Consider the following 57,671-nt stretch of genomic DNA (forward strand, 5'->3'; position numbering starts at 1 on the left):
AAGACCGGTCCAGGAACTGTTCCATTAAAGGTCCAAGCATTGTAAATGACGCCGTCCGAAATTTCGATATCCGTCCGCTGGGCAGTCATCTCAATGCGAACCACATTGCCTTCCCGCTCTATGATGGGAGCTACAGGCGCTTGATTAATTCGCTCTGCTTCCTGCAAGGACGTTATATCCTGCTCGGCTTTGTCCGGACCAAGCGGAAAGGCAAGCCAGGCGGCAGCGATCATAATAAGGGCAGAGAGAACGAAAATAAGCCCTCTCAGCAGTTGTGACTGCTTCATAACTATTTTCCTTTCTATCAAGGAATCAACCGATTGTTGTGGGTATCATTCAGGGTAAGCAATCTAAGCGTACGTGCAGAGGAAGAATGGGATTGTGATATAAATCACTTGAATGTTGTCAAATTTTCATAAGGAAGGTTTGGATTTCTGTTATATATCACAAAATAGAGATACAGCGAATTTAAATTACAGAAATGAAGTTAGCTAGAATTGACAAAATAATGAATAGGCCTTATTATATTATTGTTTGAAAGTAACACTTCAAAAAATAGATACTATAAAAAAGATAGTAAAAATTATTGGTTGGAGGGAACCTATATGTCTCAAGTATTATTTGTGAAAGCTAATGGCCGCCCGGCGGAGCAATCCGCAACGGTTAAACTCTATGAAAGCTTTGTGCAAGCTTACAAAGAAACACATCCTCAGGATTCCATAATCGAATTGAATCTGTTTGAATTGGATTTGCCGTACTACGATATGGACATGATTAATGGATTATTCAAAGCAGGCAAGGATATTCCTGCAACGCCAGAAGAACAAAAAGCGGCTACTCTGGCAAACGGCTATCTGGAGCAATTCCTGAAAGCTGATAAAGTCGTATTTGCCTTCCCGCTGTGGAACTTTACGATTCCAGCTCAATTTTTGACATATTTGTTCTACCTGAACCAAGCAGGCAAGACCTTTAAATATACAGAACAAGGCCCTGTTGGGTTAGTTGGTGAGAAGAAGGTTGCTTTGCTTCATGCTCGCGGTGGTGTTTATTCTGAAGGGCCGATGGCTGCTTTGGAAATGTCCCTGAACTACGTCAAGAATACCTTGGCATTCTGGGGAGTCACCAATCCGGAGGTTGTGGTTGTGGAAGGACATAACCAATCCCCGGATCGTGCGGAAGCCATCATTCAAGATGGTGTGCAGCGTGCGGCTGCCCTTGCAAAACAATTTTAATATCATGATTTAATTGGTTTGGCATAAAGCTGCTTTTCCCGAAGCCTTTTGGGGAGAGCAGCTTTTTTGGTATTCCGAAAGGCAGAGCGTTTGGCCAAAATGCACTAGCTCTGCTATAATACGGCTATTCTATGAGCGGGGACGGGGAAATCATAATGATTATCATGAATGAAAAAATAAAAGCTACCGAAGTCTGGGTGACTGGTGTGGATGGCGAAGATTTGGGTATTATGAATACGAAGGATGCGCTGAAGCTGGCGAAGTCCTTAAAGGTAGACCTGGTATGTACGTCGCTTTTCTCCAGTCCGCCGCCATGCCAATTGGTAAGAGGCTCAGAGCATCAGGCCAAACAACGTCAAATCAAGGGGCAAGAGCGCAAGCAGGCTACAGGAGGCAAGCTGAAGGAAATTCGACTCACGGCACAAATCGAGGGGCATGATTATGATACCAAGAAGCGCCAAGCTGAGCGGCTGTTGTCCTCCGGTCATGATGTGCAATTAACCGTGCTTGTGGATCGCAAGCAATCCGAGCCTGCACGGAGGCTTGCAGAGGAATTGGCCCGCGATTTGAAGCACTGCAGCCAGCAAGAACGAGGGATTCAGGTCAGCGGCAAGCAGGCCGTGGTCATCTTGAGGGCAGTTCGAGAATAGAGTATAACGTGAGAATTACCCGAATAGAAACTACTGAGCCCTGCTGTTATACTCAGCAGGGCAATCTGCTGTATGTTGAAATACGACAGAAATCTATTATTTTCTTCGCAAAATGGATCATGTTATTCATGTAGAAGTGGAAAATTTGTAATATATTATGGTTGGATTTTGTAACCTTTTATTTGTCATTGGAAGTAAAAGACATGGTATGATGTTACTGTGTTTGATGTATACCCAGCTCAAATAAAGGATGATTAGGTGGATGAGTAAACGGATTCTGATTGTTGATGATGATGATAAAATAGCAAAGCTGATCGAAATATACTTGGTGAATGAAGGATATACCGTGGTGAAAGCTGTCAATGGCCTGCGAGCGCTGGAGATTACCGATAACGATGAGATCGATTTAGTTATTCTTGACGTGATGCTCCCTGGCTTGGATGGCATCTCGGTATGTATGAAGATTCGCGAGACAAGAACGACCCCGATTCTGATGCTTAGCGCCAAGGATGGAGATATGGACAAGATCACCGGACTGATGACCGGCGCGGATGATTATATGGTGAAGCCCTTCAATCCATTGGAGCTTGTAGCCCGGGTCAAATCGCTGCTGCGGCGCTCCTCATATGCAACCCAGCCGCAGCCGTCTCAAGGAGCTCAAGAAAATATAATCAGGCTGGCTTCGCTGCAAATTGACAAGGAAACGCATACAGCGACGGTAGACGGAAATCCGTTGAAGCTAACGCCCATTGAGTTTGGCATTTTGCATCTTCTGGCCAGCCACCCCGGGCGGGTATTTGGCTCGGAGGAGATATTCGAGTTGATCTGGAAGGACAAGTACCTGGACAGCGGCAATTCCGTCACGGTCCATATCAGCCGCCTGCGGGACAAGCTGGAGAAGGAAATGGATGGGGAGAAGTTGATTCGCACCGTATGGGGGGTCGGCTACAAACTTGAAAGCTAGCTTACGCTTTTTGGCCTGGCTGTTCTGGACGGTTATCGCTTCTTTGATATCGCTGTTTTTGCTTATTTTGCTGGCACGGCTGTTTTATGTCGTGTTTCCCAGTTTAAGCTTCTACACCGTCGTATTATGGATCAATCGGAACATCGGGTTTCCGTTAGCCTACTACCTGATGGGTGTGCCCATTATTCTGCTGTTCTCCTTGTATTTCTATCGCCGGGGCATACGCCGCCACGAGAAGAAGTATCTCGAGTTATTGATTGAAGAAGTGCACAAGATTGAAGATGGCTCGGTTCGTAAAATACCGGTGGAGAATGTGGGGCAATTAGGCCAGCTTGCCACCGATATCAATCGAATGGTTGAGCGGCTTCGCACCTCAATGGAAGAGGAGCGGCGGGCGGAGCAGACCAAAAATGAACTGATTACGAACGTCTCCCACGACCTGCGTACTCCGCTAACCTCCATTACAGGTTATTTGGGTCTGATTGAACAGGATCGTTACCGGGATGAGGTTGAATTGCGTTATTACGTTAATATGGCCTACGAAGAATCACTTCGTTTAAAGCAATTGCTTCAGGATTTATTCGAGTATACACGAATGCAGAACAAAGAAATGAAGCTGGACAAAACGCGGATCAACCTGGCTGAAATGCTGTATCAAATCTCTGCTCACTTTGGTTGGCAAATGCAGGAGAATGGTATGGAGTTTCGCATTTACCTGCAAGGGCCGCTGATGGTCCAGGCAGATGGCGACAAACTCAGAAGGGTTTACGAGAATTTAATTACGAATGCTATTCGTTATGGTCAGGAAGGCAGATACATTGACATTCGGGGCTGGGAGGAAGGGAACGAAGTTGTCACCGAGATTGTCAATTACGGAGAACCCATTCCGGCGGCAGACCACCCCCACCTCTTTGATCGCTTCTACCGGGTGGAGAAATCGCGTACTGTTCATAGCGGGGGTTCCGGAATTGGACTTGCCATTGCCAAGCATATCGTTAACCTGCATCAAGGAGCCATCGGCGTCGAGAGCAATGAATTTCGCACAGCCTTTATCGTCCGGCTATACAGGGATGGAGCTTGAATCAGCTAGAATTTACAACAACATCATGATTGCAACTCAAAGAGACGCCGAAAGTCGTCTCTTTTCCTTAAGAAATTGAATAAATTTCTTAAGGAAAACTTAATAATTTCTTAGCCGGGATGCAAACTCTGTCCGTCATAATGAACTCATACAGAAAAAGATAACTTGGCTGCGAGGTTGGAGAAAGTGAGGTATAAATCATGAATACACGATCCATGGATCTGCTTTATCGCGAATATAAAAATGACGTATTTCGATATTTATACAGTATGTGCCGGAATTTGCATACCGCTGAGGACTTGATGCAGGAGACCTTCTGTCGGGCGCTCAAGCACCTGGAAGAGGGGGAGGGGAAGCGTGCCAAGGCATGGTTGTTGCGTGTTGCCCACAATGCTTACATAGACACATTGCGCAAGGAGAGCCGCTCTTCGTCTTACGAGAATGAGTTCTTCTACCGCTATGCCAGCGACGACACGCCGGAGAAATCCATCTTGTGCCAGGAGAATGAGCGAGAATTGTATGCAATGTTATCCCAGCTTCAGCCCAAGCAGCAGCATGCGGTGCTGCTCTATAATGTGCATGGCTTTTCTTATCAGGAGTCGGCTGACCTGATGGGCATATCTTTATCCCATTTTAAAATTCTGCTCTACCGGGCTCGCCAAAAGCTGCGTCGCAACAAAGAAACGGCTTAATTCTGTAGCATATATATCATGGCTGCCTGAGGGCGGCCTTTTTGGCGTGATCTGTTCTTTTTGGCTTATTTGATGTAGGATGTAGGGGAAGAATACCGGATGCCAAAAAAAGGCAATCACGTATAAGGAGGAACTGGGAATGGCAAATCATTTGCAGGATACTGTTACTTTGAATAATGGCATTCAAATGCCCTGGTTAGGACTTGGCGTTTATTTGGCCAAGGAAGGACAGGAAGTGGTGCAAGCTGTTAAAGCGGCGATTCGGAAAGGGTATCGCAGTATTGATACGGCCTCGGCTTATCGCAATGAAGAGGGCGTGGGACAAGCGGTGCGGGAAGCGCTTCAGGAGAATAATCTCCAGCGGGAGGATTTGTTCATTACCTCCAAGGTCTGGAATTCTCATCAGGGGTATGAAGCCACATTGACCTCTTTTCACGAGAGTCTGGAACGATTGCAGGTAGACTATTTGGACTTGTTCCTTATACACTGGCCAGTGAAAGAGAAGTATAAAGATACGTGGAGAGCGCTGGAAAAGGTGTACGCAGAGGGCAAGGTACGGGCGATCGGAGTCAGCAACTTTCAGGTGCATCATCTGGAGGACTTGTTGGAAGAAGCCAAGGTGGTCCCTGCTGTGAATCAAATCGAATTGCATCCTTATTTGACCCAGAAGGAATTGCGGACTTATTGCCAGGACAAAGGCATTCAGGTGGAAGCCTGGTCTCCGCTTGGACAGGGCAATCTGCTGGATCATGACACGATAAAGACTATAGCCAGCAGATATAATAAGACGGCGGCTCAAGTTATTTTACGCTGGGATTTGCAATCACAGATCGTCACGATTCCCAAATCAGTTCATGAGGCGAGAATCGCCCAGAATGCGAATATTTTCGATTTCACGCTAACGTCGGAGGATATGGAAGCTATTGACGGGCTGAACCGCAACCAGCGTTTCGGATCGGATCCCGACAATTTCAATTTCTAGGCAACGGTGCAAGCCATCGAAAAGAGAGAGGTACAGATGAATCAATCAACTGCCGTCAAACCGGCCGCTTCCGCTGTAACCGTATATCCGATTTTGTTTGCTATCAGCCTGGTTCATTTACTTAATGATACGATGCAGTCAGCCATTCCTGCTTTATTTCCGGTATTGCGTGAATCTTTAACGTTAACCTATGGACATACCGGTTGGGCATTTCGTGGTAAAATGAAGTGCCTTAGTCTACATATATGAACAGGGAGAGTTGAATGCATGAAGAGTTCGAAGGGCTATTTTTATTACTTTGTCTGGCTGCTGGGAGCGTTGTTGCTGTTGTACTACGGCGGTAAGTTCCTCGGCATGATGGAGCAAAAAACGCAAACCTTTTATCGAATGGATTATACTCTGATCGGGGAGATTGTTTATGCTTTTGTATTTGGTTTGTATTTAAGCTGTATGAACGGGGTGCCTAATCGCAGGAAATTTCACAGGCCATTGCTGACCTTTGTGTTTATTCCCAGCTTTCTGCTCATGATCTACCCGATCATTACGATTTATGTGAAGCAGATTTACATCGCTGGCTACTATCAGCTCATTCACGAACCGCAATTTTTCTTCCTCGGCATGCTGAGTGGATACTCCTTGGTTAAGAGCCTGTTTACTACCAGATAACCGAGTCGATCGGATTAAGGAGAGTATAGACATATGGCAAAAATATTAGTGTTTGGTGGCTCACGGTATTTTGGCAAAAGACTGGTCAACCTGCTCATTCAGCAGGGAAGACATGACATTACCGTGATAACTCGCGGGCAGGCGGAACTCCAATTGGAGGGACCTGTTCGGCACTTACGGGTTGATCGCACAGACGAAAGCGCGCTGCAGGCCGCTGTAGGAAGTGAGACATGGGACATTATCTATGATAATATTTGTTTCCTGCCAAGGGAGGCACTATCAGCCATTCGAATTTTTAAAGGGAAGGTCAAGAGATATATATTGACTTCTACCTTATCGGTTTATAACCTCGGCAAGGTCCCGCTGACAGAGACTGACTTTGATCCATATCGTTATGGATTTAATACCGATAGTCAGCTGACGCTGGATTATGGTGAAGGGAAAAGGCAGGTAGAGGCGGCTTTCTTCCAATATGCTGATTTTCCGGTGGCCGCCATGCGTATCCCCATTGTGCTTGGGCCAGATGATTACACACAAAGGCTGCAGTTCCACATTGATCGAGTCCGGCAAGGAACGCCCATCGGCTTACCGAATCCAGAGGCAGCGATATCCTTTATTCATTCAGCGGAAGCGGCAAATTTCTTGAATTGGCTGAGGGACTCGGCAATTACAGGTCCGATTAACGCCTGCTCCATTGGGGAGATTACGATCCGACAATTGCTGGGGCTGATTGAGGAAGCCACAGGGAAACAGGCTATCATTCAAGAAGAGACGGCTCAAGCGAATCAGTCACCATTCGGTATCTCATCATCCTGGATAATGGATCATACAAAGGCAATGGAAGCCGGATACCGATTTGAAGCTTTGGACGATTGGCTCCCTGATCTGGTTAGAGCGATTGCAGCAAAACAGTAGGCATTTACAACTCGGCAAACAAGTCATTCTAAAGCACATTAGACACATCCTATCACCTGTGGCTCCTGAAACTCCGGGCTAACCATTTCGTAATATAACTTAGCTATTAGTATCGAAGACTTAGAGCGGAACAGTATAAGGGGGAGACGGGATGTTTGAGGATTTGAATGTACGGATGGCAGACATTAAGGAGCAGGAACGCAATCAAAAGAAGTGGGAGCGTCAGCTAAAGGGACTCAGGGAGGAACTGACCGACCTGCAAGCTGATCGTGACCGCTGGCAGCGAAGATTATCCTCTGAAGAGGAGGATGTGCAAAGGTTGTCCTCTATGTCCTTGTCCAACTTGATAGCCACCTTGCTGGGGAACAAAGCAGAGAAGCTGGATCGGGAGCAGCGTGAGGCGCTTGAGGTAAAGGTGAGGTTTGACGCGGCCGAAGCAGCTGTTCATCATATGAAGGAGCAAGTATCGGGACTAGAGCGGAAGTTGCTGCAGACCAGCGGTTGGAAAAATGATTACGAGCGTGTATTTCAGGCCAAGGAGAAGCAGATTCTGGAGCAAGATGGAGAGCTTCGGGAATTGGCTGAGTATGAAGCTTTGCTCACTGTGCAGATGAAAGAGGTTCAAGAGGCTCTGCAGGCCGGACAGTCCGTACTGCATGATTTGAATGCGGCGGCTGACAGTTTGCATTCCGCTAAAAACTGGGGCACTTACGACATGCTGGGCGGGGGAATGATCTCAACGCATATTAAGCATAGCCATATCGATGAAGCGATGCATAGTATCAATTTAGCTCAACATAGCTTGAAGCGCTTTGAACGGGAGCTTCGTGATGTAGGAGAAACCCTGCCCGGGGGAATGGTCATTTCTGATTTGCTTAAATTCTCGGATTATTTCTTTGACGGACTTATTGTCGATTGGCTTGTACAAGGACAAATTCATGATTTGCTCGGTCAGGTTCAGGCCAATGATAAGGCTGTGAGCCAGGTAGTACGGGAGCTGGAGGCTGCTATGCGCAAGCTGGAAGCCGAATGGTCGCAAGTGAACCGTAAATATGTGCAAATGGTGGAAAATTATCGTTAATAAGCGGCAATGATCAGGATGCCGGAGGCGTCTGAATACAGGCGTCCTTCGCTGAAATGGAGGTACATAGTATGCGTATAGGCGTAGTTTCCGATACCCATATGCCACGCCGTGGTGCGGGGCTTCCGCCCAAGCTGCTTCAAAGCTTCAAGGCCTGTGATTTGATCCTACATCTTGGAGACTGGGTCTCACTGGACGTATGGGAGCAGCTTAAGGCATTGGCCCCGGTGGACGGGGTAGCGGGCAATAATGATCCATCCGACATTGTTAGGCGATTCGGGAACCACAAGATTCTGGAGCTGGGCGGATATCGCATTGGCTTAACGCACGGTCATTTACCGGGCGGAGGTTATGGAGCCAGAGAGAACGCTCAGCGGACCTTTGCGGGTCAGCCGGTGCATGCGGTGCTGTTTGGCCATTCTCACCAACCGCATATAAGCGAAAGTGGGGGAGTGCTCTGGTTCAACCCTGGTTCCCCCACAGATAAGCGGCGTGAGCCTAAATATAGCTTTGGTCTGCTGGAACTGACCGAGCAAGGCCTGCAGGCCAAGCATATTTACTTTAGCGGCAAGTGAGCCGTTCAAACTTGATTGTGGAATTATTTTTAGCAGGAGACTCGCATAAGCGGGTTTCTTTTGTTGTTGACGGATAATTGACCACCATTTAATATAGGAATAATACTTCCCGTCCGCACAAGTTGTATACGTGTCCGTGAACGCTTTATTACTTTTATCTATGAAAGCGTTAATCGGATCGTGCTTTACAGCCCAGACTATGCGGGGATCACTATTTTATGAAGAGAGAAGGGGAATAGGGATGAAGAAAAAATGGGGATGGCTTGTACTATTATCATTAATGATATTAAGTATTGCAGGCTGCGGCAGCAATAATGCCAATTCCGGAGGCGCCAACACTGGAACTACCGGGCAGGCGCAAAGTGAAGAATCTGGGGAAGAGGCGAATGCGGCCAAGGGTTCCTATAAGATCGCCATATCGCAAATCGTTGAGCACCCTTCATTGGATGCGACTCGTGAAGGCTTCCTAGCGGCCTTGAAGGACGCAGGCATTGTCGAAGGCGAGAACCTGAAGCTTGATTACAACAATGCACAGGGAGATACGACAAACAATACGACTATTGCTCAGAAGATTGCTGGCGAGCCTTATGATCTGGTGCTTGCTATTGCAACGCCCCCGGCGCAAGCTGTTGCCCAACAGGTCAAGAACTCGCCAATTTTGTTCGCGGCTGTTACCGACCCGCTCGATGCGAAGCTGGTTGATAATCTGGATCGGCCAGGCGGCAATATTTCCGGTGCCTCCGATACGAATCCTGAAGCCATTACCAAGCTCATGAATTTTATTGCAACCCACTTTACAGAGGTAAAATCGGTAGGCTTGGTGTTGAATCAAGGGGAGCCTAATGCTGTAATCATGGCCAGCCATGCGGAGAAAGCGTTAGAAGCCCATGGCATCAAGCTGGTCAAGGCCTCAGTAACCAATACGTCAGAAGTGAAGCAAGCGGCTGAGTCATTGGTAGGACGCGTAGATGCGCTATACATCACGCTGGATAATACCGTAGTTGAAGCAGTCAGCACCATCATTCAGGTTGCGAATAACAATGATTTGCCGTTTTTCTCCAGCGATCGCGATACCGTAGAGCACGGTGCATTTGCTACTGTGGGCTTCAAATATTACGATCATGGCTATCAAGTCGGAGAAATGGCTGTAGAGGTCTTGAAAAATGGCAAACAGGTTGGCGATTTGAAGGTGACAGTACCTGATAAGCTGGATCTGATTTTGAACCTCAAAGCGGCTGCGGAGCAAGGCATAGAGGTGACTGACGCCATGAGGGACGAAGTGATCGATAAGGAAAACAACGTGCTCGAATAGACAGAAAATCTCCACATCTGGAGGAGGAACTATCATGATAAACTCGCTGCTCGGAGCTTTGGAATCCGGCCTGCTTTATGCGCTGATGGCGCTTGGCGTCTACATTACGTTTCGGATTCTGGATTTCCCGGATCTGACGGTAGACGGCAGCTTTACAACCGGTGGAGCAATTGCCGCTGTGATGATTACGGGCGGCTTCTCCCCGTGGATGGCTACGGCTGCTGCTTTCTGCGGCGGGCTGGTAGCGGGAAGCATCACCGGAATTATTCATACCAAGGGACGCATAAACGGCTTGCTCTCCGGGATATTGATGATGATCGCTTTGTATTCCATCAATATGCGTATTATGGGCAAGCCGAACGTTGCCTTGCTGGGAGAGACGACTTTGTTTAGCTCGCTATCCCCATTATGGTTTATGCCCTTTGTCGTTATCGCCATCAAGCTGCTGCTCGATCTGTTCTTCCGCACGGAGTGGGGGCTCGCTTTACGGGCCACAGGCGATAACAAGCGTATGATTCGCAGCTTCGGGGCGAACACTGACGTTACCATTATTATCGGGCTCAGCCTCTCCAACGGGCTTGTCGCCTTGTCTGGAGCCTTAATTGCACAGCAGTCTGGCTTTGCGGATATCTCCTCGGGGATCGGCATGATCGTCATAGGACTGGCCTCAGTCATTATAGGGGAGGCCATCTTTGGGGCGCGCACAGTATTTTGGGCTACGCTAGCCGCCGTGCTGGGCTCCATTGTGTATCGGCTGGTGGTAGCGATGGCCTTGCGTGTGGAATGGTTGGAGCAAACCGATCTGAAGCTCATTACAGCGGTCATTGTGATCATCGCATTGGTGCTTCCTACTGTACAGCGTTCATGGAAGCAGAAGAAGCAGGCCCAGCGACGCGCCGATGAGCTTGCTCAGATTGCTGCCGAGCGGCAAACCGTGGGAGGTGGATTGTAATGCTACAGCTATCCCGCGTATCCAAGCTGTTTCATCCGGGGACACCGGATGAGAAGATTGCTTTGATTAATGTAAGCTTACATCTGGCGCCTGGCGATTTTGTTACGGTCATCGGGAGTAATGGGGCTGGCAAGTCGACGCTGATGAACATGATCTCCGGCGTGATTAAACCTGACGCCGGAGAGGTTCGGATCGGAGGCGAGGATATCGGCTATTTGCCGGAGCATCAGCGCAGCCGCTGGATCGGCCGTGTATTCCAGGATCCGATGGCCGGAACCGCTCCGCATATGACAATAGAAGAGAACTTGGCGATGGCTTATTCTCGGGGCAAGCGGCGTTCGCTGCGCTTCGGTGTTTCCTCCAGGCGTCGGGGTCAATTCAAGGAAGAGCTCGGCAGGCTTGGCATTGGATTGGAGAACAGACTGCGCGCCAAGGTCGGCAGCTTGTCCGGCGGAGAGCGTCAAGCGCTTAGCTTGCTGATGGCTACGTTTACGGAGCCGCAGATCCTGCTGCTTGACGAGCATACGGCAGCATTGGACCCGGCTAGAGCAGAGCTAGTGACCAAGCTGACGCAGAATATTGTCAATGAATTGCATCTGACGACGCTGATGGTCACTCATAACATGGAGCAGGCCATTCGCCTTGGCAATCGCCTGATCATGATGGATGGCGGACGCATCATTCTGGACGTAGATGCAACTCGCAAGCGCGACCTGACCATGGAGCAGCTGCTTGGCGAGTTTGAGCGCATCAGTGGTCGGAAGCTCGCTGATGACCGCGTTGTGCTGGGTGGATAGCTATGCAAATAGAAAAGCGTAGGCTGAAGGAAAAGCAATTTCCCCTCGGCCACGCTTTTTTTATACGTTGGTTGCGCTAGTTTTTGCATTCATAAAGCCTGAGGTCCATGCTATAATCAGTTGAACAGAAAGGGGAGAAGACGATTGATTCTTGAGGTCGCCCAGTTGCAGGTAAAGCCCGGTATGATCAATGAATTTGAAAGCAGCTTCCGTCAGGCTTCAAAGATTATTAGCGGCATGAGCGGTTATATTCGCCACGAATTGCATAAATGCGTGGAGGTTGAGAACAAATATATGCTGTTAGTCCACTGGGAGTCGATTGCCGCACATGAGATTGGCTTTCGGCAGTCTCCAGAGTATCAGGAATGGAAGGCACTGCTGCATCATTTCTATCATCCTTTCCCAACCGTCGAGCATTACGTGCAGATTCGCCATGAACTATCGTAGGGATTAAGATAAGTGTGAATATGTATACTCTGTTAACATGAAGGGTCAGGTCATAAATGATAAGAATTGATTTTGATTACACGATTGAAGATGCGAGCTTAAAGGATTTGACGGCTATTGTAGATATTTACAACGAAACGATTGCCAGCCGAAGTGTCACCGCAGACTTGGAGCCAATCACGGTGAATGACAGATTGGAGTGGTTTGCCGAGCACTCCCCGGATTCACGTCCATTGTGGGTCATGCGTTATGAAGGCAAGGTCATTGCCTGGCTTAGCCTTCAATCCTTTTATGGCCGGCCGGCTTATGCGGCTACTGTGGAGATAAGCATTTATATCAGCGAAGCCTGGCGTGGCCAGGGGCTTGGCAGTATTTTGCTGAACCGGGTCTTTGAATCTTGTCCAAGGCTAGGAGTGAAGACGCTGCTTGGATTTGTGTTCGCTCATAATGAACCCAGCCTCGGCTTGTTGCTCAAGCATGGCTTTGAGCGATGGGGGAATCTTCCGCAAGTAGCAAGTTTGGACGGGGTAGAAAGGGATCTTGTAATTTTAGGCAAGCGGGTTGGCAATAGATCTTAAGCGAATGGAGAACGGACAATTTGAGTGAATGGATTGGACAAATCACGGACTGGTTTTTGACTGCAACTTCCCTGGACGGTTATTCTGTTCTGTTATTAACGATCCCGCTCGCGGTCATTCAGGGCCTGTTCGGCTTCTTTCCATTCGCTACACTGGTGCTGCTGCATATTTCCTTGCTGGGCATTGTGGAGGGGCTGCTTGCCAGTTGGATAGCGGGAACCTTGGCTGGCTTGATCGTTTATTTATTGTGCAGATACTGGTTCACCGATTGGTTTAACCGTAAATGGATGAACAAGCTGAGGAAATACGAAAAATGGCAAAAGGGGCTGGACCGCTACGGTGTTTGGGCTGTTATCTTCCTGCGCACGATTCCAATTGTGCCCAATAATATTATTTCCTTCATGTCGGCGATCTCAAACCTCAAGCTGAGGTCCTATGCATGGTCCAATATGGTCGGCAATCTATCGAGCATTTGGTTGTTTGGCTTGATCAGTGCGCCCATCGTATTTCCGGGCGTCAATTTGAGTGAACTGGTCTTGTCCTACGTCCTATTTCTGCTAGTGCTTGGCATCGTCTTTATCATCAGACAGCGCATGATGACGAATAAAGAGCACAAGGCTTGATAAGATAAAAAGAAAATCGCATTTCCGGGAGGAATTTTACTTGAAAGCCAATGAAACTAACAGCATCACAGCTCCTGCTCCCAAGCAGCGCAAGCTGCTCTTCAGCGCTGGACTAAGCTGGATGTTCGATGCCATGGATGTCGGCATCATTTCATTTATCGCCGCTGCCTTGGCAGTGGAGTGGAGCTTGACTCCAGAACAAACCGGCTTCTTTACAGCCGTCAATTCGCTCGGAATGGCCTTCGGGGCTGCGATTGCGGGATATATGGCCGATAAGTATGGAAGAAAATCCGTCCTGCTCTGGACACTGCTGATCTTCTCCATCGCCAGCGGATTATCGGCTGCGGCCACGAGCTTTGCCGTTTTGTGCATACTCCGTTTTATTGCCGGCTTCGGCTTGGGGGGAGAACTGCCAGTAGCATCGACACTGGTGTCCGAATCCGTACCGGCCAAGGAGCGCGGCAGAGCCGTTGTCTTGCTGGAGAGCTTCTGGGCTGCGGGTTGGATCGCTTCCGCATTGATTTCTTATTTTGTCATCCCGAATTACGGCTGGCAGGCCGCTTTCCTGATTGGTGCCACCCCGGCACTCTATGCCTTGTACTTGCGCAAGTCGATACAAGATCCACCACGCTTCAAGAAACAAGCCGCCACGAGCGAAGGGAGAGGCTTATCCTTTCTGGATCGCTTCCGTTCCGTCTGGACAGGCCCGTATCGCCGCTCTACGATCATGTTGTGGATTCTCTGGTTCACCGTGGTCTTTTCCTATTACGGCATGTTTTTGTGGTTGCCTTCCGTGATGGTCCTTAAAGGGTTCAGCTTGGTAAAGAGCTTCGGGTATGTGCTGATTATGACACTTGCCCAATTGCCCGGCTATTTCACAGCCGCTTATTTTATTGAGAAATTTGGCCGAAAGTTTGTGCTAGTGCTCTACCTGTTGCTTACGGCGGCAAGCGCCGCGTGGTTTGGAAATGCTGCTACCGAAGGGATGCTGCTGGCTTCAGGCATCTGCCTGTCCTTCTTTAATTTGGGCGCTTGGGGTGGCATGTACGCCTACACACCAGAATTATACCCGACAAAGGTTCGGTCCACAGGGGTTGGACTTGCGGCTTCCTTTGGCCGTATCGGGGGCATCATCGCGCCTTATCTGGTCGGCTTGCTCGTTGCTCGACAAGTGGCGATTGGTAGTATTTTCTGGATGTTCTTTATTACCGTGCTGGTAGGTGCGATAGCAGTCTTCTTCCTCGGTGTGGAGACGAAAGGGAAGGAATTGGCCGACTGATATTTCATTCTATCAGGCAACCAAGCCTCCGGCTCAATCTGAATTCATCAGATTAGGCCTGGAGGCTTGTGGCTTTCAATGATTACTTCGTTCATCTGCCTGTTAAGTCCAGGTTTCGGTGTCTAATTGCTCACCTGGCTTCAAAGCATGGCCCTGAATACCGATATGATATAGCTTGTCTTTGAATTGGCTGCTGTCTTGGGTAATGGCATCAAAGGTGTCGTAATGCACAGGAACGACATGCTTGGCTCCGATCCATTCGGCTGCCGTTAATGCATCCTCTGGTCCCATGGTAAAGTGATCGCCGATAGGCAGAAATGCTAAATCTACCGGGCGACGCATCCCGACCAGCTTCATGTCACTGAATAAAGCCGTATCTCCGGCATGATACAGGACCAATTCATCAATTTCAAGCACAATACCGGCAGCAACCCCCAGATACAAATTAACTCCGTCTTGATGGATAGAGGTGCTATGCAGGGCAGGCACCCATTTGATTTTTCCGAATGGGAACTCGCGTGAACCGCCCAGGTTCATACCCACCGTCTCCAGACCAGAGGCGGCCAAATAATCCGCCAACTCGACGATGGCAAGAATAGGAGCATTGTTCCGTCTTGCGATGCTTTCGGCATCTCCGACATGATCGGAGTGCCCATGGGTAAGCAGGACAAAATCTGCTTTAATGTCCTTCGCCGCGGCTCCGGCTACGGGGTTGCCCGTAAGGAACGGATCGATAATCAGTTGGAAATTGCCGGTATCCACATGGACGCAGGAGTGTCCCAAATACGTTATCTTCATCCCATTCACCTCTTGTTAGATTGAATTGATCCATTATCATTATAGCTTGTCCACGAATTCAAGTCACATTTAAGCTTGCTTTGCAGCGCATAATTGTTCCGGAATGCCATATGATGTGGAAGTACGGTACTCTCCGGCATGGTTGAAGCTATGGGGTAGGGGTAATGATAAAGAGATATATGAAGGGGATGTTGCTTCAAGGAAAAGGAAGGGTTATTATGGAATTTGAGTCTTTAGTTTGTGGGCTCATGGTTTAGGAGGAATGAACGATGAGGATTGAGATTTGGTCGGACTTTGCTTGCCCGTTTTGCTACATCGGCAAGCGCCGTTTGGAGAAAGCCCTGGATGCATTTGAGCATCGTGATGAGGTAGAGGTTAATTATCGCAGCTTCGAACTGGATCCGGGAGCTCCGCGAGACTCGGAATCAAGTATTTATGAGCTGCTGGCCGTCAAGTACGGACTAAGCCTGCAGCAGGCCCAGGAATCCAATCAAAATGTGGCCCAGCAGGCCAAGGCGGAAGGGTTAAGTTATCATTTCGATACGATGATTCCCACCAATACATTTGACGCTCACCGTTTGATGCATTATGCGGCCGAGCATGGCAAAGCCAAGGAAATGAGCGAACGATTATTTCGCGCTTATTTTACAGATTCACTACATATCGGTGACCATGGGGTATTGCAGAATTTAGCCGAGGAAACGGGGTTGGCCGGCCATATGGTTAAAGCGATGCTGGAACAGGATGACTACGCCGAGGCTGTCCGTGAAGATGAGAGCGAAGCCAGGAAGCTGGGGATTCGTGGGGTGCCTTTTGTGGTAATCAAGGGCAAATTCGCGGTGTCCGGTGCGCAACCTGTCGAAATTTTCCAGGCTGCTTTACGGCGAGCTTGGGAGGATCAAGCCTGATCAATGTAGAATACAAAAGAATAAGAGGACAAAAAAACGCTGATCCTCAAGGGTCAGCGTCTCATTATGAATTCATGGTTCAAAACCTTGTATTATAACCTGTCCTGTGGTACAATGACGGATAGCCACTCACATAATGTAGCAATAATCTTCTCAATAATAGCATAATATCAATGATTTGTCAAATGTATAGACAGGTCTTAGAGATAAAAAAGCATTTTTTATAGTTTTCATTTTTTAGGGTGGGGGGTCTGAAAGATGGCAGAGGACTTGAAGCATAATGAAGCGGAGTATACCGATGATTTGACGTTGCCGCCAGGGATAAAGATTGATGATCCGGTACGGATGTATCTAAAGGAGATTGGGCGGGTGCCTCTATTGTCCGCTGAGGAGGAAATCGATCTGGCCAGACGGATCGAGAACGGAGACGAAGAAGCCAAACGCCGTCTTGCTGAGGCAAATTTGCGGCTGGTTGTGAGCATCGCCCGGCGATACGTTGGACGTGGTATGGTATTTCTGGATTTGATTCAGGAAGGCAATATGGGACTGATTAAGGCTGTAGAGAAATTTGATTACTCGAAGGGCTTCAAATTCAGTACGTATGCAACGTGGTGGATTCGTCAGGCGATTACACGTGCCATTGCCGATCAGGCAAGAACAATTCGTATCCCTGTTCATATGGTTGAGACAATTAACAAATTGATTCGCATTTCCAGACAGTTGCTTCAGGAAATTGGACGCGAGCCTACGCCCGAGGAAATTGCCAAAGAGATGGATTTGACCCCGGAAAAAGTACGAGAGATCATGAAGATTGCCCAAGAACCGGTTTCGCTGGAAACCCCGATCGGGGAAGAGAACGACTCTAACCTGGGCGATTTCATTGAAGATCACGATGCCCCGGCACCTGCGGAAGCGGCAGCTTACGAGTTGCTGAAGGAGCAGCTTGAAGAGGTCCTCGATACGCTGACTGAGCGTGAGGAGAATGTGCTGCGTCTTCGCTTCGGTATGGATGACGGGCGTACGCGCACCCTGGAAGAGGTCGGTAAGGAATTTGGCGTAACCCGGGAACGGATTCGCCAGATTGAAGCCAAAGCACTGCGCAAGCTGAGACACCCTAGCCGCAGCAAGCGGCTCAAGGATTTTATGGAATAGGATGATGGATAAGACTCCCTGGGAATGGTTCCTGGGGAGTTTGTTTGTTCTTATGAAAGTCAGTCAGATGCTTAAGTACAAAGTTATTGAATATACGGCCGGTCTGATCGGAAAATGAAGGAGGCTCCCCCCATGAGAGCAGAAGAGGATATGATGGCTTTGATTTTGGATGTTGCCAGAAAGGACGAGCAAATTCGTGCTGTGTATATGAATGGATCACGTACCAATCCGAATGTACCCAAGGACATATTTCAGGATTACGATATAGTGTATGTCGTGAAGGAAGTCACTTCCTTCATGCAACAGACAGGATGGATTGATGTGTTCGGTGATCGTATCATGATGCAAGAGCCTGACAAGAATGATCTGGAAAGCGGCAGGGCTCTAGACATCCAACAATCTTATATGTATTTAATGTTGTTCACAGATGGTAATCGAATCGATCTTAAGATTGAAACGAAAGAAGCCATGCTGGAGAGATATGGTAGTGATTTACTTACCATTCCTCTGTTGGACAAGGACGGCTGCCTGCCAAGCATTGCGGCTCCAACAGATCGGGATTATCAAGTCAAGAAGCCTTCGGAGCCGCTCTATGCCAGCTGTTGCAATGATTTCTGGTGGTGTCTGCAAAATGTAGCCAAAGGGATCTGGCGTGATGAATTGCCTTACGCAAAACAGATGTTTGAAGGCGTGATCAGACCGCGACTGAATGAGATGGTGTCATGGTGGGTGGGATCAGAACAAAATTATAGTGTCTCGATTGGGAAAATGGGAAAATATATGAAAACGTACTTGCCAGAATCCTATTGGAGAATGTATGAACAGACCTATTCGGACAGCAATTATGAGAAGATGTGGGTGTCCGTCTTTGCGGCCTGTGCATTGTTCAGGCTGCTTGCCAACGAAGTAGCCAGGGATTTAAGGTACAGCTACCATGAAGCAGATGACATCCAAATGACAAAATACCTAGAGCATATCCGAAATTTGCCCCGGGATGCAAAGGAGATCCATTGAGCGAGCCCCTCATTGTAGATATGTTCAACAATGAGGGGCCGTTCACCCAGCGAGAAATCGGGCGATATAGATGCGAGAATCAGCTTTTATGGACGGCTGCGGATGGTTTTGTGGGGGAGGGCTTTAGTAGGTCGCAACCGATTAAGCAGCTTGGGAGTGAGCGGGCGAATGCAGGCATATTTGCCAGTTGCCCCACGCCGGACTCTGTGCGTTCCCGGCTTGGCTACCCGAGTGCCAAAAACCCGCATGAACCAATCGACTGGATAGGCGATGGACAATATTCCGTTATCCGAGCCGGCAAAGTTAACTGCTGCGGCATAGTTGCCCTTTTGCGTCAGCCATACCGAACCCGAGTCCCCATCCAGGGAGACAGGTCGTCTGCCTCGTATAATGCTCTGATCCTTAAAGGTAATGGTCCCCAGGTTGCCATAATCACCATAGTCCACTTGCACATCGGTATGAATAGATTCTACCGTACCTGTGACTGCCCCTGTGGTGCGACCAACCTTTTTGAAGCGATCCCCAACTTTGTAGCGTGATACGTAACCGGGTACGGTGCCATAGACAGCGTATGCGGGTTTGAGCAATGAACGGCGCAGTGGCTTGGATGTAGCGGCATCCAGATAATTGACTTTACGTTTGCTAAGCCGGACGAAGCGGTCAAGCTTACCGATCTGATCGCGAACAGCCTTACCACCGTCAGCGCCTCCAGGTTGAAGCGTAGGCGAGTAGCGTTGGGTGTTGTTGTCCACCAGCACGTGATTGTTGCTAAGGATCAAGCGGCTTTGCCCGCTGGCATCGCTGCTTACGATCAGACCCGCCGTGCCGGAGGCTTCGGAGGTACCTACACTGTATCCGGCTACAACGGGACGAATTCGGCGAGCGAAGGAGCCGCCGCTTGCCCCCTTTTTGCAAAATCGAGGAGAGCGAACGATGCGGAAGGGGACACCTGAACGTGATTTCAAGTATCTCGGCACTGAGGGCCGCCGCTTCTTCTTATTCTTTTGGATACGACCTGTGGCAGCCATCGCGTCGGCATATACGATAATGGCAGCGCCTTTCTTGGGGTGCTTGGGATCGCGTAGGCCTACGCCTACTCCATGTATCCCTTTTTGTTTTAGAATGCTTCCGGCAATGCGTTTTTTTAGCAAATAAGCTTTACGAAAACTGGCCAAATGCTATCACCTTTTCTCGAATATCGCGGATTTACTTCTAACGTATGCAGTTGCCGTGACATTGGTTTGCAAAGCGGGCTTTTGCCGGGGGCGCTAAAAGAGCTGCATGCCTGACCAGGCGGCAACAAGCCCGAGCCCCAGGGAGGACAAAACGTAGAGGGTTGCCTGTGCAACATGGCCGCCTTCAATGAGAGAAACCGTTTCATACCCGAAGGTGGAAAAGGTGGTATATGCGCCGCAAAACCCGGTGCACAGTATAAGCCAGCTCCAGTCCGGTATTGTGCCATGGAAGTGAAGGGAGGTTAATATCCCCAGCAGTAAGGAGCCGCTGATATTGATAATCCAGGTTCCCCATGGAAACCACGACCCTCTCCTGGCAGTACGGATGGCCACCCATCTCCCCAGATAAAAACGCAATAAAGTACCCAGGATGCCTCCAAATCCAACAAGAACAATCATACGGATTCCCCCGTTCGTGGGCCCTGTACTGTTCGATGCCCTAACCATATCCCCAGCCGGATCATTGCCAAGCCTCCTGTTATGCTGCTTACGGTGTAAAGGCCGGCAGCAAGCAAATGACCTGTATGTAAGGCATCTACAGTCTGGGCTGCAAAGGTTGAGAACGTGGTGAATGCCCCCGTAAATCCTGTACCCATGCCAATATATACATCTTGCCGCATTTTCTTGGGGTTGGCGGTAGTGAAGAACCAGCCCAGGAACAGGCAACCAAACCAATTAATCAGCAGGGTAGACAAAGGGAAGCTGTTGATAGCCGGTATCCATTGACCCAAGGTGTAGCGGAGTATGGTGCCCAGAAATCCGCCAATCATTAATGCCAGCACATTCATTGCTCTTATCCTCCTCTTAAAATAGACAGACTCCTACCAGTATGAACTGGTAGGAGTCATCAGCTTATCCAAGCGGTTGTGGCGAACTCCATCGCCTATGCACTGCAACAATTGTAAAAGATAGAAAGAGGTTCGTCAATTGCTTTTAAGTGAAGATGGTAATGGTTGGCGCCGAAATAGTCTGAGGAGTTGTAATTGCTGAAGATACATCTCCAAAGTTGCCAATTTCCAACTGGACAGGAATGCCGGCAAACAAATCAGTAGTATCCAGCACAAGGCTGGCGGTTGACAGGGTAGATAATGAAGCTTGTTGAATAACGCCGTTAATATAAACATTGAAGTAGTCGCTGCCGGTAAGTGCAGGCAAATCTGTCACCTGGCCATCTGCATCATCAACAAAGCTGCTGGCAGGAATTGTGGTGTCCGTTGCACCGATCATATCGGCTGTCAGGGTCGCGAAATAACGGGTAACTGTCGGCGTAACCGTTGTGGTCACTTCACCTCCGGAAGCTACAGGAGCAGAAGCTACGGCATTAAATACAGGTTTAACTACAGGCATGAAGTTCACCTCCTAATCTCTGATGGTACCGAAAGATTCGATACATAATCATATAATGAAACAACCTCATTAATAGAAACGGCGCACTTCCCCTGTACATCATGGATTTTTTGCGTTTTGGACTGGGGGATATTCGTCTATCTCGCTGCCAAGCAAGCCAACATATGATATGGAAGCGAGTGAAGCTTGAGTAAAATCTCAGCGGGAGGTAGAGGGATGGCAACTGCAAAGCGCACCATGAGATGCGTGATTGTCAAAGTTGAAAGGCGCCATAGCAAGCAGGTAAAGGGCAGAAAGGCTTCACCTATTAAAAGAAAGATTCGGCGTTGCGATTCAAAACGGTGGAAAAAGGCGCCGGAACGCAAGGGAGCAACATGTCAAAAACGCTCTAGCGGAACCGGGAGACCGCCAAAGCTTGGGGAGTTGCGTTGCGATCCCCTGACTCCGGGGCCGGGGGTCACCGGGGCGACGGGAGCAGCGGGGCCGCAGGGCGCGCCGGGGGTCACCGGGGCGACGGGAGCAGCAGGGCCGCAAGGGGCGCCGGGAGTGACCGGGGCGACAGGAGCAGCAGGGCCGCAGGGCGCGCCGGGAGTGACCGGGGCGACAGGAGCAGCAGGGCCGCAGGGTGCGCCGGGGGTCACCGGGGCGACGGGAGCCGCAGGGCCGCAGGGCGCGCCGGGGGTCACCGGGGCGACGGGAGCAGCGGGGCCGCAGGGCGCGCCGGGGGTCACCGGGGCGACGGGAGCAGCGGGGCCGCAGGGCGCGCCGGGAGTCACCGGGGCGACGGGGGCGGTAGGGCCTCCGGGTGGAGCTATTGTAGTCACACCTACTGCGTTCCGATATTTCTATACTCCACCCGCAGCGATCGGCGGCGGACCCGTGGAGATTGCAGCTAATGAATTCACCAATGATAATGGAAATAATCCGGCAAGCTTTGACGGAATTGGCCCTGATGCCTATACCAATCTATATATCAATGGCATGATGCAAGAGGGCAGATTGTTCACTTTGCAGCCGGATTCACTAACTCTGGATTTATCCCAGGACGCTTTGTTGGCAGGAACACCAATCATCATCGAGAATATCAGAATCACCGCACAGGCAATACCTTAGCGAAGTACAGTTATGGCAGACATATATTGGCTGATCTAGCGGCACGGCGGTATAAGCGACAGTGATATTTTAGCGCTAGGGTTTCCAGGCAATTTGAGATAGAATAGAGGATATAACTATAACTGAACAAAGCAGGTTCTTATGAAAAAATTCAAAAAATTTTACATCGAAACAACCAGCATTTGTAATCTTGCATGCAGCTTTTGTCCGCCTACCCAACGTAAATCTCAATTTATACAAGTTGACGATTTTCGGAAAATTCTTGATGATATCAAACCGCATACGGATTATATCTATTTCCATGTCAAAGGAGAGCCATTGCTTCATCCGAAGATTGATCAACTGCTTGATATCAGCTATGAAAAAGGATTTCACGTGAACATTACAACGAACGGCACCTTGCTGCCGAAGGTGCGGCATAAGCTGCTCGGGAAGCCGGCGCTCCGGCAGATCAATTTCTCCTTGCACAGCTTTGACGGACATGAAGGTTCGACGGACCGCGAGGGATATGTCAGCCATATTTTGTCCTTTGTGCGGGAAGCGCTGGCTACGTCAGAGCTGCTGGTATCCTTCCGGCTGTGGAATCTTACCCAAAACAATGAAACTAATCTGCAGCACAACCGAAATCGGGCGACCCTCGAGCTGATTGAGCGAGAGTTCGGGCTTGATTACCATATTGAAGAGAAGATCGTTCCCGGCGGAGGGATTAAGCTGGCTGAACAGGTCTATTTAAATCAGGATTACGAGTTCGCTTGGCCAGATTTGAGAGCTGAAGAGGATGATGGCAAGGGCTTTTGCCACGGCTTGCGTAATCAGGCGGGGATTCTCGTGGATGGCACGGTAATTCCATGCTGCCTGGATGGGGAAGGCGTGATTAATCTCGGTAATATCAACCAGACTCCGTTCTCCGAGATTATTGAAGGAGAGCGGGCCAACCGACTGTATGAGGGCTTCTCCCGGCGTGAGGCGGTAGAGGAACTGTGCCGAAAATGCGGTTATCGCAAACGTTTTGGCGGTGGAGCCTGAGCCCCACGCCGCTCCCAGGAATACATGAAGCAGTTACTCCCCAAAAAACGGTATCTCTCATCCCAAGGGAAAGAAGCTCCGGGATGAAGGATACCGATTAGCAGGGTGTAGCTGCTTTTTTGATGTAATTAGGCAAGTATAGATTACTACCCCTGTCAGCCCCAGTCCCCCTTTAGCTTGAGCGGATCGATCTTGGGCACCAGTCCTTCGGCGGCTGCACGTTCCAGCAGGGCGGTGACTGCGGCATATCCATCTTCGCCTAAATTCGCTGTGTATTTGTTGACGTAGAGGTCGATATGAGCTTGGGTCACATCCGGCGACATCTCCTGAGCATGGTTCATTATATATTCAGCAGAAGCCTCCGGGTGTGCCCAGGCATATTCCAGGGATTCTCTTGTCCAACGGGCAAGTTGCTGCAACTCCATTGAGCGTCGGGCGATGATGGCGCCAAGCGGTATGGGCAGCCCAGTATCTTTTTCCCACCAACTGCCAAGATCCTGCAGCAGGTCCAGGCCGTAGGAGGGATAGGTAAAGCGGGCTTCATGAATGACTAACCCGGCATCAATGTCTCCGCGCTGTACAGCAGGCATTATTTTATCAAACGGCATCACGATAATTTCGCCTACGCCACCCGGAATATGCTTCGCGGCCCATAGCCGAAACAGCAAATAAGCGGTTGAACGTTCACTTGGAACGGCAACTCGGCGACCCGACAACGCTGCCGCATCGACAGCATCGGTTGCAGAACCTTTGGTTAGCACCAAGGGGCCACAGCCGCGGCCAAGGGCACCTCCACATGGGAGCAGTGCATATTCATCCAGCACCCAGGGCAGGGCGGCGTAGGATATTTTCAGTACCTCGGGGCCTTCTCCGGAAGCAGCTAGCCCGTTGGTAATATCGATGTCGGCATAAGTGACTTCTAATTCGGGAGCACCGGGAATCAATCCATGAGCCCAGGCATGGAATACAAAGGTATCGTTGGGGCAAGGGGAAAAAGCAATTTTCATGATGACAGCACCTCCGTTAATATAGTGCAGGCTTGTTCCAAAGCCTGCAAGGCTTCCCCGATCTTCCAGGATTCCCGCTCACGGGGGCCAACCGTATTGGAGATGGCGCGAAGCTCAAGCGAAGGCAAGTTAAATTGCCTAGCAGCTTCTGCAACGCCGTAGCCCTCCATCGCTTCCGCGCCAACTCCGGGATAACGTAAAGCGAGATCGCGCGCAGTTGCCGCCGTTCCGGTAACGGTCGAGAGCGTTAGCACCGGGGCATGGCTTGCGGCTAAGCCTGCGGCTTGCAAAGCCTGAGTCCAGCGCCGGGAGAGCTTCTGCTCTGTTGAAATATGCGAAGCCCCAAAGCCCAGTTTATCTACGCTGACATAACCCTCAGGCGTCTCCGCTCCCAGATCAGCAGCGATGATGTCACTGGCCACGACCAATGAACCGATGGGCGCGATATCCGCAAAGCCGCCCCCAATCCCGGCGCTAATGACGAGATCAAAGCTCTTCGCCACGGGTCGGTCCTCTGTGGGGATGGACAGCAAGCCGCCGGTCACGCCAGCCAGAGTCAGCACCGTCGCGGTGGAAGCTGCTGCCGCTGCTGGTCCAACTCCGGCGATTCGTACTTCGGCATTCTTATAGCTGTCGAGTCCACGCATCACAGCAGCGCGTTCTGCCTCAACGGCAGTCATAATTAGAATGCGAAGATGATTCATGCATACCAACTCCTCTCGCCAAATTCACTCTCCAAATTATATAGCTGCACAGAAGCAAAGCCAAGCTTATCTTTCATCGTATAGAAAACAACAAGCCCCGTGCTCGCGGGTTTGGCGAGCAGGGGCTATTTGGCAATCAGGCTAAAAATTCATGACATGAATTGAATTAAGCCCGTTCGTAAGGTGCGGGGCGATCCAGCGTAGTGCGCAGCTCTTTAGCTGCTTCATAAGCCCAGTAAGGGTTGCGGAGTAACTCACGTCCCAGGAAAACAAGATCGGCCCGATTGTTGCTCACAATTTCTTCGGCATGGGCAGGACTGGTGATCAAGCCAACCGCACCGGTAGCAATATCGGCTTGACGCCGAATTTGGTCAGCCAGATTGACTTGATATCCCGGGTACGCCTGAATTGGTGCCGGGACCAGGCCGCCTGAACTGCAATCTACCAGATCGACACCTTGTTCCTTCATTCGCCGGGCATAGTCAATATATTGTTCGAGCGAATTTCCCTGTGGATCATATTCCTCCGCCGATATCCGCACAAGGAGCGGGCCTGACCATTCCGTCTTGACCGCCTCGATAATTTCACCAAGCAGACGATAACGGGCTCTAGCACTGCCACCGTATTCATCTTCACGCCGGTTCGTGACAGGCGACAGAAATTCATTCACGAGATAGCCGTGAGCTGCATGGATTTCAATTACGTCAAAACCAGCTTCTCGTGTACGACGGGCCGCATCCCGGAAAGCGGAAATAATGCCTTGAATCTCCTGGGTGTCTACCGCTTTAGGGGTTTTCTTTTCCGGAAATGGAATAGCTGAAGGGGCAAGAATGGTTTCCTCCAATTCGGCCTTGCGTCCGGCATGGGCCAACTGAATGCCAATTTTAGACCCATTCTGATGCACCAGATCGGCAACCTCCTTGAGACCGGCTACATGCTCATCGCTCCATATGCCAAGATCGTTGTAGCTGATGCGTCCTTCAGGGGATACAGCGGTTGCTTCAATAATAATGAGCCCTACGCCGCCAACCGCCCGAGTAGCATAATGTATTTTATGCCAGTCTCCAACGATCCCGTCTTGCTGAGGTGTTGAATATTGACACATCGGAGACATGACGATGCGATTTTTGAAAGTAACCTCTTTTAGCGTAAACGGGGTAAACAGTTTGGAACTCACGAGCTACCACTCCTTTTATTATTTATCCATACGGTTGTCTTATATCATGGTAGACCACATGTTCCAAGGTTACAAGTACGCACAAATATGTAGTATAGTATACTTTTTTATACTATGGGTAATCATGTTAGGTTTTTAACAGGGGTGCGTATTTCCCTTTTGACGCATATGGTGAATAGATACAGGCCATTGGGTAAGGGAGGGCATAGGGCTAATGAATATTCTGATGGTGGCACCCGAGCAGTTACCGGTTCCTGGCAACGGGTCGGTGGAAATATGCATGCTGGCTATAGCCCGCCAGTGGGCGTCTTCCGGTCATACCATAACGCTAATCAGCAGACGGGCAAGAAATCGGCCTCACATCAGCCGTATGGGCAACTTGACGATTATCCGGGTGGGCGCGGGCAGTCCCCGTGTTTATATGGCCTCGGTGCTGCGTTACGTCAGAGGACGGCATTATGACCTCATCCAGGTGGATAATCGGCCACATTACATGGCGAAATTGAAGAGATTACTTCCTAATATTCCCGTATCCTTATTTCTCCATTCACTAACATTTGTCAGGCCCACAGATCAAATTAACCAATGTTTGGCTAAAGCCGATGTGATTATCGCTAACAGTGAATCATTAAAGCTCCGTCTGTCACAGCGATTTCCCCAGCACAGCAGCAAAATAGTTACCGTGCATCTTGGGGTGGATACCGATCGATTTCAGCCGAATACGCAAAAAGCTCCGTCTGCCAGCTTCAATGTATTATTTGTAGGCCGGGTTATCCGGCGCAAGGGAGTTCCCGTGCTGATTCGGGCGATTAGTCTGGTACGTAAGGCGGGAAAGGATGTTGCCTTGACTGTCGTTGGCCGCGGCAGACCGGGGTATATGCGCGAGTTGCGCAAGCTGGCGCGTCTCAAGGGAGTTCCGGTTCGGTTCACAGGAGGCGTTCCTCATACGGTCATTCATCGCAAATTTCAGGGAGCGGATTGCCTGGCTTGTCCTTCGCAGGAACATGAAGCATTTGGCTTGGTCAACGTAGAAGCCATGGCGTGCGGCTTGCCAGTGATCGCTTCAAACATTGGCGGTATTAGTGAAATTATCCGGCATGGGGAGAACGGATATTTGGTTGATGAATACAACCAGCCTGAAGAGCATGCTCATTGGATCTGGCAGCTGGTGCAGCATCGCGAAGCCGCTGCCCAGATGGCAGCGAAGGCAAGAGAGCATGCGGTCAAGCGTTTTGGCTGGAAGCAAACAGCTGCGAAGCTGATGAGTGTCTACCAGTCACTAATCATGTAGCTTATGAGTTTAAAATAAATTAAAAGGACAGGATACCCGGTCCGCGCTTTCGGGATTCTGTCCTTTTAATTTGGCTTTAGCAGCGTACTTATAGGGCGGCTGTTCCGACTTCATTTGGTACTCCGGCAATAGATTCACTCCGCTTGCTAGCTCATCGCGATTTAAGCTTGCCATTGGCACGCGCATATTGCATAACGGTGCGAAACATGCTCTTATCCTTCAGCTTGCGGAAGATATAGGGATCGGGGGAGGTATTGACCTCAAGAATCCATGGACGAAGCTTTTGATCAAGAGCAACATCGACTCCAAGATCGCGAATACCGGGAAAGCGGCTGTTTAAATGCTCAGCGATCTCCTCTCCCAGGTTTTCCAGGGAGGCCAGATAAGTCGGGAGATAAGTCTGCTTCAAGTGAGGGGCCAACAGCTTCTCCACAGGCATCAGCTTCCCGTCATTATGGTAATTGGTAACTATTTTCTTGGGATGGGCTAATCTGCCGATGATTCCGGTTGTCTTCCAGCCTTTTTGCGGAGTACGCTGCACCATCACCCTCAGATCAAAGCGCCGGTTCTGGTATTGGAGCAAATCAATGCCTTGCTGAATTAGGTAACGCTTCTTGAGCTTGCGCTTGCAAAGGGCGGTATAAAGCTCGTCAAAGGAGGAGCAGGAACGGGCCGTCGTATCCAGATGATAATGGTAGCTCTTTTCTTCATGAGAGGGCGAGTCCATTTCTACGCGAATGACGCCTTTCCCCCAAGTTCCATTGACGGGCTTAACATAAACCATCTTATATTTCCGCAGCATGCGGAGCAGATGCTCACGGCTGAAGCCCATCGAATCCGGAAGAAGAGAACGTAACGTTCTATGCTGCAGCAATACCTCGTTTTTCTTCCACTTGCTGACGACATGGCGTGGGTACCGGGTGGTCTTCATAAACGCAAATCCCCTTTAGGACATTATTAATAGCACGTTGTAGAACCAGTGTATTCGCGCAAAATCAAAAGGGAAAAGATGATTACCTAATCCGCAATAAATAAACACATAAGGTCAGGTGGGCGTGCAGCGTCGTTTGACAGATATAGTTGACCTATTCTCTGGCCCCGGCGCTACCAACCAGTACAACTTGTAAAAAACAACAATCCGCAGCGGCGCTAAAGGCAGCTGCGGATTGTATAAGTCGTACGTGAGTTATTCCTCGGAGTCAGTATTGCCATCGGCAAAAGGCACCGGCTTGGCGATCCATTCATCGGCCTCCGGTTCGATATCTACTCCGTTTTGCATTTTCTTCTTCTCGGCAAGCGAGTCCCCTTGCTGGTCCAATTCATTACGCAGCTTGGATTCATCCCGCTGCTCTTGCCCTTCATGATGTACCATAATGATCCTCCTCTGGCGATTGATGGCGGGTATACCCCTCACATTAGATTGTCCCGAACCCATCAAATAAAAACATACTTTCGTCAATTTATCAGATCATTAAAATTTCCCGAATATCCTCTTCCGTAAGTGCTGATAAAGCTTCCTGTCCCGGCTTCAGCACTTCCTCAATTAAATTCTTCTTCTTTTGTTGCAGCTCATACATCTTGTCTTCCACGGTACCCTGAGCAACCAGACGAATGACCTGCACGATATTTTTTTGTCCAATCCGGTGTGCGCGATCTGCGGCCTGCTGTTCGACGGCAGGGTTCCACCACAGATCATAGAGTATCACCGTATCCGCCCCGGTGAGGTTAAGTCCGGTTCCTCCAGCCTTTAACGAAATCAGGAATAAATCGCGTTCTCCATCATTGAAGCGTTGGCATAGTCCGACGCGCTCAGCCGCAGGTGTCTTGCCGTCAAGATAGAAGAAGGGGAGACCCCGGTATCCCAGCTCGCGCCCGATCAAATCCAGCATCTGTGTAAACTGTGAAAAAATCAGCACGCGTTTCCCCGCACTTTGGCATTCCTCGATCATTTCAAACAGTTGATCAAATTTGGCCGAACCTCCTTCGTAACCGTCAACGAATAGGGAAGGGTGGCAACAAAGCTGTCGCAGCCGGGTCAATCCGGCCAGGATGCGAATGCGGTTTTGCCCAAACGAGTCAGCATCGAGATGCTTTAACGTATCCTGCTGGAGCTTGGCGAGATAAGCCAGGTACAGCTTCTTCTGTTCCGGCAGCAACTCGCTGGCTTGCAGAGATTCAATCTTCTCCGGCAGCTCCTTAAGCACGTCTGTCTTTAAGCGACGTAGGAGGAAGGGCCGAATCCGTCGTGATATCTTGTCCCGGGACAGCTCAGCAAACGCCTGACGGCCAGGGAATAGCTCGGGAAATACGGCGCTGAATATCGACCACAATTCCTCCAAAGAGTTCTCAACCGGTGTCCCGGTCAAGGCAAAACGTTGCCGGGCTTGCAGGCTCTTGACCGCTTGCGCTGTTTGCGAAGCATGGTTCTTGAAGCTCTGGGCTTCATCGAGAAACAGCGTATGAAAGGACAATTCGGCAAATTGATCGACATCCCGGCGCAGAAGCGGGTAGGAAGTAATAATGACGTCAGCGGAATCGGCCTCGCGCAGTGTCCGGACTCGTTCGGCTTTGCTGCCATCGGCAATCACCACTTTCACCTGCGGTGCAAACTTGGCCAATTCATTCTGCCAGTTATAGACTAATGATGCGGGCGCAACGATCAGGGCGGGTTGCCCGGATTCGGTAATTTCCGGCAGTACAGAGACGATAAAGGCGATGCTTTGCAGCGTTTTGCCCAGACCCATATCATCGGCCAGGATTCCTCCAAAGCGGTAATGGGCCAACGTCTTCAGCCACTGGAAGCCATAAACCTGATAATCACGAAGGACGGGAGCAAGCTGAGGTGGAACGGCAAACTCCAGATTCCCGGGACGCCGCAAATGATGCAGCAGCTCGCGGAAGGACTTACCCAGCCGTACAGCATCGCCTTGCAATTCCTCTTCCTTGATGTGCAGTCCTCTTGCTAGCGGCACGCGAAATTCCGAACCACCGAAATCCTGAGGGCGCAGGCCAACTTCATTCATGAAATGGATAATTTCCTGAAATTCATCGCTCTCCAGCGGCATAAAGGCTCCGCCGGGCAACCGATAATAACGGCGCTTCTCCTCCAAAGCTTGCAATAATCCGCGAATCTCCGCTTCTCCAATATCAGACATGCTGAAGCGGAACTCCAGCCAATTCGTACGTTCATCAAGCTCGACAGATATTTTTGGGGGCCTGAGGTCATGAATCATTCTTGTCTTCACCGCTGAGGTGGCATAAACATCAAGCAATTTCTCAAGCTCGGGAATGATATGGTAGAGGAACTCATATTCAGCATCCTCATCATCGAGGAAATAACCGCTTTCTGTCCGGGTAAACAAGCCGGATTCCATGAGTTCTATAATTTGCCGTTCCTTGTCTCCATCCCGCAGCAGAATCAAATCTGTTCCCCGCTTGGGTCCATGCTCTTCGAGTGGGTTAAACACGATGTCGCCATACTGGAATTCCAAGCCGGCCACGAGCCGGTCCTTGATTCTGTCCAAATAGAGCTTGGCTATAAGCTTGGTGCGGAGCATGCGGCGGGCGACCGTTTCCTCAATATCGACATTCCCGAGCTTCATCAAACCCGGCAACACCTTCTCTACAAAAGGTTCAATTTGCTCCGAAGAGATCATAATATGCCGCTTGCGTGCAGTCGCCAGCATATGCTTCATCTCGGCCAAGCGACGAACCTGTGCGGGAGTTTGGCGAATGAAGCGGCCATTATAGAGAATGACACCGTAGGCTTCCATGACTGTGATGTCATCAAGCCCCTGAGCCGTAAACTCAAAGCTGTTGTCACTGCTTTGATTCAGATCAAAATTCAGCGGCAATAGCTCATCCGACAGCTTGAGACCACCCCATAATTGTCCATCCTGCTCAAGCTGTACCGAGGGAGCCTGCATCAAGAGAGGAAATATGGCTTCCCAAAGAAAAGGCGGAATCGGCAGCAGTCGATCACCTGTTCCATGCGCCTTATGCCTGGAAAAACCACTGAGGGTTTCCTGATACATTTGCTCATTGTGGTAAATATCCACCATTTTCTGGATCAGGGCCTCATCCTGTGGCCGAAAGCTATGCCGAGCTGGATCATAATTAAAGTGCTTCGAGAAGCTATAAGGTTCCTTACGAGACAGCTTGTCCAGAAAGTCGCGGATGTTCTTGACGATATATAGGCGCTTAATGCCAATCTTCATTTCCAGGCCAAATAAATGCTTGCGATAGCCGTAGGGAAAGGGGCGCAGTGTGAATTCACTTTCCAGCGGTGCTCGGGCATCGAACCGGGTGCCTGCCCGCAGCGGCTGCTGAGCCTCTTCCTCAAAGAGCTGCATCATGTCACGGGTAATCCAGATATCACGGGAAGGGATATCCCGGCCTCGGCGCTGCTCCTCATGGGAGTGTGCCGGGTGGAGGAGGGAAGGGTACGCGCGTACCGGAGCTTTACCGTTTTGCTGCATATCGTGAACTCCCATCATGACGGCGGCAATATGCTTGCAATAGTTATTATAGGAATAGAAGGCAGGGCAATTGCATTCTGCCTGGACATCACCATGTTGATCAAATTGCAGGGAGACATGGTAATGCCCGGTCCCGGATACCGTGGCTTCATACACCCGGGATCCGTGATCGATGCGCAGAAATGTAACCTTGCCCGTCCGATAGTAAGCTTCGCCCCGTTCATAGGAAATCCGGCCGCAAAGCAGCTTGATGACACGCTGAGTTAATGGAAAGCTCATGAGTCATTTCCTCTCTATACTCTTAGTCTGTTCGTGATCTGTTCGTATGTTTCTCTTGTCCCTATGATACCAGAAAATGCGGGAATGTAACATGCGAAGCTAAGAGAGCGATCCAGCCAAGGCCAGCCACTTTCTTGCAAGGTATGGTGCTTTTGTGGAGGTTACTATATAATTTTTAGCGGTGTAGTATTTACTCCCAGAGCATATACAGTTTCAACAAAGAAGCAGAAACGAGGTACAGCATAACATGGCAGCTATAGAAGTGCGTGATTTGCGCAAAACATTCAAAGTGCAGAAAAATCGCCAGGGCCTCAAGGGGGCCTTTCTCGATTTATTCAAGAGGGAATACAACGAAGTGGCCGCCGTGAAAGATATCTCCTTCCAAATTCCGCAAGGGGAGATTTGCGGCTATATCGGAGAGAACGGAGCCGGCAAGTCCACGACGATCAAAATGCTGACAGGCATTCTTGTACCAACGTCTGGTCATCTATCGGTGGGCGGCTTTGTGCCTTATGCCGAGCGAGAGAAATTTGTGCAGCATATCGGCGTGGTCTTCGGTCAGCGCAGCCAGCTTTGGTGGGATATCGGCGTGATTGAGTCTTTTGAGCTGCTGCGCAAGGTTTACCGTGTACCACAGGCTGACTATAAGAAGAGGCTGGATGAGCTTGTGGAGCGTCTTCAGCTACAAGATCTCTTGAGCCGGCCAGTACGTAAGCTGAGCTTGGGACAGCGGATGCGTTGTGAACTGGTAGCGGCGTTATTGCATAATCCGTCCATTGTCTTTTTGGACGAGCCAACGATAGGACTGGATATTGTTGTGAAGTCGGAAATTCGCGATTTCCTGCAGGATATGAACCGTGAGCATGGAACGACGATCCTGCTAACCACGCATGATCTACAGGATATTGAAGCACTTTGCTCTAGGGTCATCATGCTAGACGATGGGCAAATCATTTATGATGGCGGATTGGATGAGCTCAAGGACCGCTGGGGCAGGGGCAAGGAAGTATTGTTCCAGTTCGGCACCGTGACCAAGCTGGATCAATTGCGTGCCTGGACCGGGCAACAACCGGTGATCTGGAGCGCGGAAAATGATCTGAATGCCAAGGTCTGGATTCCTCGCGATATCGGCGTATCTGAAGTGCTCGGTCAAGTTGTGGGCCAGGCTGATATTACGGATATCAAAATTATAGAGACCAATACCGATGAAATTGTGCGCAGCATTTATCAATCGGGCTCCGCCGAGAACAAAGCCGGTGAGCGCGCGGACAGCCGCGAAGGAGCGGTGATTCATGTCTAGCACGATGGGGGCTTACCTTGATTTTATTCGCATTCGTTTCTTAACGATGCTTGCCTACCGCATCAACTATTATTCCGGAATTATCATCTATACGCTGAATATTGGGGTGTACTATTTTACGTGGAAGGCGATTTACGGGGGCGGCGGGGAACTTGGGGGCTTTACGGCTTCGCAGATGACGACGTATCTGGCCGTTTCCTGGATGGCCAGGGCCTTTTATTTCAACAATCTGGATCGGGAGATTTCTACCGATATTCGCGATGGCAGCATTGCGATCCAATTCATTCGTCCGTATAACTATATTATGGTCAAAATGATGCAGGGGCTTGGGGAAGGCATGTTTCGATTCATCATGTTAATGATTCCCGGAATGGCGGTAGCGATGCTGCTGTATCCAGTACAATTGCCTACCGCACCCGAGGCGTGGGCAGGCTTTCTCGTCATGCTGTTCTTCAGCTTTCTGATCAATTCACAGCTTAATGTGATTACCGGACTCATGGCCTTTTTTGTGGAAAATAACGAGGGCTTCATGCGTATGAAGCGGGTTATTGTGGATTTGTTCTCCGGACTGATCATTCCGATTAGCTTGTTTCCCTCCTGGCTGTCGGGGATCATGACGTTCCTGCCCTTTCAGGCAATTACGTATCTGCCGGGCTCCGTTTTTACGGGGCGGATCCAGGGAGCATCCATCTGGGGTGTGTTGGGCGTTCAGGTCGTGTGGTTCCTCCTGCTGCTTATTCCGATGATATGGCTGTACCGCGCCTCGCGGAAGCGCCTGTTCGTGCAAGGAGGTTGAGCAGAGTATGTATTATTTGGGCCTGATCGGTGAATATTTGAAGAATTATATGAAGACCCGCTTGACCTATCGCGCGGATTTCTGGGTGGAGGTCATCTCTGACTTGCTGTTTCAGGCGACGAACCTGATCTTTATCTTCGTCATCTTCATGCATACCAACAGCTTGGGGGGGTGGAGCGAGAGCGAGGTTGTGTTCGTTTACGGCTTCTTTATGGTTCCGTTTGGCATCTTCAGTTGTTTTATTAATTTGTGGGGGTTCAGTGAAAGGTATATTGTCAAAGGCGAGATGGACCGAATTATGACCCGTCCGGCCTATAACTTGTTCCAAATCTTTCTTGAGAATGTGGACCCGCCAGCCCTGGTTGGTTCGATTATCGGAATGGTGATTATGATCATCAGTGGGGGACAGCTTGGTCTCAGCCTGGAATGGTGGACGATCCCGGCATTGCTGCTGTTCACCTTGAGCGCAACGGCCATCTATACCGGCATCTACACCACGCTGACATCCTTATCCTTTTACTCGGATGCGCCTACGGGCATTCTGCCGCTGATGTACAATGTGCAAGGCTATGGCCGTTATCCGGTGACCATCTATAACCGCGCTATTCAAGTGCTCTTGACCTGGATTTTGCCATTTGCCTTCGTAGGTGTGTATCCAGCTTCATTGTTCCTGGAGCGGGAGGAGATGAAGCAGATGGCCTGGCTGACTCCTTTGGTGGGCGTCGTCTTTCTGGCGATAGGCCTTACCGCCTGGAACTTTGGGGTGCGCAAATACCGGGGAGCCGGGTCTTAGTATAGAAAATATTCTAAAACAAAGAAGCTTACAACCGCAGCTTATCATGTAACGGTTCGTAAGCTTCTTTGATTAAATAGGCCAAATGTCCAACTGCTATACCTTGGGTGGTCTGGCAAATCGGCCATATATTTCGGCGGATTGCACCACGTTCATAAAAGCATGGGGATCAGCCTCGGCTACAGCTTTACGGACGGCCGCCAGCTCATAGCGAGTCGTTACCGTCATCAGTGTACAATTCTCCTCTTCATGGTAGCCACCTTCCGAGTGGATGCATGTAATGCCATGATGCAGTTTGCGTAGCTGGCAAAGCATCTGCTCCTTCTGCTTCGTTATGATGAAGCAGGTGACTTTGATATGACCGATATGGATCATATCCACGACCTTGCCTTTTACGAATGTAGATAACATCGAATAGAGGGCAAGATCCCAGCTTTGGAAGAAGCCCAGCGCCAGAATGACGATCCCGTTCAGCAGGAAGAGGATGTTACCCATTGGCCAATCATATTTCCTCGTTAGGATGGATCCGAGAATATCCAGCCCTCCGGTTGAACCTCCGACCCGCAAGGAGAAGCCGATACCTGCAGCAGAGATAATCCCGCCGAATACAGCAGCCAGAATCGGGTCCTTCGTCAAATGAACCTGAGGGATGAGGGACATAAACCAGGTTGTACTGAGGACGGAAATACAGCTTAAGGCGATGTAACGTCGTCCCACCGCTCTCCATCCCCAGGCGATCAATGGCAAGTTCACTAGGAAATAGACCAAGGAGATATTCCATCCGGTCATATAACCAATGATGGAGGCGATCCCGGCTACACCTCCCGATAACAGCTTGTGTGGAATGAGGAACAGGTTGAGCCCGGCAGCCACAAGCAGTCCGCCCAGAAGAATAATCGCGACCTCCTGTGCTGGCTTTAGAGATGCCTTAATCGGTTTGCTAAGGACAGGAGTACATTGTTTTAAATTCATGGTTTAAGCCTTCTTTTCTAGTAATGGTTAGTATAACAAAACAATAAAATATTGTTATCAGATTAAATCATCTTTTTTATCAGTATAGCAGAATATGATATTTGTAACACCGTCCCCATAAGCCTTTATTCCGCAAATTCCTGGTAGGATTGGTTGGTCAGCCCTACACGTTCAATAGTGATTTGAACGGTGGGTTTAAACTCGATATCAGCAAACACGTTTTCCCATTGATTCTCAACCTGCTTCCATTCCTTAGGATTTTTGCGACGGAACATTTCGGCAAAGCCAACGATGTCCGCTTTTAATTCATGTACACCACTCCAGCCTTGCGAGATGATGCCCAGCAGCTCCTTCTTGATGACCTGTTCCAGTTCCTTGATCAGCTCGGGATCACTGGCATCCAGCTTGAACTCGGTATCGGTAATCATCCCTGCGGCCTTTATAGTGGCATCAACCTTGATTTTTTGCTGCTCCATGCGGATATCTAACTTCGTAGCATTGGCGGAGATTTCAAAGGTGGCCTTATTTTCATCTTCACTGTCTGCTTCGGGGAACGAGAAGGGGATCACTGCCTGATTCACCCGATTGCGGATAAAGGAGACGCCTAGTGCCTCATCCTGATTCAACCACCCGGCCAATTTGCCTGCTTTGAGCACAGCAAGCCCGCCAAGCTTCAGCTTGGAGGCAGAGATCGTCGTCTCCAGCGCTTGGGTTGAACCCGTCTCTGGTGTGCCGGAAATCATCAGCTCAGGCATAATAGCACATTTGGACGGCCCTGCCAACTGATTAGCGAGATCAAACATATTAATTTTGGGTAAAATAGAGGTCGCTTTATTTTCTTTATCAATTAACTTGTGGATGCCTTCACCGGTATTCTTTTCCAGATACATGAGTTGGGATACCAGCAGCTTAGGATCCTGCTTCGAGACAAAAAGATCGACGGTTTCCCTGGCCTGGGGATTGCGCAGATACGCATCAATCAAAGAGTTTAATCCATATTTGGCCGCAGCTTCGCCGATAATCAGGACCCGGTTATTACCGAGATGAAGCTGCCTGGTATTTTCCATTTCATTATTGGACAACGCCTTGCGCAGCGTCTTCCCCTGAGTAGACAGCACGCTGATGGGTGGGCCGGAGCCCGGGCCGCCGCTGGCATTGGCCGAAGCATTGGCAGGAGTGAGGAGTTGAAAAGTAACCTCCCACTGCTTATCCTTCCTGTTCACGCCGGTGGCAGAGACAATGGCCAGATCGGTTAATTCATTCTGATGCCAGCAGCCGGAAAGGGTACTCATTACGAAAATCCAGCATAGTATCAAGATCAACTTTTTCTTCGCCATAGGCCTACTCCTTTTTCGATTTGCCTTTTTGGGGGTCAGGTTTTTGGTGCTTTCCTTCACGGATGCGGTTGGGCCCAGTGATACCGGCGGGGCGCGTGCGCATCTTCCACAGGGGGAGGCGGATAAAGACGTCCTTCATATTTTGCCACACCAGCGGCGTAAGCGGCATCATGTAAGGCACACCAAACGAGCGCAAGGAGGCCAGATGAATACAAAGAAGCATCAGCCCGACCATAATTCCATACAGCCCTAGCCCTCCTGCCAAAAGCATAAGCAAAAAGCGAATCAAGCCTACCGTCACCGACAGGTTAGTGGAGGGGAGGACGAAGTTGGAGATTGCCGTAAAGGATACGATGATGACCATGGCCGCCGAGATCAGCCCGGCTTCAACAGCAGCTTGTCCCAGCACCAATGCGCCAACAATGGAAATAGCTGCCCCGATCGCTTTAGGCATACGGACCCCGGCTTCGCGTAGAATCTCGAAGGTAATCTCCATCAGGAATGCTTCTATAAGAGCAGGTAAAGGTACACCTTCACGCTGAGCCACCAGGCTGATAAGCAATGTAGTGGGCAGCATCTCGGGGTGATAAGTGGTGATCGCAATGTATAAGGACGGCAGCAATAGTGACACGAAGAAGGCGCCAAAACGCAATATTCTCCAGAAGGAGGCGATATAGAAGCGCTGATAATAATCCTCGCTGGACTGGAAGAAGCTGAAGAACGTAATAGGAGCCAGGAGGACAAAGGGTGAACCATCAACGATGATGGCAATTCGTCCATCCAGAATCCCCGCCGTCGCCACATCCGGACGTTCCGTATTAAAAATGGTAGGGAAGGGGCTTAGTGTCGCATCCTCAATCATCTCTTCAATATATCCACTCTCCAGAATGGCATCAATATCAATTTGATCCAGTCGTTTGTGAATTTCCTTGACCACGGAGGAATCAGCAATACCTTCCAGGTATACGACCGATACATTGGTCTGGGTCTGTACTCCAATGACCTTGTCCTCGACACGCAGCTTGGGTGACTTCAGTCTGCGGCTGATGAGAGAAAGATTCGTGCGCAGGTTCTCCGTAAAGGCTTCCTTGGGGCCGCGAATGACATTTTGCGTCGTCGGCTCGGATAGACTTCGGTATTTCCCGCCGGCAGTACCCGCCGAGATCGCCCGATTAAACCCTTCGGCCAGAATGACGGTATTGCCCTGCATGATTTTCTGCCACAAAGCGTCCATATCCTCGATAATTTCCGAAGGGCCCGCGGCGGTCGCACAGTTCTGAATTTCAGTGAAGCGTTCCTCTGTGGCCTCTTCAGATCCCCACATCGCCAACATCAAGGGGCGAACGAGGGATTCGTTAATAGAAGCGATATCGACTAGCCCCTCTATATAGACCAGGGCAAACTCCTTGCGGCCGGTAATCGAATCATGTACCAGGCGAAGTACGATATCGGAACGGGTATGTTCTGAATTTTGAAGCCGCGAGAGATTATCCTCCAAGCGGGATGATAATGGAACTGGCTGCGGCTTGATTGGCTGTTGAGTAGGTTTCATATTGTTCTCTCCTGCTTTATTCATTTGACGGTGGACTACTGACCGGATCCTTCTGCTTGCGTTTACGCTTGACCCAATGCGTAATCATCATGACCAGCACAAGAATGACCGGCAATACAATTTGGAAGATGGGGAAATGAAGCTTGAGGTTATAATCAAAGCCCACCCGAATTTGCTCAATATAGCTCCGAAAGAGCCGGGCTCCGAAAAATATGGCGGCCCCGACAGGAATGACCATAGTCCGATACTTAACCTTGAATAGCTCAGAGGTTCCCAGAACCGCCGCGAAGTAATAGGTTGCTTGCTTGAAGAAGACACCACCGAACAGCAGCAAGCTGACAAAGGGGTCCATCCGTTCCAAGAAGCCGCCGACTTGAATCAGGCTGGTGCTGAACATGAACGGAATGACATAGGCACCGGATATATCCCCCAGCACGGTAATAATCAGTATATTCGTAACGACAATGAACAGGCCGGAGCAGATATAGGAAATCATGCTGAATTTTTTGAATTTATTAAAGGGTCCGAGGTGTTTCCAGAACATAAGAAAGACCACCATTTCCCCAAAGGGGAAAGAAATGACCTCCGGGATCGCGGCATCCCAGACTGGCTTCCAGCCTTCTTCAAGCACCGGCAGCAGCCGTCTGAAATCAACCAGACCAGATGCAAACAAGAAGGCGAACAGCACAATGTAAATCAATAAAAGCCAAGGGAGCACCAATTGACCTACCCGGAAGAAGACCTCCAGTCCATGGAATATGGCATAGGCTCCTACACACATCAGCACGAGCATAATGGTATCCAGTGACGACCTGGGTAGCATGTAGAGGATGACCAGATCACCAAACTCCCGGACATTTCTCACCGATTTATAGATGAAATATCCGATAAAAGATAATCCAAGGATAAAGCCAAGATATTTGCCAAAGTATCGATTGAGTATTTCTATAAGGCTGGCCTGCGGAGCTTTGGCCTGGATAGGCATAGTCACGAAGACAAGCATGGCCAAGCCCATCAGCATAGCGATCAATACCGAAATCCAGGCATCATGCTTGGCATCGCTGGCAAGCAGGAACAAGGAGGAGCTACCGATCTGGAACAATATGATTATTGAAGCTAATTGGCCAGCACTGACTTTTTCCTGCAAAGAGTGAACCTCCCGTCGGAACCTGAAGATAATGACTATACTATTTCCAAAATCGCTAATTTTACCCGTAAATGACGTGTTAAAGACGCAATTCTGCAAGGAAAAGGGCTCTCAACAATACAGAGCAAGAGGATGAGCAAAACAAAAAGGGATATCCCGCCCCCAGTTGCAGGTGCAGGTATATCCCTTGAACAATTCAATTCAATTGCTTTAGGCCCAATTCCCTTTACGGAACACAGGCTCTATCGTACCATCTGGAAGCTCTCCGTCAATATCCAGTTCAGCAGAGCCAATCATAAAGTCCACATGCGTCAGGCTCACATTGACGCCTCTGGCCAGCAGCTCTTCCTTGCTCAGTCGGGTGCCGCCCTCAATGTTGACCGGATAGGCGCTGCCTAAGGCAAAATGACAAGAGGCATTTTCATCGATTCCAGTGTTATAGAAGATGCGATTTAACTGTGAAATGGGGGAGCTGTGTGGCACCAGCGCGATTTCCCCCAAATGGGAAGCTCCCTCGTCTGTCGCAAGCAGGTGAGTTATATGCTCCCGGCCGGATTTGGCATCATAATCGACAACCTTGCCATCCCGGAAGGTCAGCTTCAATCCTTCGACAAGCTGACCATTCAGGTTGAGCGGCATCGTGCTTGTAACTGTACCATTGACTCCGTTACGGTGCGGCATCGAGTAGATTTCCTCGGTTGGCATATTAGCTACAAAGTAAGTGCCAAAGGCATTTGTGTCGCCACCACCCAACCACAGATAGCCTTCGGGCATTTCAACTTCAAGCCGGGTACCAGGAGCGCGGTAATGCAGTTTCTTGTAACGCTTGGCATTCATGTGCTCTTGTCTCAGCTTAAGCTCCTGAATATGCTCCCTCCAGGCGGCTACCGGATCTTCACGATAGACACGATTCATCTGGAAGACGGCTTCCCACATAGCTGGAATTCGTTCCTCTTCCGGCAGGTCGGCGAACACCCTATCTGCCCAGGCACGGGTAGGGGCCTTGACGAGTGACCAGGTAATCTGATTGTTGCGTGTTTGTGCGGAATGCTTTTGCCGCGCTCTGGCCGCTGCTTTAACCGCAATGGACACCTTGGATGAATCTATGCCGCTCAAGAGTTCAGGGTCAGGTACTTTAATCCGCATGATTGCCCCGCCCTCATTGCCGAATTGCTCTGCCAAATCGGCAAGCCACTTGGGGTAATAATCCAATGATTCTTCACTTGCTTCCTGGTAGCGAATTCGCGTCAGTTGCTCGTCTTCCCAATCCACGTGAACATATTTGGCACCGGCCCGGTAAGCTTTAATTACCAGCAACCGTGTCAGTTCCACCGTTTCCAACGGGGCTGTAATCATCAAATTCTGACCTGGCTGAATGTTAACGCCAACCTTGATGACCAACTCCGCATATTTTTCCAGCAGGACCTCGAAAGATTCCATTACTAACTCCTCCAATTAACAAATGTAACGTCTCTAAACGTACTTTATTCGAACACACAAATCTTATTGTAGCATGAACCAGATCAAGCCTCCTTATTTTATTTCTCCTTAATATTCCAATGTTATGGTTGCTTTGTAATCTTCATACAACTCAAGGGGAGGAACGAATCGATGCGCATAATAGTTGCTGGTGGTGACGGTTTTTGCGGGTGGCCAACGGCGCTCTACTTATCTAAACGAGGACATGAAGTAGCCATCATTGATAATTTAGCCAGGCGTAAATGGGATAATGAACTGCGTTCGAATTCCTTAACACTCATCGCTACATTGCATGAGCGGATAGAACGCTGGAGGGAACTCACCGGCCACAGCATCACTTATTACATCGGGGATTTAAACCATTATGATTTCCTGGGGGAAGTGATGCGTCAGTTCCGTCCCGATACCTTTGTGCATTTTGCCGAACAGCGTTCCGCTCCTTATTCTATGGTAGACCGGGAGCACGCTGTGTTTACCCAAGTGAACAATGTAGTCGGGACATTAAATGTCGGATATGCCATTCGAGAGTATGCTCCCGACTGCCATTTGATTAAGCTGGGAACGATGGGGGAGTACGGCACACCGAACATCGATATCGAAGAAGGTTACATTGAGATTGAACATAATGGACGCAAGGATATTTTACCTTACCCCAAACAACCGGGTTCTTTCTACCATTTATCAAAGGTGCATGACAGCCACAATCTGATGTTCATGTGCCGGATTTGGGGATTGCGGGTGACCGATTTGAACCAGGGTGTAGTTTATGGGCTGCATACCGAAGAGACCTTGCTTGATCCGGTGCTGGCCAATCGCTTTGACTATGACGGCGTGTTCGGTACGGCCTTGAATCGTTTTCTTGTGCAAGCGGCAATCGGGCATGACTTGACCGTTTATGGACGGGGAGGGCAAACCCGGGGTTTCCTGAATATTTCCGATACGGTGCGATGTATCGAAATTACAGTAGAACATCCCGCCGACCGTGGTGAGTTCCGAGTGTTTAATCAGTTCACTGAGGAATTCTCCGTTCTGGATCTGGCCGAGAAGGTGAAGAGAGTAGCGGAGCAAGAAGGTTATGCCGTCAATATTGCTCATTTGGATAATCCACGCGTTGAGAAGGAAGAGCACTACTTCCATGCAAAAAATACAAAGCTGCAAGCGTTGGGGTTGGAGCCACAGTTATTGACAGAACGCGTCTTGCTGGAGATCTTTCAGACAGCGGTAGCAAATAAGGATCGAGTGGTTCTGGACAATGTGCTGCCCGGCGTTAAATGGGGATGAAGGAGCAGGGTGGATGAAGATTGTCATCATAACGGAGACGTTCTATCCCTCGACAAACGGGGTGGTTACACGGCTGTCCCATAGCATCCGCTGGCTGGTACGGCAGGGGCATGAGGTTATCGTGATTTGTCCGGATCAGGGGGTTGGCGAGTTTGAGGGAGCGATCATATATGGCATCCCAGCCTTTCGTTTCTCCCTTTATCCTAATCTGCCTCTGTCTCTGCCTCACTGGAAGGTGCGCAAGCTGCTGCGCCAGCATCGTCCCGATGTGGTGCATGTAGTTAATCCTGCGCTTCTTGGAGTGGCGGGAATTTGGTATGGAAGGCGCTACCCGCTAGTAGCTTCCTACCATACCCATGTTCCTCAATATGCTGATTACTATAAGCTGCCTTGGTTAAAGCCACTGTTGTGGCTGTATCTGCGCTTGCTTCATAACCAGGCAGATCTCAATCTCTGCACCTCCCGGGCTGTGCGTGGCGAGCTTGAAAAGCGGGCATTCCAGAGAATTCAGCTATGGCAGCGAGGTGTGGACACAGAAGCCCTGGGTCCGCATCATCGCGACGAGGATATGCGTAATCGGCTTTCGGGTGGAGAGAGCGACAAACGCCTGCTGCTATATGTCGGACGTTTGGCTGCGGAGAAGGAGATCGAGCGCATTCGCGAGGTGCTACTTGCTTCCAGAGATTTCCGTCTGGCCATTGTTGGAGATGGGCCGCACCGGGCAGCTCTAGAGTCCTATTTCGCGGGCACGGGCACTGTTTTCACCGGGTTCTTACATGGAGAAGAATTATTTCAGGCCTATGCTTCCAGCGATGTATTTGTGTTCCCGTCTACTACGGACACACTGGGCCTAGTGCTGCTGGAGGCGATGGTCTCCGGCTTGCCGGTGGTAGCCGCAGCAAGTGGCCCTGCGCGGGAACAGATTGAGGATGGAGTGAACGGTATATTGTTTGAGCCTGAGGTGAAGGGAGCTTTGACAGAAGCAACTCTACATCTGCGAGATGACGAACGCTTGCGGACGATGGGCTTTGTTGCCCGATCCGGGGCGTTGATGCAGGGCTGGGATGAGTCAAGCCGGCAGTTGCTTGAAATTTACAGCGAGGCTGTGAGACAGACTCAAGATTCAGCCAAGAAGGCAATCCCTAGGACAGGAAGATGGAAGAGGCTAAGCGCATTATCTAGGCGCAAAGGCTTGAAGCAAGCAAAGAAAAATGGGCTTTAAAAGATTAGCCTGCCGTGTGATGCGGCAGGTTTTGCTTTGTTTGAAGCTTGATTGCCAATGAGATAAAGGAATTGCTGCTGAATGGATTTGAATGTTTTTGATTATTTGTGATTGATTTTTAACGAATTTATGTTACGATAAAAGGGAGTTGGGGGGAATTACGATGCTGATAGAAGAACGTTACGCTTTGATATTACAGCGCTTACAAGATCATGGCTTAGTTAAGCTGCAAGAGCTTATTGATCTGCTTAACGCTTCGGAATCCACCGTTAGACGGGATTTGGCCGACTTGGAGGCAAAGGGGCTGGTCAAACGGGTACACGGAGGAGCCTCGCTCCCGGGCGTGAAGAGCAGTGAGCCGGGGATGTCTGAGAAAACGTTCAAAAACGTTCAAGAAAAAGCAATTATCGCTCAATTAGCGGCCGCCGAGCTAAAGGGAGGCGAATGTGTTTATCTGGATGCCGGAACAACGACATTGGCCATGATTGCACATATGGATGCTCCAGATATTACGGTTGTAACCAATGGCCTTTCTCATGTGGAGGCCTTGGTCAGCAAGCAAATCCGCAGCTATTTGCTCGGAGGTATGATGAAAAGCCATACGAAAGCCGTGATAGGAAGCATCGCGTTACAGAATTTGGACAATTTCCGATTTGATAAATGTTTTCTGGGAACCAATGGTATTGATGTGGAGTTGGGTTATACTACACCTGATCCCGAGGAAGCGTTAATCAAGCGGCGGGCGCATCAATTATCTGCCCGATCTTACGTGCTGGCTGATTCCAGCAAGTTCGGCGAGGTATCGTTCGCCAAGCTCTTCGATATTGGCGAAGCTGCGATCATTACAGATCGAGTTCCAGAGCATTTGCGCAACGTCATCGGGCATAAAACAAACATAATCGAGGGATGAGCATGATATACACCATAACACTGAACCCCTCCATCGACTACATTGTTGAGATCGAGGAACTGACGCTAGGCGGATTGAATCGCATCCGCAATGAGGTCAAGCTGCCAGGGGGCAAAGGCATTAATGTATCCCGTATTCTAAGGGAACTGGGCACAGACAGTCTTGCGACAGGCTTTCTGGGAGGCTTCACCGGAAGCTTCATTGAGCAGTCGTTGGAGAAGCTGGGCATTGAGCGCCGCTTCATTAAGGTTGCAGGTGATACGCGGATTAACATCAAGCTGAAGCATGGAGAAGAGACAGAAATTAACGGGCCAGGTCCGAACATTACATCCGAAGAGGCCGATGGGCTGCTCGCTTTGCTGGCCGAGATCGGCCAAGGCGATCTGGTTGTGTTATCAGGCAGCGCTCCTCCCTCGCTGGGGAGCGGCTTCTATGGCCGCTTGATCGAAGTATGCCAGGCAGCAGGTGCGGAGTTCGTAATCGACACAACAGGAGATGCCCTCAAGGCGGCGCTTCCAAGCCGTCCGCTGCTCGTGAAGCCCAATCATCACGAGCTGGCGGAGCTATTTGGCACGGAATTAAAGTCTATGAAAGAGACGGCAAGGTACGGGCGGCAATTGCTGGAGCTGGGAGCCAAGCATGTACTGGTCTCCATGGCTGGTGAAGGAGCTCTCTTCCTGACACCGGAAGGAAGTTACCATGCTACCGCCCCGAAGGGCTCGGTCGTTAATTCCGTAGGAGCCGGTGATTCCATGATCGGCGGATTTGTCGGAGCTTTGGCAGCGGGGGCAGACCTGTTGACGGCGTTCCGTACGGGGGTAGCGGCAGGAAGTGCCACCGCTTTTGCCCAGGACCTGGCTACGGGCGCAGAAATTCGAGCATTATTGGAGCAGGTTCAGATCGCTCCCTTGCCTATAGATGATGAAGCGGCCCAGGGACCGCGAAGAAAGGAAGAGCCAAGCAAATGAAGATCACTGAGTTAATGCATCAGGATTTGATGATCATGGACTTGCGTGCGAATACCAAGGAGGAGGCCATTGATGAACTGATCGCTTCTCTTGCGGAAGCCGGTCGGCTTCAGGATGAGAAGCTGTTCCGGGATATGATCTGGAAGCGCGAAGGGGAATCGAGCACAGGGATTGGCGGCGGCATTGCTATGCCCCACGCCAAGACAAAAGCAGTCACTGCTCCGGCGGTCGTCTTTGCCAAAAGTACAAGGGGGGTTGACTTTGACGCACTGGATGAAGAGCCAGCTTATCTGTTCTTCATGATCGCTGCACCAGAAGGAGCAGGGAACACCCATCTGCGCACGCTGGCAGCGCTGTCGCGGCTACTGATTGATGCCGAGTTCATCGACCAGCTTCGTCAGACCCAAACCCCTGATGAGGTAACAGCACTATTCAACGCCAGACAAGCGCAGGAGGAAGCGGAGAAAGCAGCGAAGGAGCGGGCAAAATCCGGTGACAAGGACCAAGAAACGCTTGCTTCTTCCTCGGCTCCAACGGCATCGGCGCCTTTGGCAGAGGAACAACCGTTTGTTGTAGCTGTTACGGCTTGTCCAACCGGTATCGCCCACACCTTTATGGCAGAAGATGCCTTGAAGAAGAAGGCACTGGAGATGGGCGTGAACATCCGGGTGGAGACTAATGGCTCGGAAGGGGCGAAAAACGTCCTTACTGCGGAGGAAATCGCCCGGGCCAGCGGTGTCATTGTAGCTGCGGGCAAAACGGTGGAAATGGCCCGTTTTGAAGGCAAGCCGCTCTTGCTGCGGCCTGTCAGCGACGGCATTCGCAAACCGGAAGAGCTGATCTCGAGGGCGATGAAAGGGGATGCCCCCTTATATCGCGGTGGTGCGTCCGGTACCTCAGGGTCAGAAGAAAGTCGGTCAGGTGGAGGGGGCATGGGCTCTAAAATTTATAAAGATTTGATGAACGGTATCTCTCATATGCTGCCGTTTGTCGTAGGCGGCGGTATTCTTCTGGCGTTATCCTTCCTGCTTGAGCGCTTTATGTCGCCTGATCACCCGCTCGTCGTACTGCTGCAAGCTTTGGGTGGCGGAGATGGGGCTTTTCATTTCCTGATTCCGATTCTGGCCGGATTTATTGCCATGAGCATCGGTGAGCGTCCAGCGCTGATGCCAGGGATGGTCGGCGGATTTATGGCCGCAGGAGCAGGGGCTGGCTTTCTTGGCGGACTGGCTGCCGGGTTCATGGCGGGCTATGTTATTCTCGGGTTGCGCCGTCTGTTCTCAGGATTGCCGCAGACGCTGAACGGCTTAAAGCCGATCCTGTTCTATCCGATCTTCGGCCTGCTGATTACAGGAACACTGATGTATTATGTGTTGTCGCCGATTTTTAGCTGGATTAATAGCGGAATGATCAGTGGTCTGAATAGTTTGGGAACCGGTAATATGGTTCTGCTTGGTCTGATCCTGGGAGGAATGATGGCGATTGATATGGGGGGCCCATTCAACAAAGCCGCCTACACCTTCTCCATTGGCGTATTTACCTCCAGCGGCAATGTGAACGGTCTGATGATGGCCGCCGTTATGGCCGGGGGCATGGTGCCGCCATTGGCCATCGCTTTGGCAACTACTTTCTTCAAGCACAAATTCACCGCTCAGGAACGGCAATCCGGTCTGACTAACTATGTGCTGGGCCTTTCGTTTATTACCGAAGGCGCCATCCCGTTCGCGGCCGCTGACCCCCTGCGCGTGCTTACGTCTTGTATTATCGGCTCGGCAGTCGCCGGTGGCCTGACCCAGTGGTGGAGCGTGAATGTGCCAGCTCCTCATGGCGGGGTGTTCGCGGCCGCGTTGGCAAACAATGCACCGTTGTTTCTGCTGGCGGTGCTGATCGGCTCTGTTATCTCAGGTCTGATCCTAGGACTGTGGAAGAAACCACTTGTTCAAGCTTCATAAAATAGGGAAAGGAAGGCACCTTCATATACCACTTCGGCTTTGTGGTGATGAAGGTGTCTTTTGTCATGCTTGATGATGGTGTCGCAAAGCGGCTTTACAAGCGAGTTCAAAAAGTCGGGTTTACAGAAGGAACCGAAAACAGCCCGTTCAGGCAGGTGATTGTCAATTTATCGGCACACATGCCGGAGACTGATCTTAGCACCTGGTACTATATCGTGGTATAATAGTTTGATAATAAGAGTATTCATTTTAGTAGCTGTAGTTGAAAAGGGGATAGATCAAATTGAAATACGATCAATGGGTAGCTCCGGAACTTTATAATCTAACATCGGAAATGGAAAAACACGATGCCAATAAGATAGCCCTGAAATGGCTCAGTGAGCAAGGAGAATATGAAGAGATTACCTATGGAGGGTTGCTTGCCATGGCCAATCGGTTGGCGGGGGGACTGGCTAATCTTGGACTCCAAAAAGGTGATCGCGTACTCGTTATGATGCCCCGCCATATTATGGCCTACGCTATTTATCTGGCCTGTCTCAAGCAGGGCCTGACCATTATCCCGTCCTCTGAGATGCTCCGGGCCAAGGATCTGGCATACCGCTTGCGTCATTCAGGTGCCCGTGCAGTAATCGTATGGCATAACGTTACGGATGAGGTTGACAAGCTTGATGGGGACATTCCTTCCCTTGAGCATCATATTCTGGTCGGTACAGGCGGCGTTCTTGGCTCGCATTCCTCGCACTGGACCTTGGTTGAGCAACTGATGGAAGGGCAGCCTGACACCTTTACAACGGTGGAAACCCATCGGGACGATACCGCTATTCTGGCTTACACCTCAGGCACTACGGGCAACCCGAAAGGGGTGGTGCATAGCCATGGCTGGGGATATGCGCATCTGCGCATCACGAAATCCTGGCTGGATATTCGCGATACGGATATCGTATGGGCAACGGCTGCACCTGGATGGCAGAAGTGGATTTGGAGTCCGTTCCTGTCGGTGCTGGGGAATGGCGCTACCGGATTTGTGTACCACGGGGCCTTCCAGCCGAACCGTTACTTGCAGTTAATCCAGACCTATGGGGTACAAGTGATGTGTTGTACTCCAACGGAATACCGGATTATGTCCAAGACGGATACGCTCGACAACTATGATCTTTCCTCGCTGCGTAGCGCAGTTTCCGCGGGGGAGCCCCTTAATCAGGAGGTAATTAATACCTTCCGTCGCGTCTTCGATATTACGATTCGTGATGGTTATGGACAGACGGAGAGTACCTTGCTGATCGGAAATTTGAGGGATGCTCCGCTACAACTGGGGGCAATGGGCAAAGCGATCTCCCCTGGAGTTGTAGAAGTTGTGGATGACGAAGGCATTCCGCTTCCGGCTGGAGAAGTGGGGGATATTGCCGTTCATTTGGATATGCCGGCATTGTTCCACTCCTATTATCTGGACCCGGAACGCAAGGCGCAAAATGTTCGTGGCAATTACTTCATTACCGGCGACCGGGCCAGAAGGGATGAAGAGGGCTATTTCTGGTTTGAAGGCCGTGGGGACGATATTATTATCAGTTCCGGCTACACGATTGGACCGTTTGAAGTTGAAGAAGCGTTGATGAAGCACGATGCAGTGAAGGAGTGTGCGGCGGTAGCCAGCCCGGATGAAATGCGGGGTCATATCGTCAAGGCGTTTATCGTGCTTAAGGAGGGCTATACTGGAACTCCGGAATTGGTGAAAGAATTGCAAAGCCATGTTAAATCCTGGACAGCACCTTATAAGTACCCACGGCAAATTGAATTTATGGATGATCTGCCCAAGACAAACACAGGCAAGATTCGCCGTGTGGAGCTGCGGCAAAGAGAAGAACGGACAGCGCGGGAATAGGCTTGCATCGATCATGCATGAATTCAGACGAACCATCACATGCTAAGTGTACTATCGTCTGAGGAGGTGGAAGCATGGTAAAACCATACTCCAGCATGCAATCGCAAAATCCTATATCATCCGCGCAACAGTCGGTGAAGAAAGCGCATCGGGCAGTGACTCAAGCTCAATCTCATCCCCGTGAAGAAACGGTGGCCAATGCGTACAAGGCGATTGAGAAGGCCGAGAACGCCATCGCCCAGGCTGACGGCAGTCTGAATGAGGAGCCGTTAGAGCGCGCGCGGGAAGATTTGAGTGAAGACCAGGTCAATCTGGCCGAAGCGGAGAATCAATTGAAATAGTTTTAGTTTGTGCAGAGATCATTTGCCAGATATGGGCGAATGATCTTTTTTGCTTACTAGCTTGAGAAAAGAAATGATACAATGTCTTGCAAGTGTAATATAAGATACGGAATATCAAGTAGCACTTAAGGAAGGTGAGCACCATGGGGGCCATATTTCACTATAATCCGGATGCTGCGTTCCGCGAATCGCCGGATTTGTATTTATGTTTTTGGGGGAAGGAACAATGCGTGCCGCTCCATGCCTTTGGCCCGGGGGTGCGCGACATCTATAAGATTCACTTCGTCCATGCCGGAAGCGGAGTGGTGCGGACTGAAGGAAATACCCATATCGTTACGGCCGGGCAAGCCTTCATTGCCTTCCCGGAGCATATCATTTTTTATCAGGCCGATGAGCATGATCCCTGGACTTATTCCTGGATTGGATTTTATGGAGAACAGATTCCTCACTTCCTGGAGCGGACAAGCTTAAGCTCCCGCCACCCGGTATTTCCTATGGATACCAGGATCATGCCCAGACTCTACGAGCTGTTGAATGAAGTAGAGCAAGAGGATCCGGCGGTGCGTGATTTGCGAGTGCAGATGCTGCTGCATGACTTTTTTGCCTCGCTGGTAAAGCTGGCTCCGGTAACAGCGGCTGGCGGAATCATACCTCCAACGAAAGAGAGCTACGTCCACCGTTGTCTTGATTTCCTGCACACGCACTATGCGGAGGACATCACCGTCGGGCAGTTGGCTGCTCTGGTGGGTCTCGACCGAAAATATTTGTCCGCTTTGTTCAAGAATGCGGTTGGATTGCCTCCACAGCAATATTTGCTGAAATATCGGATGGAACGGGCCTGCGAGCTGCTTAAGAGAGGAAAATTCACCGTTGGCGAAATAGCGCGATCTGTCGGCTATCAGGATGCCCTGCTGTTCTCCAAAATGTTCAGGAAGACGATGGGAGTCTCTCCTTCCAAATACCGCATACACACTTGAAGGTCGGGCAAACAAAGAGACATTATGCCATATAGTTCATCCTTGCGGATATAGGTATGCTCATCATCCTGCATTATATTAATGATATATCCATTGCGAGGAGGACAAGCATAGATGTATCAAGCAAATGATCAGAGATATGAATCAATGACATATCGTCGTTCGGGGAAAAGCGGCTTGAAGCTGCCGGCCATTTCTCTTGGCTTATGGCATAATTTTGGGGGGATTCACTCACTGGAAAATGGACGGGCCATGCTGCATCGGGCCTTTGACTTGGGAATTACGCATTTTGATCTGGCCAATAATTACGGACCTCCTGCCGGATCTGCGGAGGACACGTTTGGTAAAGTGCTGCGGGAGGACCTTCGGCCTTATCGGGATGAGATGATAATCTCGACCAAGGCGGGGTACTATATGTGGCCTGGGCCTTACGGCGATTGGGGCTCCAAGAAATACCTGATGGCCAGTCTGGACCAAAGTCTGAAGCGGATGGGCCTGGAATATGTAGATATTTTCTATCACCATCGCCCTGATCCGGATACTTCACTGGAGGAAACGATGTCTGCGCTGGATTTGATCGTGCGGCAAGGGAAGGCCCTCTATGTCGGATTGTCCAACTATCGTCCGGAGGAAACTAAGGCTGCGGCTCAAATCCTTAAACAGCTAGGCACGCCAGCGGTCATTCACCAGCCGAATTATTCCATGATGAATCGCTGGATTGAGGATGGACTTCAAGAGGTGCTCGTGGAGGAAGGGATCGGCTCAATTGTCTTTTCTCCGCTGGAGCGGGGCATTCTGACAGACCGCTATCTGCACGGCATTACGCCGGATTCCCGCGCGGCCGGGCCTAGCGTATTTCTTCGTCCGGAAGAAATCAGCGAGGAGCTGATTGCCAAGGTAGCGCGGCTCAATGACCTGGCGGCAGAACGTGGGCAGAAGCTGTCACAAATGGCGCTAACCTGGGTGCTTCGGGGAGGCCGGGTGACCTCGGCTCTGATCGGTGCCAGCAAGGTGAGTCAAATTGAAGATGCGGCCGGAGCGCTAAATCAGGCATCATTCACGGAGGAAGAGCTGCGGCAAATCGACGACATTTTGGGCTATAGCTGAAGGACAGGGAGTGGTGCAAGTAAGGTAAGCAATGATGCAAGTATGGTAAGCAAGCATCATACTTGCACGGCAAGTATTTGCATAGGTTAGCGGGAAATTATCCATCTAATTCTTCCATTTATCTTAAAATTTACAACTTAGATGGAAATCCTCCCTATAATTTCGGGCTTAAAGCCTATTTTCGGTGATTTAGTCCAAATTAGATGGATGAATTCCCTATAATGCTGTATCATCACTCCAAACAGCAAGCTTTATATGGAGGATTTCCCACTAATCGAGTAAACAAGTGAGGAAAAGGCATCGCCCGCAGAAATATGAGGGACGATGCCTTTTTTAGGTTGAGCTTGAGTCCCTTTACCCGGTATAATATGACGAGTGTACCTCTAAACGGGTAGAATAACGATATTTTATATAGAAAAGGTGTTAAAACGCATGAGTATTTTGAATGTAGAACGTTTAAGCCATGGATTTGGGGATCGGGCCATCTTCACTGACGTGTCCTTTCGGTTGCTCAAGGGTGAGCATATCGGGTTAGTGGGAGCCAACGGTGAAGGCAAATCCACATTTATGAATATTATTACGGGCAAGCTCCAGCCCGATGAGGGCAAGGTTGAATGGGCCAGACGTGTGCGGGTAGGCTACCTCGATCAGCATGCCGTGCTTTCCCAAGGCATGACGATCCGTGACGTTCTTCGTGGGGCATATCAATACCTGTTCGATATGGAGCAGGAAATGAACGATATGTATGGGAAGATGGGCGAAGTTTCGCCGGAGGAGCTTGAGCAATTGCTGGAGGATGTCGGCACGATTCAGGATACACTGACCAGCCAGGACTTTTACCTGATCGACGCCAAGGTGGAAGAAACCGCTCGGGGTTTGGGCCTTACGGACATCGGTCTGGATCGGGATGTGCATGATCTGAGCGGCGGGCAGCGGACAAAGGTATTGCTGGCCAAGCTACTGCTGGAGAAGCCGGATATTCTGTTGCTGGATGAGCCGACCAACTACCTGGATGAGCAGCATATCGAATGGCTGAAGCGGTATTTGCAGGAATATGAAAATGCATTTATTTTGATCTCGCATGACATTCCGTTCCTGAACAGTGTCGTTAACCTGATCTATCATATGGAAAACCAGGAATTGAACCGGTATGTTGGCGATTATGATTACTTCCAGCAGGTGTATGAGGCCAAGAAGCAGCAGCTTGAATCGGCCTACAAGCGCCAGCAGCAGGAGATTGCCGGTTTGAAGGACTTTGTCGCCCGCAACAAGGCGAGCGTAGCAACCCGGAATATGGCGATGTCCAGGCAGAAGAAGCTGGACAAGATGGAAGTGATTGAACTTGCCAAGGAGAAGCCGAAGCCACAATTCCTGTTCAAGGATGCGAGAACCTCGGGCAAGCTGATCTTTGAAGCGACAGACCTGGTCATCGGTTATGACTCGCCGTTGTCCAGACCGCTCAACCTGCGGATGGAGCGCGGACAGAAGATCGCACTCGTTGGCGCCAACGGGATCGGGAAGACCACTTTGCTGCGAAGCATCCTTGGTCAGATTCCGGCGCTTTCAGGGCAGGTGCAGCTGGGCGATATTTTGGAGATCGGCTATTTTGAGCAAGAGATAAAGGATGCGAATTACAATACATGCATTGAAGAAGTCTGGAACGAGTTCCCGTCCTACACGCAGTTTGAGGTTCGTGCGGCGCTGGCGAAATGCGGTCTGACCACCAAGCATATTGAGAGTAAGATTGCGGTTTTGAGCGGTGGCGAGAAGGCCAAGGTGCGTCTTTGCAAGCTGATTAACCGGGAGACAAATGTACTCGTGCTGGATGAACCTACGAACCATCTGGATGTAGATGCCAAGGATGAGCTGAAGCGTGCGCTTAAGGCATACAAGGGGAGCATCCTGCTTATTTCCCATGAGCCTGAATTTTATCGGGACGTCGTTACGGAGACGTGGAACTGCGAAGCCTGGACAACGAAGACGCTATAAGAGGTCAATTGCTCTCCCTCCTGGGGAGGGCTTTTTGCCCGTCCTTCTTGTAAGAACATCTTGTTCGGCGCTTGAATAGGGGACCGGAACTGGGGGATTAAGTGAAGCTTTCATGGATCAGCCACAGAAGGTTTAAGGGAATAGCTCTACAAAGCGTAGAGAAATCGGTTATAATAGTTAGGTAGATTATAAGGAAAGTGGGAAGAGTATGGGCCGCAAATGGAACAATATTAAAGAGAAGAAAGCTTCAAAGGATGCCAATACCAGCCGAGTTTATGCAAAATTTGGCGTAGAAATTTATGTTGCCGCCAAGAAAGGCGAGCCGGACCCGGAATCGAACCGTGCATTGAAGGTTGTTCTGGAAAGAGCCAAAACGTACAACGTACCTAAAGCGATCATCGATCGGGCGCTTGACAAGGCCAAGGGCAGCTCGGAAGAAACCTATCATGAACTGCGTTACGAAGGTTTTGGACCGAATGGCTCCATGGTCATTGTAGATACATTAACGAACAACGTGAACCGCACGGCACCGGAGGTTCGTTCCGCGTTTAACAAAAATGGCGGAAATATGGGTGTCAGCGGTTCTGTTTCTTATATGTTTGATGCTACAGCGGTAATCGGGATGGAAGGTAAAACCCTTGATGAGGTGTTTGATATTTTGCTAGAAGCTGACATTGAGGTGCGCGACATCATTGAAGAGGACGAGTCGGTCATTGTATATGCCGAGCCTGACCAGTTCCATGTTGTGCAGGAAGCGCTCAAGAATGCAGGCATCACTGAATTTACAGTAGCCGAGCTAACTATGCTGGCCCAAAATGAAGTAACGCTTGCGCCCGATGCTGAAGCGCAGTTTGAGAAGTTGATTGATGCGCTAGAGGATTTGGAGGATGTACAGCAGGTGTACCATAACGTGGAATTTGCTGAGGAATAGGGCAAGTGACCAGGAGTAGATGACAAGGCTGATCGGGTGCACATGCATCCCTCAGCCTTTTTGTTGCTGTTCAAAATATGAATTCAAAAGAAGGTCCTGAAATTGCATGAGCATAAAACATCCAGTTTGCTGTCTTTATGGTTTAATTTTAAATTTCGTCTCCTTGTAGGAGGCGCTTTTGTAGGGTTGACAGCCGGTATTGTGGTTGTGTTATACCGTTTTGTGCTGGAGGAAGTACTTGGTGCTGTGCTCCAATGGTACGGTTATCTCCAACAGCATCTTTGGTACCTTCCTTTATGGCTGGTGCTATTATCATTTGCCGGATGGATTACAGGCAAACTTGTCGTTTGGCAGCCGATGATTTCCGGCAGCGGAATACCGCAGGTCAAAGGTATATTGCTAAATAAATTGCAAATGAATTGGTGGAAAGGGCTGATCGCCAAATTCATTGGAGGAACACTGAGCATAGGCTCAGGCTTATCTCTTGGACGCGAAGGTCCATCCATTCAAATTGGGTCCAGCGTCGGGCAAGGGGTGAGCCGCATTTTGCGCCGCTCCAAAACGGAGGAGCGCATGCTCGTGACCTGCGGAGCCAGTGCGGGACTGGCAGCCGCGTTTAACGCTCCGATAGCAGGGGTTATTTTTGCACTAGAAGAGATGCATACGAATTTCTCACCTCTCATTATGATTGTAGCTTTGGCATCGTCCCTCGTAGCTGACTTTGTATCCAAAGAATTTTTTGGATTAAGTCCGATTTTCCAGCTATCTTCTATAGGCATCTTGCCACTCAGCCAATACGTTCATCTGATCATTCTAGGCATTGTCGTAGGTGTTGGTGGTATCGGGTTTAATAAAGCGATCTACGCCTTTCAAAATTTATATCGGAAAATCAAGCTGATGCCTGCTGCATTTCGTCCTGTTCTGCCTTTTCTTCTGTCCGGCATATTAGGTTTGACGTTGCCTCAGGTATTGGGAGGGGGAAATCATCTAGTTAATGAGCTGGTTGATCAGGCAATTCCGTTGAAGCTGCTGCTGCTGCTTTTAGTCGTCAAGTTTGTCTTCACGATGTTCAGCTACGGATCGGCTGCACCGGGAGGCATTTTTTTGCCTATGCTTGTCATCGGAGGGATGTTAGGCGTGGTGTATTGCAAGGCAGTTAATGGCTTGACCGGAGCGAGCTTGAGTGAGGGGGGATTTCTCATTCTGGCCATGGCGGGGTATTTCACGGCCAGTGTCAGATCACCCATAACAGGCATTATCCTGATTACAGAAATGACGGGTTCATTCTCTAATCTGCTCTCTACAGGTATAGTATGTCTTGTTGCTTACATGACAGCAGAACTGTTCCGCTCTCATCCTATCTATGAGGTGCTGCTGGAGCGGTTTTTGCGTCAGGGAACAGGTCAGATTGGCAATGAATCAACAGAGAAAGTTGTGCTTGAGATCCCGGTTAATCATGGTTCTCCACTGGATGGGTTAGCTATTAAGGATTTTCAATGGCCAGGACATTGTCTGATCGTATCGGTTAAACGAGGATCCACTGAAATCATTCCGGGGGGCGATTTCATCCTGCTAGCCGGTGATTATTTAGTAGTGTTAACGGATGATAGTTATGCCAGTCAGGTGCAAATGACCTTACAACAAGCCACTTATATAGGGTGACTGGGCTTGTGATGCAACAGAACGATAGACTATAGACTTCCACCATGTGGAGGTCTATTTGCTCTGGCTACCTGCGGTGAATCTACGATCGGCATACGGTCAATTTACTATTCTCCATATCGGTTATTGTCGGTTCAGGGGTTAGAGTGCCATAATCGAAGGGATAGAGACTTTGAAGGGAAGGTGTGAAAAAGCTTGGATTACCTTCGCAGACAATCGTTCCGCCACAAACTCCAAGTTGCATTTCTTGCCGTCATTGTGCTCTCCGTGCTGATGACCGGCGGGCTATCTTATTACATATCGGCTGCTACGCTGGAGAAGAATGCGCTCAAGCTTACACAGGATACGGTGGTCAGGTCTGCGCAGATTGTAGATGAGAAGCTGAACAAGCTGATGCTCATCATGATGACATTCATGATCAGTCAGCCCTTCTACGATATGCTGAAGGATACTGCATCCGGGGATGCCAGCAGGTATTATACACATCTGAATGATCTTGATAACGTTTTCTCGCAGGCGCGGATTGCCGAGCCGCTCATTCATTCCATCTATGTCTCCACACCAATCGGTGAATTCTATCCTTCGTCTATGAACCGTAACCGGGCGAACTCATTCGAGAATACCTTTTTGTATGAACGTATTGAGCGGGAGAAGAAGAACATCTGGGTGGAGGGGCATGAGGACATGCTCTTCTCTGGAGGAGATCGCGTCATTTCGCTGA

The 57,671-nt window shown here is 49.9% G+C and carries 57 protein-coding genes and 1 riboswitch (2 of these 58 cut by a window edge); of the genes, 40 read left to right on the plus strand and 17 right to left on the minus strand.

Annotated elements, in window-relative coordinates; all coding sequences use genetic code 11:
* A protein-coding gene (locus C557_RS0113845) for a multicopper oxidase domain-containing protein (RefSeq protein ID WP_018752474.1) crosses the window boundary here: on the minus strand, nt 1-287 show its 5' portion. 715 nt of this gene lie to the left of the window's left edge; the window shows 287 of its 1,002 coding nt (coding positions 1-287); it begins with the start codon at nt 285-287; the stop codon falls past the left edge of the window.
* 318 nt (nt 288-605) lie between these two features.
* Here C557_RS0113845 and C557_RS0113850 point away from each other — a divergent pair, with 318 nt between their 5' ends.
* From C557_RS0113850 to C557_RS0113935, 18 genes are all read left to right on the plus strand, one after another.
* The gene (locus tag C557_RS0113850) at nt 606-1,232 is read left to right on the plus strand and encodes an FMN-dependent NADH-azoreductase (RefSeq protein WP_018752475.1); all 627 of its coding nucleotides are present in this window, start codon (nt 606-608) and stop codon (nt 1,230-1,232) included.
* A 158-nt stretch (nt 1,233-1,390) separates the two neighbouring features.
* The gene (gene infC / locus C557_RS0113855; RefSeq protein ID WP_026263486.1) at nt 1,391-1,882 is read left to right on the plus strand and encodes a translation initiation factor IF-3; all 492 of its coding nucleotides are present in this window, start codon (nt 1,391-1,393) and stop codon (nt 1,880-1,882) included.
* A 262-nt stretch (nt 1,883-2,144) separates the two neighbouring features.
* Nucleotides 2,145-2,846, plus strand: a complete 702-nt coding sequence (locus tag C557_RS0113860) for a response regulator transcription factor (RefSeq protein WP_018752477.1) — start codon at nt 2,145-2,147, stop codon at nt 2,844-2,846.
* Nucleotides 2,836-3,927: a sensor histidine kinase gene (locus C557_RS0113865; protein ID WP_018752478.1), complete on the plus strand. Its 1,092-nt coding sequence runs from the start codon at nt 2,836-2,838 to the stop codon at nt 3,925-3,927. The genes C557_RS0113860 and C557_RS0113865 overlap by 11 nt, the downstream gene beginning before the upstream one ends.
* A gap of 200 nt (nt 3,928-4,127) precedes the next feature.
* On the plus strand, nt 4,128-4,619 hold the full coding sequence (locus C557_RS0113870) for an RNA polymerase sigma factor (protein WP_018752479.1): 492 nt from the start codon (nt 4,128-4,130) through the stop codon (nt 4,617-4,619).
* Nucleotides 4,620-4,758: 139 nt separating this feature from the next.
* Nucleotides 4,759-5,601, plus strand: a complete 843-nt coding sequence (locus C557_RS0113875) for an aldo/keto reductase (RefSeq protein WP_018752480.1) — start codon at nt 4,759-4,761, stop codon at nt 5,599-5,601.
* Between the two features lie 36 nt (nt 5,602-5,637).
* A complete protein-coding gene (locus tag C557_RS0113880; protein WP_018752481.1) occupies nt 5,638-5,850 on the plus strand; it encodes a hypothetical protein in 213 nt (70 codons plus the stop codon).
* 18 nt (nt 5,851-5,868) lie between these two features.
* Entirely contained in the window at nt 5,869-6,267 is a 399-nt protein-coding gene (locus C557_RS0113885) for a hypothetical protein (protein ID WP_018752482.1), read from the plus strand.
* A 33-nt stretch (nt 6,268-6,300) separates the two neighbouring features.
* Nucleotides 6,301-7,182, plus strand: coding sequence for an NAD-dependent epimerase/dehydratase family protein (locus C557_RS0113890; protein WP_018752483.1), 882 nt, complete (start codon nt 6,301-6,303; stop codon nt 7,180-7,182).
* Nucleotides 7,183-7,333: 151 nt separating this feature from the next.
* Nucleotides 7,334-8,263 carry a coiled-coil domain-containing protein gene (locus C557_RS0113895; protein WP_018752484.1) on the plus strand — a complete coding sequence of 310 codons (930 nt, stop codon included), beginning with the start codon at nt 7,334-7,336 and terminating at the stop codon, nt 8,261-8,263.
* 71 nt (nt 8,264-8,334) lie between these two features.
* Nucleotides 8,335-8,838: a metallophosphoesterase family protein gene (locus C557_RS0113900; protein ID WP_018752485.1), complete on the plus strand. Its 504-nt coding sequence runs from the start codon at nt 8,335-8,337 to the stop codon at nt 8,836-8,838.
* A 241-nt stretch (nt 8,839-9,079) separates the two neighbouring features.
* Nucleotides 9,080-10,150, plus strand: a complete 1,071-nt coding sequence (locus C557_RS0113905) for an ABC transporter substrate-binding protein (protein ID WP_018752486.1) — start codon at nt 9,080-9,082, stop codon at nt 10,148-10,150.
* 34 nt (nt 10,151-10,184) lie between these two features.
* Nucleotides 10,185-11,102 carry an ABC transporter permease gene (locus C557_RS0113910; protein WP_018752487.1) on the plus strand — a complete coding sequence of 306 codons (918 nt, stop codon included), beginning with the start codon at nt 10,185-10,187 and terminating at the stop codon, nt 11,100-11,102.
* Nucleotides 11,102-11,899 carry an ABC transporter ATP-binding protein gene (locus C557_RS0113915; RefSeq protein ID WP_018752488.1) on the plus strand — a complete coding sequence of 266 codons (798 nt, stop codon included), beginning with the start codon at nt 11,102-11,104 and terminating at the stop codon, nt 11,897-11,899. The genes C557_RS0113910 and C557_RS0113915 overlap by 1 nt, the downstream gene beginning before the upstream one ends.
* 144 nt (nt 11,900-12,043) lie before the next feature.
* The gene (locus C557_RS0113920; protein WP_018752489.1) at nt 12,044-12,346 is read left to right on the plus strand and encodes an antibiotic biosynthesis monooxygenase family protein; all 303 of its coding nucleotides are present in this window, start codon (nt 12,044-12,046) and stop codon (nt 12,344-12,346) included.
* 56 nt (nt 12,347-12,402) lie between these two features.
* Nucleotides 12,403-12,924, plus strand: coding sequence for a GNAT family N-acetyltransferase (locus C557_RS0113925; protein ID WP_018752490.1), 522 nt, complete (start codon nt 12,403-12,405; stop codon nt 12,922-12,924).
* A 20-nt stretch (nt 12,925-12,944) separates the two neighbouring features.
* Complete coding sequence (locus C557_RS0113930; protein ID WP_018752491.1) at nt 12,945-13,547, plus strand: TVP38/TMEM64 family protein; 603 nt, start codon at nt 12,945-12,947, stop codon at nt 13,545-13,547.
* A gap of 40 nt (nt 13,548-13,587) precedes the next feature.
* Complete coding sequence (locus tag C557_RS0113935) at nt 13,588-14,826, plus strand: MFS transporter (protein ID WP_018752492.1); 1,239 nt, start codon at nt 13,588-13,590, stop codon at nt 14,824-14,826.
* Nucleotides 14,827-14,928: 102 nt separating this feature from the next.
* Here the strand turns inward: C557_RS0113935 and C557_RS0113940 are convergent, their stop codons facing one another.
* The gene (locus C557_RS0113940; protein WP_018752493.1) at nt 14,929-15,624 is read right to left on the minus strand and encodes a metal-dependent hydrolase; all 696 of its coding nucleotides are present in this window, start codon (nt 15,622-15,624) and stop codon (nt 14,929-14,931) included.
* Nucleotides 15,625-15,893: 269 nt separating this feature from the next.
* Here C557_RS0113940 and C557_RS0113945 point away from each other — a divergent pair, with 269 nt between their 5' ends.
* The 3 genes from C557_RS0113945 (at nt 15,894) to C557_RS0113960 (ending at nt 18,698) form a co-directional block, all read left to right on the plus strand.
* Entirely contained in the window at nt 15,894-16,532 is a 639-nt protein-coding gene (locus C557_RS0113945) for a DsbA family oxidoreductase (RefSeq protein WP_018752494.1), read from the plus strand.
* A 258-nt stretch (nt 16,533-16,790) separates the two neighbouring features.
* Entirely contained in the window at nt 16,791-17,684 is an 894-nt protein-coding gene (rpoD, locus tag C557_RS0113950) for an RNA polymerase sigma factor RpoD (protein WP_018752495.1), read from the plus strand.
* Nucleotides 17,685-17,816: 132 nt separating this feature from the next.
* Entirely contained in the window at nt 17,817-18,698 is an 882-nt protein-coding gene (locus tag C557_RS0113960; RefSeq protein ID WP_018752497.1) for an aminoglycoside 6-adenylyltransferase, read from the plus strand.
* Nucleotides 18,699-18,784: 86 nt separating this feature from the next.
* On the opposite strand, the gene C557_RS0113965 is transcribed toward C557_RS0113960, so the two are convergent.
* From C557_RS0113965 to C557_RS0113980, 4 genes are all read right to left on the minus strand, one after another.
* Nucleotides 18,785-19,873 carry a hypothetical protein gene (locus C557_RS0113965; RefSeq protein ID WP_018752498.1) on the minus strand — a complete coding sequence of 363 codons (1,089 nt, stop codon included), beginning with the start codon at nt 19,871-19,873 and terminating at the stop codon, nt 18,785-18,787.
* A 93-nt stretch (nt 19,874-19,966) separates the two neighbouring features.
* A complete protein-coding gene (gene crcB / locus C557_RS0113970; RefSeq protein WP_018752499.1) occupies nt 19,967-20,332 on the minus strand; it encodes a fluoride efflux transporter CrcB in 366 nt (121 codons plus the stop codon).
* Nucleotides 20,329-20,721, minus strand: coding sequence for a fluoride efflux transporter CrcB (gene crcB, locus C557_RS0113975; RefSeq protein ID WP_018752500.1), 393 nt, complete (start codon nt 20,719-20,721; stop codon nt 20,329-20,331). The genes crcB (C557_RS0113970) and crcB (C557_RS0113975) overlap by 4 nt, the downstream gene beginning before the upstream one ends.
* 43 nt (nt 20,722-20,764) lie before the next feature.
* Nucleotides 20,765-20,826, minus strand: a riboswitch (Fluoride riboswitch).
* A gap of 40 nt (nt 20,827-20,866) precedes the next feature.
* A complete protein-coding gene (locus C557_RS0113980) occupies nt 20,867-21,280 on the minus strand; it encodes a DUF4183 domain-containing protein (RefSeq protein WP_018752501.1) in 414 nt (137 codons plus the stop codon).
* Nucleotides 21,281-21,496: 216 nt separating this feature from the next.
* Between C557_RS0113980 and C557_RS25695 the strand changes: the two genes are divergently transcribed.
* Together C557_RS25695 and C557_RS0113990 are read left to right on the plus strand one after the other, a co-directional pair.
* A complete protein-coding gene (locus C557_RS25695; protein ID WP_018752502.1) occupies nt 21,497-22,393 on the plus strand; it encodes a DUF4183 domain-containing protein in 897 nt (298 codons plus the stop codon).
* 141 nt (nt 22,394-22,534) lie between these two features.
* Nucleotides 22,535-23,419, plus strand: a complete 885-nt coding sequence (locus C557_RS0113990) for a radical SAM/SPASM domain-containing protein (protein ID WP_018752503.1) — start codon at nt 22,535-22,537, stop codon at nt 23,417-23,419.
* Between the two features lie 155 nt (nt 23,420-23,574).
* Here the strand turns inward: C557_RS0113990 and C557_RS0113995 are convergent, their stop codons facing one another.
* The 3 genes from C557_RS0113995 to namA all read right to left on the minus strand — a co-directional run bounded on the left by C557_RS0113995 (nt 23,575) and on the right by namA (nt 26,307).
* Nucleotides 23,575-24,426 carry a 1,4-dihydroxy-6-naphtoate synthase gene (locus C557_RS0113995; RefSeq protein WP_018752504.1) on the minus strand — a complete coding sequence of 284 codons (852 nt, stop codon included), beginning with the start codon at nt 24,424-24,426 and terminating at the stop codon, nt 23,575-23,577.
* On the minus strand, nt 24,423-25,130 hold the full coding sequence (locus C557_RS0114000) for a futalosine hydrolase (RefSeq protein ID WP_018752505.1): 708 nt from the start codon (nt 25,128-25,130) through the stop codon (nt 24,423-24,425). The genes C557_RS0113995 and C557_RS0114000 overlap by 4 nt, the downstream gene beginning before the upstream one ends.
* A gap of 166 nt (nt 25,131-25,296) precedes the next feature.
* Complete coding sequence (gene namA / locus C557_RS0114005) at nt 25,297-26,307, minus strand: NADPH dehydrogenase NamA (protein WP_018752506.1); 1,011 nt, start codon at nt 26,305-26,307, stop codon at nt 25,297-25,299.
* Nucleotides 26,308-26,521: 214 nt separating this feature from the next.
* Here namA and C557_RS0114010 point away from each other — a divergent pair, with 214 nt between their 5' ends.
* Entirely contained in the window at nt 26,522-27,598 is a 1,077-nt protein-coding gene (locus C557_RS0114010; protein ID WP_018752507.1) for a glycosyltransferase family 4 protein, read from the plus strand.
* A 151-nt stretch (nt 27,599-27,749) separates the two neighbouring features.
* Here C557_RS0114010 and C557_RS0114015 read toward each other — a convergent pair whose 3' ends face one another.
* The 3 genes from C557_RS0114015 to C557_RS0114025 all read right to left on the minus strand — a co-directional run bounded on the left by C557_RS0114015 (nt 27,750) and on the right by C557_RS0114025 (nt 32,355).
* Entirely contained in the window at nt 27,750-28,529 is a 780-nt protein-coding gene (locus C557_RS0114015; RefSeq protein WP_018752508.1) for a YheC/YheD family protein, read from the minus strand.
* A 255-nt stretch (nt 28,530-28,784) separates the two neighbouring features.
* Complete coding sequence (locus C557_RS0114020; protein ID WP_018752509.1) at nt 28,785-28,970, minus strand: hypothetical protein; 186 nt, start codon at nt 28,968-28,970, stop codon at nt 28,785-28,787.
* A gap of 91 nt (nt 28,971-29,061) precedes the next feature.
* Nucleotides 29,062-32,355, minus strand: a complete 3,294-nt coding sequence (locus tag C557_RS0114025; RefSeq protein WP_018752510.1) for a DEAD/DEAH box helicase — start codon at nt 32,353-32,355, stop codon at nt 29,062-29,064.
* 247 nt (nt 32,356-32,602) lie between these two features.
* Here C557_RS0114025 and C557_RS0114030 point away from each other — a divergent pair, with 247 nt between their 5' ends.
* Genes C557_RS0114030 through C557_RS0114040 form a run of 3 tightly spaced genes read left to right on the plus strand, consistent with a single transcriptional unit; the run spans nt 32,603 to nt 35,244 of the window.
* Nucleotides 32,603-33,655, plus strand: coding sequence for an ABC transporter ATP-binding protein (locus C557_RS0114030; protein ID WP_018752511.1), 1,053 nt, complete (start codon nt 32,603-32,605; stop codon nt 33,653-33,655).
* The gene (locus C557_RS0114035; RefSeq protein WP_018752512.1) at nt 33,648-34,451 is read left to right on the plus strand and encodes an ABC transporter permease; all 804 of its coding nucleotides are present in this window, start codon (nt 33,648-33,650) and stop codon (nt 34,449-34,451) included. Before C557_RS0114030 ends, C557_RS0114035 begins: the two co-directional genes overlap by 8 nt.
* A gap of 7 nt (nt 34,452-34,458) precedes the next feature.
* On the plus strand, nt 34,459-35,244 hold the full coding sequence (locus tag C557_RS0114040) for an ABC transporter permease (protein ID WP_018752513.1): 786 nt from the start codon (nt 34,459-34,461) through the stop codon (nt 35,242-35,244).
* Nucleotides 35,245-35,340: 96 nt separating this feature from the next.
* On the opposite strand, the gene C557_RS0114045 is transcribed toward C557_RS0114040, so the two are convergent.
* From C557_RS0114045 to C557_RS0114065, 5 genes are all read right to left on the minus strand, one after another.
* The gene (locus C557_RS0114045) at nt 35,341-36,216 is read right to left on the minus strand and encodes a YitT family protein (RefSeq protein ID WP_018752514.1); all 876 of its coding nucleotides are present in this window, start codon (nt 36,214-36,216) and stop codon (nt 35,341-35,343) included.
* Between the two features lie 125 nt (nt 36,217-36,341).
* A complete protein-coding gene (locus C557_RS0114050) occupies nt 36,342-37,553 on the minus strand; it encodes a Ger(x)C family spore germination protein (protein ID WP_018752515.1) in 1,212 nt (403 codons plus the stop codon).
* Between the two features lie 4 nt (nt 37,554-37,557).
* The gene (locus tag C557_RS0114055) at nt 37,558-39,105 is read right to left on the minus strand and encodes a spore germination protein (protein ID WP_018752516.1); all 1,548 of its coding nucleotides are present in this window, start codon (nt 39,103-39,105) and stop codon (nt 37,558-37,560) included.
* Nucleotides 39,106-39,121: 16 nt separating this feature from the next.
* Nucleotides 39,122-40,252, minus strand: a complete 1,131-nt coding sequence (locus C557_RS0114060; RefSeq protein WP_018752517.1) for a GerAB/ArcD/ProY family transporter — start codon at nt 40,250-40,252, stop codon at nt 39,122-39,124.
* A gap of 210 nt (nt 40,253-40,462) precedes the next feature.
* Nucleotides 40,463-41,692 (minus strand): aminopeptidase, encoded by a 1,230-nt coding sequence (locus tag C557_RS0114065; RefSeq protein ID WP_018752518.1) that lies wholly within the window; start codon nt 41,690-41,692, stop codon nt 40,463-40,465.
* 171 nt (nt 41,693-41,863) lie between these two features.
* Between C557_RS0114065 and C557_RS0114070 the strand changes: the two genes are divergently transcribed.
* The 13 genes from C557_RS0114070 to C557_RS0114135 form a co-directional block, all read left to right on the plus strand.
* On the plus strand, nt 41,864-43,012 hold the full coding sequence (locus tag C557_RS0114070; RefSeq protein WP_018752519.1) for an NAD-dependent epimerase/dehydratase family protein: 1,149 nt from the start codon (nt 41,864-41,866) through the stop codon (nt 43,010-43,012).
* 13 nt (nt 43,013-43,025) lie between these two features.
* Nucleotides 43,026-44,234 (plus strand): glycosyltransferase family 4 protein, encoded by a 1,209-nt coding sequence (locus tag C557_RS0114075; RefSeq protein WP_018752520.1) that lies wholly within the window; start codon nt 43,026-43,028, stop codon nt 44,232-44,234.
* Between the two features lie 163 nt (nt 44,235-44,397).
* Nucleotides 44,398-45,144: a DeoR/GlpR family DNA-binding transcription regulator gene (locus C557_RS0114080; RefSeq protein ID WP_018752521.1), complete on the plus strand. Its 747-nt coding sequence runs from the start codon at nt 44,398-44,400 to the stop codon at nt 45,142-45,144.
* A 2-nt stretch (nt 45,145-45,146) separates the two neighbouring features.
* Nucleotides 45,147-46,112, plus strand: coding sequence for a 1-phosphofructokinase (gene pfkB, locus C557_RS0114085; protein WP_018752522.1), 966 nt, complete (start codon nt 45,147-45,149; stop codon nt 46,110-46,112).
* Nucleotides 46,109-48,064 carry a PTS fructose transporter subunit IIABC gene (locus C557_RS0114090; protein WP_018752523.1) on the plus strand — a complete coding sequence of 652 codons (1,956 nt, stop codon included), beginning with the start codon at nt 46,109-46,111 and terminating at the stop codon, nt 48,062-48,064. Before pfkB ends, C557_RS0114090 begins: the two co-directional genes overlap by 4 nt.
* 334 nt (nt 48,065-48,398) lie before the next feature.
* Complete coding sequence (locus C557_RS0114100) at nt 48,399-49,943, plus strand: acetate--CoA ligase (protein ID WP_051082456.1); 1,545 nt, start codon at nt 48,399-48,401, stop codon at nt 49,941-49,943.
* A 74-nt stretch (nt 49,944-50,017) separates the two neighbouring features.
* Nucleotides 50,018-50,284, plus strand: a complete 267-nt coding sequence (locus C557_RS0114105; protein WP_018752526.1) for a hypothetical protein — start codon at nt 50,018-50,020, stop codon at nt 50,282-50,284.
* Nucleotides 50,285-50,427: 143 nt separating this feature from the next.
* Complete coding sequence (locus tag C557_RS0114110; RefSeq protein WP_018752527.1) at nt 50,428-51,261, plus strand: AraC family transcriptional regulator; 834 nt, start codon at nt 50,428-50,430, stop codon at nt 51,259-51,261.
* Nucleotides 51,262-51,375: 114 nt separating this feature from the next.
* Nucleotides 51,376-52,368 (plus strand): aldo/keto reductase, encoded by a 993-nt coding sequence (locus C557_RS0114115; protein WP_018752528.1) that lies wholly within the window; start codon nt 51,376-51,378, stop codon nt 52,366-52,368.
* 432 nt (nt 52,369-52,800) lie between these two features.
* Entirely contained in the window at nt 52,801-54,357 is a 1,557-nt protein-coding gene (locus C557_RS0114120) for an ABC-F family ATP-binding cassette domain-containing protein (RefSeq protein WP_018752529.1), read from the plus strand.
* Between the two features lie 208 nt (nt 54,358-54,565).
* Nucleotides 54,566-55,288: a YebC/PmpR family DNA-binding transcriptional regulator gene (locus C557_RS0114125; RefSeq protein WP_018752530.1), complete on the plus strand. Its 723-nt coding sequence runs from the start codon at nt 54,566-54,568 to the stop codon at nt 55,286-55,288.
* 186 nt (nt 55,289-55,474) lie between these two features.
* A complete protein-coding gene (locus C557_RS23565) occupies nt 55,475-56,950 on the plus strand; it encodes a ClC family H(+)/Cl(-) exchange transporter (RefSeq protein WP_240472966.1) in 1,476 nt (491 codons plus the stop codon).
* A gap of 195 nt (nt 56,951-57,145) precedes the next feature.
* Nucleotides 57,146-57,671, plus strand: partial view of a sensor histidine kinase gene (locus C557_RS0114135; RefSeq protein ID WP_018752532.1) — the beginning only. 1,223 nt of this gene lie beyond the right edge of the window; 526 of the gene's 1,749 nt are visible here — the first part of the coding sequence; the start codon lies at nt 57,146-57,148; the stop codon falls past the right edge of the window.

The organism is Paenibacillus sanguinis 2301083 = DSM 16941, from assembly GCF_000374825.1.
GTDB lineage: Bacteria > Bacillota > Bacilli > Paenibacillales > Paenibacillaceae > Fontibacillus > Fontibacillus sanguinis.

What these genes read in the sequence shown, in the direction of transcription:
- C557_RS0114030 (WP_018752511.1), top strand. Translation starts at nt 32,603, where the DNA reads ATGGCAGCTATAGAAGTGCGTGATTTGCGCAAAACATTCAAAGTGCAG.
- rpoD (WP_018752495.1), top strand. Translation starts at nt 16,791, where the DNA reads ATGGCAGAGGACTTGAAGCATAATGAAGCGGAGTATACCGATGATTTG.
- C557_RS0113880 (WP_018752481.1), top strand. Translation starts at nt 5,638, where the DNA reads ATGAATCAATCAACTGCCGTCAAACCGGCCGCTTCCGCTGTAACCGTA.
- C557_RS0113960 (WP_018752497.1), top strand. Translation starts at nt 17,817, where the DNA reads ATGAGAGCAGAAGAGGATATGATGGCTTTGATTTTGGATGTTGCCAGA.
- C557_RS0114070 (WP_018752519.1), top strand. Translation starts at nt 41,864, where the DNA reads ATGCGCATAATAGTTGCTGGTGGTGACGGTTTTTGCGGGTGGCCAACG.
- C557_RS0114065 (WP_018752518.1), bottom strand. Translation starts at nt 41,692, where the DNA reads ATGGAATCTTTCGAGGTCCTGCTGGAAAAATATGCGGAGTTGGTCATC.
- C557_RS0113900 (WP_018752485.1), top strand. Translation starts at nt 8,335, where the DNA reads ATGCGTATAGGCGTAGTTTCCGATACCCATATGCCACGCCGTGGTGCG.
- C557_RS0114110 (WP_018752527.1), top strand. Translation starts at nt 50,428, where the DNA reads ATGGGGGCCATATTTCACTATAATCCGGATGCTGCGTTCCGCGAATCG.
- C557_RS0113890 (WP_018752483.1), top strand. Translation starts at nt 6,301, where the DNA reads ATGGCAAAAATATTAGTGTTTGGTGGCTCACGGTATTTTGGCAAAAGA.
- C557_RS0114080 (WP_018752521.1), top strand. Translation starts at nt 44,398, where the DNA reads ATGCTGATAGAAGAACGTTACGCTTTGATATTACAGCGCTTACAAGAT.
- C557_RS0114045 (WP_018752514.1), bottom strand. Translation starts at nt 36,216, where the DNA reads ATGAATTTAAAACAATGTACTCCTGTCCTTAGCAAACCGATTAAGGCA.
- C557_RS0113940 (WP_018752493.1), bottom strand. Translation starts at nt 15,624, where the DNA reads ATGAAGATAACGTATTTGGGACACTCCTGCGTCCATGTGGATACCGGC.
- C557_RS0113905 (WP_018752486.1), top strand. Translation starts at nt 9,080, where the DNA reads ATGAAGAAAAAATGGGGATGGCTTGTACTATTATCATTAATGATATTA.
- C557_RS0114100 (WP_051082456.1), top strand. Translation starts at nt 48,399, where the DNA reads ATGGAAAAACACGATGCCAATAAGATAGCCCTGAAATGGCTCAGTGAG.
- C557_RS0114105 (WP_018752526.1), top strand. Translation starts at nt 50,018, where the DNA reads ATGGTAAAACCATACTCCAGCATGCAATCGCAAAATCCTATATCATCC.
- C557_RS0114040 (WP_018752513.1), top strand. Translation starts at nt 34,459, where the DNA reads ATGTATTATTTGGGCCTGATCGGTGAATATTTGAAGAATTATATGAAG.
- C557_RS0113945 (WP_018752494.1), top strand. Translation starts at nt 15,894, where the DNA reads ATGAGGATTGAGATTTGGTCGGACTTTGCTTGCCCGTTTTGCTACATC.
- C557_RS0113895 (WP_018752484.1), top strand. Translation starts at nt 7,334, where the DNA reads ATGTTTGAGGATTTGAATGTACGGATGGCAGACATTAAGGAGCAGGAA.
- C557_RS0114025 (WP_018752510.1), bottom strand. Translation starts at nt 32,355, where the DNA reads ATGAGCTTTCCATTAACTCAGCGTGTCATCAAGCTGCTTTGCGGCCGG.
- C557_RS0113915 (WP_018752488.1), top strand. Translation starts at nt 11,102, where the DNA reads ATGCTACAGCTATCCCGCGTATCCAAGCTGTTTCATCCGGGGACACCG.
- C557_RS0113870 (WP_018752479.1), top strand. Translation starts at nt 4,128, where the DNA reads ATGAATACACGATCCATGGATCTGCTTTATCGCGAATATAAAAATGAC.
- C557_RS0114000 (WP_018752505.1), bottom strand. Translation starts at nt 25,130, where the DNA reads ATGAATCATCTTCGCATTCTAATTATGACTGCCGTTGAGGCAGAACGC.
- C557_RS0114015 (WP_018752508.1), bottom strand. Translation starts at nt 28,529, where the DNA reads ATGAAGACCACCCGGTACCCACGCCATGTCGTCAGCAAGTGGAAGAAA.
- crcB (WP_018752499.1), bottom strand. Translation starts at nt 20,332, where the DNA reads ATGATTGTTCTTGTTGGATTTGGAGGCATCCTGGGTACTTTATTGCGT.
- crcB (WP_018752500.1), bottom strand. Translation starts at nt 20,721, where the DNA reads ATGAATGTGCTGGCATTAATGATTGGCGGATTTCTGGGCACCATACTC.
- C557_RS0114075 (WP_018752520.1), top strand. Translation starts at nt 43,026, where the DNA reads ATGAAGATTGTCATCATAACGGAGACGTTCTATCCCTCGACAAACGGG.
- C557_RS0114020 (WP_018752509.1), bottom strand. Translation starts at nt 28,970, where the DNA reads ATGGTACATCATGAAGGGCAAGAGCAGCGGGATGAATCCAAGCTGCGT.
- C557_RS0113980 (WP_018752501.1), bottom strand. Translation starts at nt 21,280, where the DNA reads ATGCCTGTAGTTAAACCTGTATTTAATGCCGTAGCTTCTGCTCCTGTA.
- C557_RS0113910 (WP_018752487.1), top strand. Translation starts at nt 10,185, where the DNA reads ATGATAAACTCGCTGCTCGGAGCTTTGGAATCCGGCCTGCTTTATGCG.
- C557_RS25695 (WP_018752502.1), top strand. Translation starts at nt 21,497, where the DNA reads ATGGCAACTGCAAAGCGCACCATGAGATGCGTGATTGTCAAAGTTGAA.
- C557_RS0113875 (WP_018752480.1), top strand. Translation starts at nt 4,759, where the DNA reads ATGGCAAATCATTTGCAGGATACTGTTACTTTGAATAATGGCATTCAA.
- C557_RS0114010 (WP_018752507.1), top strand. Translation starts at nt 26,522, where the DNA reads ATGAATATTCTGATGGTGGCACCCGAGCAGTTACCGGTTCCTGGCAAC.
- C557_RS0113995 (WP_018752504.1), bottom strand. Translation starts at nt 24,426, where the DNA reads ATGAAAATTGCTTTTTCCCCTTGCCCCAACGATACCTTTGTATTCCAT.
- C557_RS0113860 (WP_018752477.1), top strand. Translation starts at nt 2,145, where the DNA reads ATGAGTAAACGGATTCTGATTGTTGATGATGATGATAAAATAGCAAAG.
- C557_RS0113925 (WP_018752490.1), top strand. Translation starts at nt 12,403, where the DNA reads ATGATAAGAATTGATTTTGATTACACGATTGAAGATGCGAGCTTAAAG.
- C557_RS0113885 (WP_018752482.1), top strand. Translation starts at nt 5,869, where the DNA reads ATGAAGAGTTCGAAGGGCTATTTTTATTACTTTGTCTGGCTGCTGGGA.
- C557_RS0114055 (WP_018752516.1), bottom strand. Translation starts at nt 39,105, where the DNA reads ATGAAACCTACTCAACAGCCAATCAAGCCGCAGCCAGTTCCATTATCA.
- C557_RS0113850 (WP_018752475.1), top strand. Translation starts at nt 606, where the DNA reads ATGTCTCAAGTATTATTTGTGAAAGCTAATGGCCGCCCGGCGGAGCAA.
- C557_RS0114120 (WP_018752529.1), top strand. Translation starts at nt 52,801, where the DNA reads ATGAGTATTTTGAATGTAGAACGTTTAAGCCATGGATTTGGGGATCGG.
- C557_RS0114035 (WP_018752512.1), top strand. Translation starts at nt 33,648, where the DNA reads ATGTCTAGCACGATGGGGGCTTACCTTGATTTTATTCGCATTCGTTTC.
- pfkB (WP_018752522.1), top strand. Translation starts at nt 45,147, where the DNA reads ATGATATACACCATAACACTGAACCCCTCCATCGACTACATTGTTGAG.
- C557_RS0114115 (WP_018752528.1), top strand. Translation starts at nt 51,376, where the DNA reads ATGTATCAAGCAAATGATCAGAGATATGAATCAATGACATATCGTCGT.
- C557_RS0113990 (WP_018752503.1), top strand. Translation starts at nt 22,535, where the DNA reads ATGAAAAAATTCAAAAAATTTTACATCGAAACAACCAGCATTTGTAAT.
- C557_RS0114125 (WP_018752530.1), top strand. Translation starts at nt 54,566, where the DNA reads ATGGGCCGCAAATGGAACAATATTAAAGAGAAGAAAGCTTCAAAGGAT.
- C557_RS0114050 (WP_018752515.1), bottom strand. Translation starts at nt 37,553, where the DNA reads ATGGCGAAGAAAAAGTTGATCTTGATACTATGCTGGATTTTCGTAATG.
- C557_RS0114090 (WP_018752523.1), top strand. Translation starts at nt 46,109, where the DNA reads ATGAAGATCACTGAGTTAATGCATCAGGATTTGATGATCATGGACTTG.